This window comes from Halomonas sp. HG01 (assembly GCF_000968715.2).
Classification (GTDB): domain Bacteria; phylum Pseudomonadota; class Gammaproteobacteria; order Pseudomonadales; family Halomonadaceae; genus Halomonas; species Halomonas halophila.
In genome coordinates, this window is the sequence record NZ_CP022134.1 from 2,812,328 (window position 1) to 2,869,141 (window position 56,814).

48 protein-coding genes and 2 pseudogenes (1 of these 50 running past the window's edge) are annotated in these 56,814 nt (G+C 67.6%); 14 read left to right on the top strand and 36 right to left on the bottom strand.

Going from position 1 to position 56,814, the window contains the following annotated elements; genetic code table 11:
• Nucleotides 1-35 precede the first annotated feature (35 nt).
• A pseudogene (locus UN84_RS13340) lies at nt 36-401 on the top strand (integrase core domain-containing protein); the annotation flags it as partial.
• Nucleotides 402-523: 122 nt separating this feature from the next.
• On the opposite strand, the gene UN84_RS13345 reads toward UN84_RS13340, so the two are convergent.
• A complete protein-coding gene (locus UN84_RS13345; protein ID WP_046078165.1) occupies nt 524-1,168 on the bottom strand; it encodes a LysE family translocator in 645 nt (214 codons plus the stop codon).
• A gap of 10 nt (nt 1,169-1,178) precedes the next feature.
• Complete coding sequence (locus tag UN84_RS13350) at nt 1,179-1,604, bottom strand: NINE protein (RefSeq protein ID WP_035593112.1); 426 nt, start codon at nt 1,602-1,604, stop codon at nt 1,179-1,181.
• A 294-nt stretch (nt 1,605-1,898) separates the two neighbouring features.
• Between UN84_RS13350 and UN84_RS13355 the strand changes: the two genes are divergently transcribed.
• On the top strand, nt 1,899-2,105 hold the full coding sequence (locus UN84_RS13355) for a cold-shock protein (RefSeq protein ID WP_016853765.1): 207 nt from the start codon (nt 1,899-1,901) through the stop codon (nt 2,103-2,105).
• 96 nt (nt 2,106-2,201) lie between these two features.
• Here UN84_RS13355 and UN84_RS13360 read toward each other — a convergent pair whose 3' ends face one another.
• The 3 genes from UN84_RS13360 to yegS form a co-directional block, all read right to left on the bottom strand.
• On the bottom strand, nt 2,202-2,909 hold the full coding sequence (locus tag UN84_RS13360; RefSeq protein WP_046078166.1) for a hypothetical protein: 708 nt from the start codon (nt 2,907-2,909) through the stop codon (nt 2,202-2,204).
• 70 nt (nt 2,910-2,979) lie between these two features.
• Nucleotides 2,980-3,408: a VOC family protein gene (locus UN84_RS13365; RefSeq protein WP_202020700.1), complete on the bottom strand. Its 429-nt coding sequence runs from the start codon at nt 3,406-3,408 to the stop codon at nt 2,980-2,982.
• Nucleotides 3,409-3,472: 64 nt separating this feature from the next.
• Entirely contained in the window at nt 3,473-4,402 is a 930-nt protein-coding gene (gene yegS / locus UN84_RS13370) for a lipid kinase YegS (RefSeq protein WP_237022326.1), read from the bottom strand.
• A 116-nt stretch (nt 4,403-4,518) separates the two neighbouring features.
• Between yegS and UN84_RS13375 the strand changes: the two genes are divergently transcribed.
• Together UN84_RS13375 and UN84_RS13380 are read left to right on the top strand one after the other, a co-directional pair.
• Nucleotides 4,519-6,117, top strand: coding sequence for a cation:proton antiporter family protein (locus UN84_RS13375; protein WP_173835015.1), 1,599 nt, complete (start codon nt 4,519-4,521; stop codon nt 6,115-6,117).
• A 79-nt stretch (nt 6,118-6,196) separates the two neighbouring features.
• Nucleotides 6,197-6,484 (top strand): hypothetical protein, encoded by a 288-nt coding sequence (locus UN84_RS13380; RefSeq protein WP_046078168.1) that lies wholly within the window; start codon nt 6,197-6,199, stop codon nt 6,482-6,484.
• An 84-nt stretch (nt 6,485-6,568) separates the two neighbouring features.
• On the opposite strand, the gene pepN is transcribed toward UN84_RS13380, so the two are convergent.
• The 4 genes from pepN to UN84_RS13400 form a co-directional block, all read right to left on the bottom strand.
• Nucleotides 6,569-9,199, bottom strand: a complete 2,631-nt coding sequence (pepN, locus tag UN84_RS13385; RefSeq protein WP_046078169.1) for an aminopeptidase N — start codon at nt 9,197-9,199, stop codon at nt 6,569-6,571.
• A 112-nt stretch (nt 9,200-9,311) separates the two neighbouring features.
• Entirely contained in the window at nt 9,312-9,689 is a 378-nt protein-coding gene (locus UN84_RS13390) for a YbaN family protein (RefSeq protein ID WP_035593123.1), read from the bottom strand.
• Between the two features lie 122 nt (nt 9,690-9,811).
• Entirely contained in the window at nt 9,812-10,297 is a 486-nt protein-coding gene (locus tag UN84_RS13395; protein ID WP_035593125.1) for a YajQ family cyclic di-GMP-binding protein, read from the bottom strand.
• A gap of 84 nt (nt 10,298-10,381) precedes the next feature.
• Nucleotides 10,382-10,858 (bottom strand): GNAT family N-acetyltransferase, encoded by a 477-nt coding sequence (locus tag UN84_RS13400; RefSeq protein ID WP_046078170.1) that lies wholly within the window; start codon nt 10,856-10,858, stop codon nt 10,382-10,384.
• 196 nt (nt 10,859-11,054) lie between these two features.
• Between UN84_RS13400 and cobO the strand changes: the two genes are divergently transcribed.
• Entirely contained in the window at nt 11,055-11,654 is a 600-nt protein-coding gene (gene cobO / locus UN84_RS13405) for a cob(I)yrinic acid a,c-diamide adenosyltransferase (protein ID WP_046078171.1), read from the top strand.
• 57 nt (nt 11,655-11,711) lie between these two features.
• Here the strand turns inward: cobO and UN84_RS13410 are convergent, their stop codons facing one another.
• From UN84_RS13410 to UN84_RS13465, 12 genes are all read right to left on the bottom strand, one after another.
• On the bottom strand, nt 11,712-12,428 hold the full coding sequence (locus UN84_RS13410; protein WP_046078172.1) for a 3'-5' exonuclease: 717 nt from the start codon (nt 12,426-12,428) through the stop codon (nt 11,712-11,714).
• A 13-nt stretch (nt 12,429-12,441) separates the two neighbouring features.
• Nucleotides 12,442-14,352: a DUF294 nucleotidyltransferase-like domain-containing protein gene (locus UN84_RS13415; RefSeq protein WP_046078173.1), complete on the bottom strand. Its 1,911-nt coding sequence runs from the start codon at nt 14,350-14,352 to the stop codon at nt 12,442-12,444.
• Nucleotides 14,353-14,503: 151 nt separating this feature from the next.
• The gene (locus UN84_RS13420) at nt 14,504-14,917 is read right to left on the bottom strand and encodes a DUF4168 domain-containing protein (RefSeq protein ID WP_046078174.1); all 414 of its coding nucleotides are present in this window, start codon (nt 14,915-14,917) and stop codon (nt 14,504-14,506) included.
• A 146-nt stretch (nt 14,918-15,063) separates the two neighbouring features.
• On the bottom strand, nt 15,064-17,259 hold the full coding sequence (locus UN84_RS13425; protein ID WP_052719282.1) for a TRAP transporter large permease subunit: 2,196 nt from the start codon (nt 17,257-17,259) through the stop codon (nt 15,064-15,066).
• A gap of 144 nt (nt 17,260-17,403) precedes the next feature.
• Nucleotides 17,404-18,561 carry a TRAP transporter substrate-binding protein DctP gene (gene dctP / locus UN84_RS13430; protein WP_082090817.1) on the bottom strand — a complete coding sequence of 386 codons (1,158 nt, stop codon included), beginning with the start codon at nt 18,559-18,561 and terminating at the stop codon, nt 17,404-17,406.
• A 556-nt stretch (nt 18,562-19,117) separates the two neighbouring features.
• On the bottom strand, nt 19,118-19,984 hold the full coding sequence (gene purU / locus UN84_RS13435; protein ID WP_046078175.1) for a formyltetrahydrofolate deformylase: 867 nt from the start codon (nt 19,982-19,984) through the stop codon (nt 19,118-19,120).
• A gap of 75 nt (nt 19,985-20,059) precedes the next feature.
• Nucleotides 20,060-20,695: a sarcosine oxidase subunit gamma gene (locus tag UN84_RS13440; protein WP_046078176.1), complete on the bottom strand. Its 636-nt coding sequence runs from the start codon at nt 20,693-20,695 to the stop codon at nt 20,060-20,062.
• Nucleotides 20,688-23,729 (bottom strand): sarcosine oxidase subunit alpha family protein, encoded by a 3,042-nt coding sequence (locus tag UN84_RS13445; protein ID WP_046078177.1) that lies wholly within the window; start codon nt 23,727-23,729, stop codon nt 20,688-20,690. The genes UN84_RS13440 and UN84_RS13445 overlap by 8 nt, the downstream gene beginning before the upstream one ends.
• Entirely contained in the window at nt 23,726-24,073 is a 348-nt protein-coding gene (locus tag UN84_RS13450) for a sarcosine oxidase subunit delta (protein WP_046078178.1), read from the bottom strand. The genes UN84_RS13445 and UN84_RS13450 overlap by 4 nt, the downstream gene beginning before the upstream one ends.
• A gap of 21 nt (nt 24,074-24,094) precedes the next feature.
• Nucleotides 24,095-25,345 carry a sarcosine oxidase subunit beta family protein gene (locus tag UN84_RS13455; RefSeq protein WP_046078179.1) on the bottom strand — a complete coding sequence of 417 codons (1,251 nt, stop codon included), beginning with the start codon at nt 25,343-25,345 and terminating at the stop codon, nt 24,095-24,097.
• A gap of 49 nt (nt 25,346-25,394) precedes the next feature.
• On the bottom strand, nt 25,395-26,693 hold the full coding sequence (gene glyA / locus UN84_RS13460; protein WP_046078180.1) for a serine hydroxymethyltransferase: 1,299 nt from the start codon (nt 26,691-26,693) through the stop codon (nt 25,395-25,397).
• A gap of 380 nt (nt 26,694-27,073) precedes the next feature.
• Complete coding sequence (locus tag UN84_RS13465) at nt 27,074-28,114, bottom strand: GlxA family transcriptional regulator (protein WP_046078181.1); 1,041 nt, start codon at nt 28,112-28,114, stop codon at nt 27,074-27,076.
• A gap of 145 nt (nt 28,115-28,259) precedes the next feature.
• On the opposite strand from UN84_RS13465, the gene UN84_RS13470 reads away from it, so the two are divergent.
• From UN84_RS13470 to UN84_RS13480, 3 genes are read left to right on the top strand one after another with little or no spacing between them, the layout of a single operon-like run.
• On the top strand, nt 28,260-28,991 hold the full coding sequence (locus UN84_RS13470; protein ID WP_046078182.1) for an ABC transporter ATP-binding protein: 732 nt from the start codon (nt 28,260-28,262) through the stop codon (nt 28,989-28,991).
• Between the two features lie 14 nt (nt 28,992-29,005).
• The gene (locus UN84_RS13475; protein ID WP_046078183.1) at nt 29,006-31,369 is read left to right on the top strand and encodes an ABC transporter permease; all 2,364 of its coding nucleotides are present in this window, start codon (nt 29,006-29,008) and stop codon (nt 31,367-31,369) included.
• 4 nt (nt 31,370-31,373) lie between these two features.
• Nucleotides 31,374-32,573: an efflux RND transporter periplasmic adaptor subunit gene (locus tag UN84_RS13480; protein WP_107181556.1), complete on the top strand. Its 1,200-nt coding sequence runs from the start codon at nt 31,374-31,376 to the stop codon at nt 32,571-32,573.
• A 112-nt stretch (nt 32,574-32,685) separates the two neighbouring features.
• Here the strand turns inward: UN84_RS13480 and UN84_RS13485 are convergent.
• Nucleotides 32,686-32,844, bottom strand: a pseudogene (locus UN84_RS13485) (2Fe-2S iron-sulfur cluster-binding protein); the annotation flags it as partial.
• Between the two features lie 37 nt (nt 32,845-32,881).
• Nucleotides 32,882-33,997 (bottom strand): hybrid-cluster NAD(P)-dependent oxidoreductase, encoded by a 1,116-nt coding sequence (locus UN84_RS13490; RefSeq protein WP_035597962.1) that lies wholly within the window; start codon nt 33,995-33,997, stop codon nt 32,882-32,884.
• Between the two features lie 345 nt (nt 33,998-34,342).
• On the opposite strand from UN84_RS13490, the gene UN84_RS13495 reads away from it, so the two are divergent.
• Nucleotides 34,343-35,629, top strand: a complete 1,287-nt coding sequence (locus UN84_RS13495; protein WP_046078185.1) for an aromatic ring-hydroxylating oxygenase subunit alpha — start codon at nt 34,343-34,345, stop codon at nt 35,627-35,629.
• Between the two features lie 165 nt (nt 35,630-35,794).
• On the opposite strand, the gene UN84_RS13500 is transcribed toward UN84_RS13495, so the two are convergent.
• Both UN84_RS13500 and fdhA read right to left on the bottom strand, forming a co-directional pair.
• Nucleotides 35,795-36,052, bottom strand: coding sequence for a hypothetical protein (locus UN84_RS13500; protein ID WP_046078186.1), 258 nt, complete (start codon nt 36,050-36,052; stop codon nt 35,795-35,797).
• 189 nt (nt 36,053-36,241) lie between these two features.
• Entirely contained in the window at nt 36,242-37,435 is a 1,194-nt protein-coding gene (gene fdhA, locus UN84_RS13505) for a formaldehyde dehydrogenase, glutathione-independent (RefSeq protein WP_046078187.1), read from the bottom strand.
• A gap of 243 nt (nt 37,436-37,678) precedes the next feature.
• On the opposite strand from fdhA, the gene UN84_RS13510 reads away from it, so the two are divergent.
• Both UN84_RS13510 and UN84_RS13515 read left to right on the top strand, forming a co-directional pair.
• Nucleotides 37,679-39,250 (top strand): BCCT family transporter, encoded by a 1,572-nt coding sequence (locus tag UN84_RS13510; protein ID WP_046078188.1) that lies wholly within the window; start codon nt 37,679-37,681, stop codon nt 39,248-39,250.
• 207 nt (nt 39,251-39,457) lie between these two features.
• Entirely contained in the window at nt 39,458-39,973 is a 516-nt protein-coding gene (locus UN84_RS13515) for an invasion associated locus B family protein (RefSeq protein WP_046078189.1), read from the top strand.
• Between the two features lie 81 nt (nt 39,974-40,054).
• Here UN84_RS13515 and etfB read toward each other — a convergent pair whose 3' ends face one another.
• The 10 genes from etfB to UN84_RS13565 form a co-directional block, all read right to left on the bottom strand.
• On the bottom strand, nt 40,055-40,858 hold the full coding sequence (gene etfB, locus UN84_RS13520) for an electron transfer flavoprotein subunit beta (protein WP_046078190.1): 804 nt from the start codon (nt 40,856-40,858) through the stop codon (nt 40,055-40,057).
• Nucleotides 40,848-42,116, bottom strand: coding sequence for an electron transfer flavoprotein subunit alpha (etfA, locus tag UN84_RS13525; protein ID WP_046078191.1), 1,269 nt, complete (start codon nt 42,114-42,116; stop codon nt 40,848-40,850). Before etfA ends, etfB begins: the two co-directional genes overlap by 11 nt.
• Nucleotides 42,116-44,089 carry a (Fe-S)-binding protein gene (locus UN84_RS13530; RefSeq protein WP_046078192.1) on the bottom strand — a complete coding sequence of 658 codons (1,974 nt, stop codon included), beginning with the start codon at nt 44,087-44,089 and terminating at the stop codon, nt 42,116-42,118. The genes etfA and UN84_RS13530 overlap by 1 nt, the downstream gene beginning before the upstream one ends.
• A gap of 214 nt (nt 44,090-44,303) precedes the next feature.
• Nucleotides 44,304-46,376, bottom strand: a complete 2,073-nt coding sequence (gene dgcA, locus UN84_RS13535; protein WP_046078193.1) for a dimethylglycine demethylation protein DgcA — start codon at nt 46,374-46,376, stop codon at nt 44,304-44,306.
• A 13-nt stretch (nt 46,377-46,389) separates the two neighbouring features.
• A complete protein-coding gene (locus tag UN84_RS13540; RefSeq protein WP_016853728.1) occupies nt 46,390-46,947 on the bottom strand; it encodes a DUF5943 domain-containing protein in 558 nt (185 codons plus the stop codon).
• A 146-nt stretch (nt 46,948-47,093) separates the two neighbouring features.
• On the bottom strand, nt 47,094-48,071 hold the full coding sequence (locus UN84_RS13545; protein ID WP_035597939.1) for a dipeptidase: 978 nt from the start codon (nt 48,069-48,071) through the stop codon (nt 47,094-47,096).
• 142 nt (nt 48,072-48,213) lie between these two features.
• On the bottom strand, nt 48,214-48,915 hold the full coding sequence (gene mtgA, locus UN84_RS13550) for a monofunctional biosynthetic peptidoglycan transglycosylase (protein WP_046078194.1): 702 nt from the start codon (nt 48,913-48,915) through the stop codon (nt 48,214-48,216).
• Nucleotides 48,916-48,986: 71 nt separating this feature from the next.
• The gene (locus UN84_RS13555) at nt 48,987-50,123 is read right to left on the bottom strand and encodes a GlxA family transcriptional regulator (protein ID WP_035597931.1); all 1,137 of its coding nucleotides are present in this window, start codon (nt 50,121-50,123) and stop codon (nt 48,987-48,989) included.
• 302 nt (nt 50,124-50,425) lie between these two features.
• Nucleotides 50,426-51,283 (bottom strand): S-formylglutathione hydrolase, encoded by an 858-nt coding sequence (gene fghA, locus UN84_RS13560; protein WP_046078195.1) that lies wholly within the window; start codon nt 51,281-51,283, stop codon nt 50,426-50,428.
• A 191-nt stretch (nt 51,284-51,474) separates the two neighbouring features.
• The gene (locus tag UN84_RS13565; protein WP_035597919.1) at nt 51,475-52,584 is read right to left on the bottom strand and encodes an S-(hydroxymethyl)glutathione dehydrogenase/class III alcohol dehydrogenase; all 1,110 of its coding nucleotides are present in this window, start codon (nt 52,582-52,584) and stop codon (nt 51,475-51,477) included.
• Nucleotides 52,585-52,718: 134 nt separating this feature from the next.
• Between UN84_RS13565 and UN84_RS13570 the strand changes: the two genes are divergently transcribed.
• Entirely contained in the window at nt 52,719-53,612 is an 894-nt protein-coding gene (locus tag UN84_RS13570) for a LysR family transcriptional regulator (RefSeq protein WP_035597916.1), read from the top strand.
• A gap of 106 nt (nt 53,613-53,718) precedes the next feature.
• On the opposite strand, the gene UN84_RS13575 is transcribed toward UN84_RS13570, so the two are convergent.
• Nucleotides 53,719-55,098, bottom strand: a complete 1,380-nt coding sequence (locus UN84_RS13575; protein ID WP_035597913.1) for an L-serine ammonia-lyase — start codon at nt 55,096-55,098, stop codon at nt 53,719-53,721.
• 159 nt (nt 55,099-55,257) lie between these two features.
• Between UN84_RS13575 and UN84_RS13580 the strand changes: the two genes are divergently transcribed.
• Complete coding sequence (locus UN84_RS13580) at nt 55,258-56,223, top strand: LysR substrate-binding domain-containing protein (RefSeq protein WP_046078196.1); 966 nt, start codon at nt 55,258-55,260, stop codon at nt 56,221-56,223.
• A gap of 37 nt (nt 56,224-56,260) precedes the next feature.
• Nucleotides 56,261-56,814: the 5' portion of a hypothetical protein gene (locus tag UN84_RS13585; protein ID WP_035597910.1), read on the top strand. Its footprint extends 88 nt past the window's final position; 554 of the gene's 642 nt are visible here — the first part of the coding sequence; the start codon lies at nt 56,261-56,263; its stop codon lies beyond the right edge, outside the window.

Consider the following 56,814-nt stretch of genomic DNA (forward strand, 5'->3'; position numbering starts at 1 on the left):
GGCTGCCGCTCACCAGATTGTTCCGAAGGTACTACGGCAAGTCGTTCACCGATCGCTTCACACGGGCAGGTGAGCGCAAGCCCAGCGGCCGCCACCCCTTCGACCAGGAGTGCCAGGCCCATGATATCGAACATCGCCTGATCAAGCCGGGAAGGCCACAGACGAACGGTATGGTGGAGCGGTTCAACGGCCGCATCAGTGACGTGCTGGCGACCCGGCGCTATACCTCAGGCGAGGATCTGGAGCAGACGCTCAAACGCTACGCTTGGCTGTACAATCACCACATCCCTCAGAAGGCGCTGCATCATCAATCACCGATTGCAGCGATGAAGGAATGGCAGGCCAAGCGGCCGGAGTTATTCACCAAGCGGGTAGTCAATCACACGGGACCCGACAAGTAGAAAAGAAGAAGGCCCGCCGAATGGCGGGCCTTATCGATTCAGGGCCGGATACCGGACCGGCGAATCAGCGCCTCGCGCTAGGCCGGGCCAAGGTCAGCGCTATGTCGGCACCCGGGTCAGCGCTATGTCGGCGCCCGGGTCAGCGCCAGCTTGGCGCCGAAGGCCACCAGCACGCCGCCGGTGAGACCGTTGAGCCAGCGCGCGAGCACGGGGCTCGCCAGCCAGCGGCCGGCACGGCCGACCAGCAGCACCACGGCGATCTGCCAGACGTTGGCGATCACGAAGTGCACGCCGGCCAGCCACAGCGACTTGACCAGGGCCGGATCGCCCGGGGCGATGAACTGCGGCAGGAAGGCCATGTAGAAGACCACCGTCTTGGGATTGAGCACGTTGGACAGCAGCCCCTCGCGCAGCGGCCGCCAGGCCGGCACCCGCTGGCGCTCGCCGTCCACCGCCCCCACCGGCAGCCCCTGGCCGCGGCGCGCCTCACGGAGGCTGGCGATCCCCAGCCAGATCAGATAGGCGGCGCCGGCCAGCTTGAGCGCGGAGAAGGCCCAGGCCGACTGCAGCAGGATCAGCGAGATGCCCAGCGCCGAGACGGTGGCATGCACGAACAGCCCGGCGCAGATCGCCAGGCTGGTCAGCACGCCGTCACGCACGCCGCCGCGGGCGGTGTTGCGGATCACCAGCAGGGTGTCCACGCCGGGGGTGATGCTGAGCAGGGTGATGGCCACCAGGAAGGGCCAGAACTGGGCGTCGAACCACATCAGGCCGCCCTCACCCGCCGAACACGCCGCGCTTGGCGTGGCGCATGGATATCTGGTCGTTGAGCGTCCAGAAGTCGTAGAGCACGCCCAGGCCGAACAGCCCCAGGGTGCACAGGTAGATCACTCCGGTGACCCACTTGCCCAGATAGAAGCGGTGCACGCCGAAGGCGCCGAGGAAGGTCAGCAGCAGCCAGGCCAGGGTGTAGTTGGTGGGACCGGCTTGAAAGCGCAGGTCGGCCTGCCGGTCCATGGCCGGGATCAGGAACAGGTCGATCAGCCAGCCGATGCCGAGCAGGCCAAGGGTGAAGAACCAGATCGTGCCGGTGACCGGCTTGCCGTAGTAGAAGCGGTGTGCGCCGAGGAAGCCGAAGAGCCACAGCAGATAGCCGATGGCCTTGCTGTGGGTATCCTGAGAGGCGATGCGAGTGTGTTCCATGGAAAAGTCTCGTCGATGCCCTGGAGGTCGCTGGACGCCCGGGGGCTGAGTGGCTACATTGACCTAGCGGGCGGAGGCACCAGTTTCACTGCGGCACGTTGTTGACGCAACCCTGGCGCTGATGCACTATCCGCTGCGTAGGTTAGCAAGTAGAAAGTCGTCAGTTGTACTTCGATTCCTTCGATGCACCCGGTGCGCACTTCTTCTTTGTCTGCCCACGCAAGACGGGCTCGTGCCGTGTGAAACGGCCAATACGACCCAGCATCAATATTTAGTTTGTTAAGGAAATCGACAATGGCAACTGGCACTGTCAAGTGGTTCAACGACACCAAGGGCTACGGCTTCATCTCTCCGGAAGACGGCGGTGATGACCTGTTCGTCCACTTCTCCGAAATTCAGGCTGAAGGCTTCAAGTCCCTGCAGGACGGCCAGAAGGTCTCCTTCGAAGTGACTCAGGGCAAGAAAGGCCTCCAGGCCTCCAACGTTCGCGTCGCCGAGTAAACTCGACCGACAGGACGATCGACCGCCGGCCATGCCGGCGGTTCGAGTAGAAAAAGGCCCGCCGTCCGGCGGGCCTTTTTCGTGGGCGCTCGAGTCTCAGGGCGAGGCCGAATCGCCACCGCTCGCCTCGTCATCGAGCGAGTCGCCACTATCCGGCGGGGTCTCCGTGGCCTCGCGAATCTCGCTCGGCACGCCCTGCTCGGCCTGCTCGAACTGTTCGTCGATCTTGCGGCGAGCCTCCTCGAAGCGGCGCTCGGTCTCCTCGAGGATCGCCTCGACCTCGGGATCGGAGGTCGGCGCAATGCCATCCGTCGCCATGGGCTCGGGGTCGAGGGCATCGTCCAGCTGACTCGCGTCCGCGGCGTCCATTTCCGGCAGCGACGCCTCGTCGGGCGTCTGCCGCGAGACTTCCTCGTACTGGCTGTCGATATTCTGCTTGGCTTCCTCGAAGCGACGCTCGGTGTCCTTCAGGATCTGCTCGACCTCGGCCTCGGTTTCCTGCTCGGAAGGCGGCGCCATCTCGCCCGAGGGCACGGCGTCGGCGGTCTCGGGCACGCTGGCCGGCGCGGCTTCCTCGGCCTCGCCCTCGACGGACGCTTCGGCGTCGGACGCCGCGTCGGCGCCATCGTCCCGGTCCGGCGCCGCCGTGACAGCAGCCTCGGAGGCACTCCCCTCCTCGACGGCAGGCGCAGTGTTCGTGGCATCGCCGGCGGGCGCGGTCTCGTCGCTCGGTTCGCCCTCGTCGTTGCCGCAGCCTGCCAGGGCGATCGCGACCGCCAGAACGAGCGGTTTCCAGGGGGTCATGGCCTTCCTTCTCTTCGATGGGTGTCGAACGTCATTGCACCAAAGGGCGACGGGCACCGCAAGACAGGCCTCAGCGCGCGAACAGCTGCCCGGCGATGTCGCGGAAGGCCTTGAATTCGATGGCGTTGCCGCTGGGATCGCGGAAGAACATGGTGGCCTGCTCGCCCGGCTCACCGGCGAAGCGCACATAGGGCTCGATCTCGAAGCGGATGCCGGCATCGGTCAGCCGGTCGACCAGCGCCTCCCAGTCGGCCATTTCCAGCACCACGCCGAAGTGCGGCACCGGCACGCCGTGCCCGTCGACCGGGTTGCGATGGGTTTCCCGGGGCGACTCGCCGAGGGCGGGGTCGAGATGGCAGACGAACTGGTGACCGTAGAGATCGAAGTCGATCCAGGTATCGCTGCTGCGCCCTTCGGGGCAGCCCAGAAGCTCGCCGTAGAAGCGCCGCGCCTCGGACAGGTCGCGGACCGGCACGGCGAGATGGAACGGGGTCAACATGTGCACGTCTCCTTGAGCCAGGATGGCCTCATGATGCCGCGCCCGAGGCCGGCTGGCCAGTCGCTTACTTCGACAGCAGCGGGCAGTCGTCCGGCAGCGCCAGCGACAGCGCGTGCGGCTCGACCTCGACCCGGAAGGCCCGGCGGTGGCAGGGTTCGCCGTCCAGGGTCAGCGGCAGGTCGGTCTCCGCCTCGATGCTGAGCCAGGTGGTACGGAAGGTCTCGACGAAGGTGCCCTCCCCGGGGCGACGCTGAAGCTCGCGACGCATCCGCACCATGTCGCCAAGCGAGGCGAAGTCGCTCAGGATCAGCACGTCGAGCTGACCGTCATCGATGCGGGCCGCCGGCGTCAGGTGCTGACCGCCACCGGAGCGGGTGCCGTTGCCGAGCGCCAGCACGAACAGCGACGCCTCGCGCTCGCCCTCCGCCCAGCGCAGCTGGACCGGATAGGGACGATACTGCCAGGCCTTCAGTGCTCCGATCAGGGAATAGGCCCCGCCGCCGAGCAGTCGCTTGAGGCTCTTGGGCGTCGAGGAGGTGATCTCGGCGCCGAAGCCGCCGGTGGCCATGTTGAGGAAATAACGGCCGTCGAGCGCCGGCACGTCGACCGGCCGCAACGGCAACGACAGCGCCGCCTTCAGCGCGGCCAAGGGGTCCTGGGCAAGCCCCAGGGCACCGGCCAGGTCATTGGCGCTGCCCAGCGGCAGCAGGCCGAGCCCCGGGCGGTCCTCTGCCGGCAGACGCATCAGGCCGTTGACCGCTTCGTTGATCGTGCCGTCGCCACCGCCGACGATCACCCGCCGAAGGCCGTCACGCCCGGCCTGCTCCGCCATGCGCGCGGCGTCCCCGGCCTCCCAGGTGACCCGCACCGCGAGCTCGGCGCCGGCCTCGCGGCAGGCGCTCACCGCCTGGCGCACCGCCGGCAGTTGCGCCGACTTGCCGTTGAGGATCAGCATTGCCATGGTCTCGCGTTCCTTGTCCTTGATCGTCGTCATGGCCGCTTCACGGCCGGCCAGCATGCTCGATGGATGAATCCCATTCACTCTATGACTTCCTTACACTGTCTGTCTTCTCGCATCGTTTATCGACCACCGCGACATAGGGAGTTGTCATGATCGCACCCGCCTTCCTCCTGGCGGCCTTCCTTGGCGGCCTCGCCGCCATGTGCCTGCGCCTTCCGCCCCTGGTAGGCTTCCTGGCCGGCGGCTTCGTGCTCAACGCCCTGGGCTTCACCTCCACCCCGCTGCTCGAGGTGGTGGCCGATGTCGGGGTCACGCTGCTGCTGTTCAGCATCGGCCTGAAGCTCGACATCCGCACCCTGCTGCGCCGCGACGTCTGGGGTGGCGCCACCCTGCACATGCTGCTCTCCAGCCTGGCGCTGGTGGCGCTGCTCGGGCTGTTGAAATGGCTGAGCCTGCCGCTGCTGGCCGAGGCCGGTTGGTCGACCCTGGCCCTGCTGGGCTTCGCGCTGTCGTTCTCCAGCACGGTGTTCGTGGTCAAGGTGCTGGAGAAGCGCAGCGAGAGTCAGACCGCCTACGGCCGCCTGGCCATCGGCGTGCTGATCATGCAGGACATCTTCGCCGTGGTCTTCCTCACCGCCTCCACCGGCGCCCTGCCGAGCCCCTGGGCGCTGGGCCTGCTGCTGCTGATTCCCCTGGCCCCGGCGCTGCGCGCGCTGCTGGACCGCCTGGGCCACGGCGAGATGCAGATGCTGTTCGGCATGCTGCTGGCGCTGGTGATGGGCTATGCGCTGTTCTCGTCGGTGGGGCTCAAGGGCGACCTGGGCGCGCTGGTCATCGGCCTGCTGCTGGCGCCTCACCCGGCCGCACAGGCCCTGGCACGCTCGATGTTCAGCCTCAAGGAGCTGCTGCTGGTGGGCTTCTTCCTGAGCCTGGGCCTGACCGCCATGCCCAGCTGGGAGCTGCTCGGCACCGCACTGCTGCTGGTGCTGGCCCTGCCGCTCAAGGGCCTGCTCTACCAGCTGGTGTTCATGCGTTTCCGCATGCGCCACCGCACCTCGGTGCTGTCCGCCCTGAGCCTGACCAACTATTCGGAGTTCGGCCTGATCGTCGGGGCGCTCGCCACTGCCGAGGGCTGGCTGCCGGAACGCTTCCTGGTGGTGCTGTCGCTGGCGGTGGCGCTGAGCTTCGCCGCCTCGGCGGTGGTCAACGGCTTCGGCGAGCGTTTCTATCGCTGGCTGGAGCCGCGCCTGCCCGAGATCGACGAACGGGACCTCACCCCCAGCGACCGCCCCATCGAGGTCGGCGACGCCGAAGCCGTGGTGCTGGGCATGGGCCGCATCGGCAAGGGCGTCTACCGTCGCCTGCAGAAGGAGTACGGCCTGCAGGTGCTGGGCATCGACAGCAACCCCAAGAGCATCGAGCGGCTCACCGCCATGGGCTTCAACGCCCTGGAGGGCGACGCCGTGGACTCGGAGTTCTGGGACAAGCTGCTGATGTCCTCCGAGGTGCGCCTGGTGGTGCTGGCCATGCCCCACCATGCCGGTAATCTGGCCGCCCTGAAACAACTGCGCTCGCGCCACTTCCCCGGGCGCATCGCCGCGGTGGTGGAATATCCCGAGGAGATCGAGCCGATCCGCGAGCTCGGCGCCAGCGCGGTCTTCCACGTCTACGACGAGGCCGGCCGCGCGCTGGCCGACAGCGCCGCCGAGGAGGCCGGACTCAGCTCGCGCACCAGTCAGCTGGGCTGACGGCCACCACGCACGCCCCGGCGGGCGTGGTACCCTATGGCGCCGTCCCCGACGCCCTTCGTCTCGAGATCTCCCGCGCATGAACGATTTCTTTACCGCGATCGGCCAGTTCATCGGCCACGTCATCCGCTTCATCGTCGATGCGCTCGGCGCCGGCCTGAACGGCCTGGACGACGCCGCCAGCAGCCTGATCGGCGGCATCGCCGGAGGCCTCGGCATTCCCGCCAACCTGCTCAGCCTGCTGGTGCTGGCGCTCGGCCTGTGGCTGCTGTGGAAGGCCTTCTCGGCCCTGCGCCGGCGAGCCGTGGTCGCCACCCTGATCTGGGTGCTGCTGGGCGTCAGCGTACTGAGCTGGCTGATCAACTGATCACTCCGAAGCATTCGCCCCGCGCACAAAAAGACGCCGCCCTTCCGGGCGGCGTCTTGTCGTTCTCGCGAGCGAATGTCGCGATTACGCGAGGGCTTTCTCGATCACCTCATACACGTTCGGCGAGAGTTTTTCTTCGCGGATGCGCTCGAGCTCACCCTTCATGAGTTCCTGGCGAGTCTCGTCGAAGCGGCGCCAGCGGGTCAGCGGGGTCACCAGCCGCGAGGCGATCTCGGGGTTCAGGCGGTTGAGCTCGATGACCACGTCGGCCAGCAGCCGGTAGCCCTCGCCGTCGAGGCGGTGGAAGTTGACCCGGTTCTGGGCGAAGGCGCCGATCAGCGCGCGGACCTTGTTGGGGTTGGTCAGCGAGAAGGCCGGGTGGTCCATCAGGAACTTGACCCGCTCCAGGGCATCGGACTGCGGGCGGGACACCTGGACGCTGAACCACTGGTCCATGACCAGCGGGTCGTGGGCCCACTTCTCGCCGAAGGTGCGCAGCGCCGGGTCGGCCAGCTCGTCGCGACTGGAATGCACCAGCAGCGTCAGGGCGGCGCGCACGTCGGTCATGTTGTGGTCGGCCTCGAACTGGCGGCGGGCCAGCTCGATGCCCTCCTCGTCCTCGATGCTGACCAGGTACGACAGTGCCACGTTCTTGAGGCTGCGCGCGGCGATCTGCCCGGGCTCAGGTGCATAGGGGGCGTCGCCGACGTTCTCCTGATAGACGCGCAGGAAGTCGTCGCGCAGGGCCATCGCCAGCGACTGCTTCACGAACTGGCGGGCGGCGTGGATGGCGTCCACGTCGACCAGCGGCTGCTGCTCGGCGATATAGGCCTCGGAGGGCAGCGTGAGCATCTCGGCCAGCACCGCCTTGTCGTCGGTCTCGCGCTTGAGCAGCTCACGGAAGGCCTCCACCACCCGCGGGTCCATGACCTTCTCGACGCCGTTGCGATGCGCGGCGATCAGGTCGTCCAGCGCCAGCAGCGCCAGGCGCTGGCCGGCGTCCCAGCGATTGAAGCCGTCGCTGTCATGGGTCTGCAGGAAGGCCAGGTCCTCGCGCGAGTAAGGGAAATTGAGCTTGACCGGCGCCGAGAAGCCGCGCGCCAGCGACGGCACCGGGGCCTCCTCCACGTCGGTGAAGACGAACTCCTGCTCCTCCTCGCGCAGGTGGATCACCCCGTCGGTGCCGAGCGACTCGCCGTCCAGGGTCAGGCGCAGGTCGCGGCCGCTCTTGGTGCCGACCAGGCCCAGGCGGATCGGGATATGCTGCGGCGCCTTGTCGGGCTGCCCCGGCGTGGCCGGGGTACGCTGGCGCAGCAGCAGCCGGTAGGCGCCGTTGGCATAGTCGTATTCGCCGTGGGCGTCGATCTCCGGGGTGCCGGCCTGGGAGTACCAGCGCATGAATTGGTCGAGGTCCTGACCGGACGCCTCGGCCATGCAGGCCACGAAGTCCTCGATGGTCACCGCCTGCCCGTCGAAGCGCGAGAAGTACAGGTCGCTGCCGCGACGAAAGGCCTCCCAGCCCACCAGGTTGCGCAACATGCGCACGATCTCGGCGCCCTTCTCGTAGATGGTCAGGGTGTAGAAGTTGCCGATCTCGATGTAGTGGTCCGGCCGCACAGGGTGGGCGGTGGGGCCGGCATCCTCGGCGAACTGGGCGGTGCGGAAGAAGGACACGTCCTCGATGCGTTTCACCGGCGCGGAGTTGGTGTCGGCACTGAAGGTCTGGTCGCGGAAGACGGTGAAGCCCTCCTTCAGCGACAGCTGGAACCAGTCGCGGCAGGTGACGCGGTTGCCGGACCAGTTATGGAAGTACTCGTGGGCGACGATACCCTCGACGCGCTGGAAGGCGGCATCGGTAGCGGTGTGCGGATGGGTCAGCACCGCCGCCGAGTTGAAGATGTTGAGCCCCTTGTTCTCCATGGCGCCCATGTTGAAGTCGTTGACCGCCACGATCATGAACAGGTCGAGGTCGTACTCGCGACCATAGGTCTCCTCGTCCCAGCGCATGGCGCGCTTGAGCGAGGCCATGGCGTGATCGGTCTTGCCGAGGTTCTCCTCTTCGACCCAGATCTGCAGCGTCACCTCGCGGCCGCTCATGGTGGTGAAGCGATCCTCGACCTTCTCGAGGTCGCCCGCCACCAGCGCGAACAGGTAGCAGGGCTTGGGATGCGGATCTTCCCAGGTCACGAAGTGGCGGCCGTTCGGCAGCTCGCCACGCTCCACCGGGTTGCCGTTGGAGAGCAGCACCGGCTCACGGTCGAGGCGGCCGATCACGGTGGTGGAGAAGGTCGCCATGACGTCGGGGCGATCCGGGTAGAAGGTGATCCGCCGGAAGCCCTCGGCCTCGCACTGGGTGCAGAACATGCCGCCGGACTGGTAGAGGCCCTCCAGGGCGGTATTGGCCTCGGGGGCGATCTCGACTTCGGTGTCCAGCAGGAAACGCTCCGGCGCCCGCTCGATGCGCAGGCCCTGCTCGGTCAGCGCATACTCGTCGTCGCCCAGCGGCTGGCCGTCGATGGCGATGGCCTTCAGCGCCAGCTGCTCGCCGTCGAGCTCCAGCGGCTCGCCGGCCTCACGCTCCGGGTGGCGCTCCACGTGCAGGCGCGCCTTCACCCGGGTGGCCGAGGGATCGAGGTCGAAGGTCAGCTCGGTGTGGGTGACGCGGTAGGCGGGGGGACGATAATCGCTGAGATGGATCGGCTGAGGTTCGGACATCGAGGATGGCTCCTGTGAAGGTTGCCGGCCATTGTACGGCCCTCTCTGCCTCGACCTCAAAGTGCCGTCGTCAACTCCGCTACGGGGTACGGCGATACCGCCCGAGGGACGCTCAGGAGTCGACGACCGGCTCCGGGCGGGTCAGGATCCAGCCGGCGAGCCCGGCCAGACCGAGGATCAGCACCAGCTTCAGCCACAGCGCGCCGATCACCAGGGCCAGTACCACCATCGAGAACAGCAGCATGCCTCCGGCCAGCCACTTGGCATGGCGGGGGATCGCCCGCTCGGATTCCCAGGCCACGATGGTGGGGCCGAAGCGCGGGTGCGCACGGATCCAGCCGGCGAAGCGCGGCGAGCCCCGGGAGGCTGCCCACACCGCCACCAGCATGAAGCAGGTGGTGGGCATCAGCGGCAGGAAGGCGCCGATCACGCCCAGGGCGAAGCTGGTCCCGGCGAGGATCAGGTAGAAGATGCGGCGCGCTTGGGACATCGAGCGCTCACTCCTTTGGCGACAGGCACATCTCTATTGAAGCCCAAGCCACCCCCCGCTGCCAATCGCCATCGCCAATGAGGATGACGGCCCGGGGCTATGGCCGCGTGTCGATGACGGGCTCAGTCGCGGAAGTTGTCGAACTGCAGCGCCAGGTCGGGACCGTCCTCGCCCTTCAGCAGGGCCATGACCTGCTGCAGGTCGTCGCGCTTCTTGCCGGTGACGCGCACCTTCTCGCCCTGAATCTGGGCCTGGACCTTGAGCTTGGTGTCCTTGATGCGCTTGACGATGTCCTTGGCTTCCTTCTGCTCCAGGCCCTGCTTGAGGCGCACCGCCTGGCGGGCGCGAACGCCGGAGAGTTCGGGGTCATCGATCTCCAGGCAGCGCGGATCGATGCCACGGCCGATCAGCTTGTTGCGCAGCATGTCGAGCATCTGGCGCAGCTGGAAATCGACCTCGGCCTCGAGGGTGACGGTCTCGCCCTCGAGCGCGAAGGAGGCCGTCACGCCCTTGAAGTCGAAGCGGCTCTGCAGCTCGCGGTTGGCCTGGTCGACGGCGTTGCTCGCCTCGTGCTTGTCGAACTCGGAGACGATATCGAAGGAGGGCATGGCGGATTCCCGATGATGAACGATGGCGCCATTCTAAGCGCGACGGGCCACGGCGCCTAGCCGGCTGCACCTAGCCGGCCACACCTAGCCGGCCTGGGCCTCGGGGCCGGCGAACAGCGCCTTGCTCATCCGCCAGGCCGCACAGCCGTCCTCGTAATAGTCGGCCATCCAGTCGCTCGGTACGAAGCCCGAGCCCCGATAGAGCGTCAGCGCCGCCTGATTGTCGACGCGCACCTCGAGCACCAGCCAGTCGCAGCCCTGCTCCCAGGCCATGCCCTCGAGCCGCTCGAGCATGCGGCGCCCCAGGCCGCCGCCGCGGGCCTGGGGATGCACGCAGAACGAATAGAGCCGGGTCTGCTCGCTGCCCAGGCGAAACAGCAGGGTGCCGTAGCCGAGCAGCGCGCCGTCCTCGTCCACGGCCAAAAGCGTCAGGGCATGGGCCCGGTTGAGCAGGTGCCAGAGCTGACGACGCGTGAAGCGGTCGCCGCTGAAGGCCAGTTGCTCGAGGGCGTAGAGCGCGTCGAGATCGCGAGCGGTCGCGGTACGCAGGATCGCAGACATGACAGGGCTTCCAGGGTCACTCCCTGCGGATTCTGACGTCGTCGGATGACGCTGTCTTTGGCGACAGCGATGAAATCTTTTCAGTCTGCGACCGCACCATGCCGCACTCGACTCATCCCTCTGTGGCCGGCGGCTGACGCCGCTCGCCGCCTGGGGTAGGCTGCCTGCCCGACCCACGACACGAACAGGAGCCGAGATGAGCGAACGTGACGAGCGCCACCGCAAGGCCATGCAGACCCTCAAGTCCCGCGTCGACGAGAAGGTCGCCGCCGCCGACGAACGCCGCGGCCAGCTGCTGGTGTTCACCGGCAACGGCAAGGGCAAGACCACCGCCGCCTGGGGCACCGTCACTCGCGCGCTGGGCTACGGCTATCGCGTCGGCGTGGTGCAGTTCATCAAGGGCCAGTGGGAATGCGGCGAACGCAACCGGCTCGAGGACGATCACCACCTCGAGGTGGCGATCATGGCCACCGGGTTCACCTGGGAGACCCAGAACCGCGAGAGCGATACCCAGGCCTGCCGCGAGGTATGGGCCGAGGCGGCGCGAATGCTCGCCGATACCGAGGTCTACCTGGTGGTGCTCGACGAGATCACCTACATGCTCAAGTTCGGCTACCTGGACATTGCCACGGTCAGGCAGGCACTGGAGAACCGTCCCGTCGAGCAGACGGTGATCGTCACCGGGCGCAACGCCCACCGCGAGCTTCAGGCCATGGCCGACACCATCACCGAGATGACGGAGGTGCGCCACGCCTTCAATGCGGGCCTGGAGGCACGACGCGGCATCGATTACTGACCGCACCGGACGCCGTGCCGGCGTCGATCGACGCGTGTGCACTGGCCAGGGCCTGCCTCAGCTCCAGATCGTGCCCACCGGCGTCTCGGGACTGTAGTGGTGGGCGATCTGCGCCTGCAGCAGCTCCGCGGTGGCCAGCGCATCCGTCAGCGCATGGTGGCCCTGGTAGGGTGGCAACCCGTAGCGAGCGCGGCTGTCAAACAGGCGGATGGAGGCCGGCGGCCGCCCGATCCAGCGCTTGAAGCGTGCCACCAGCGACTGGCGGTGGATGCGCGCCTCGAGCGACATGGTGTCGATCATCGGGTAGACCACGCCCTCCCCCAGCCGCGCCTTGACGGCCACGTCAAGGAAGGGGCGCTCGATGTGCCGGTAGTGCACCACCGCCAGCCGACCGGCCAGGGCATCGAGCAGGTCCTCCAGGATGTCGCCTAGCTCCGGGGCGTTGGCGATGTCGGCATGGGTGATGTGGTGAAAGGTCACCGACTCGGCGTTCAGCGTACGCCGCGGGCGCACGATCCAGTAGCGACGCTCGGTGACGGCGATACGCCCCAGGGTGAAAGGCACCAGGCCGATGCTGACGATGGAGTTGCGCCGGGCATCGAGCCCGGTGGTCTCCATGTCCAGCGCCACCAGCGGGGCTTCGCCGATCGGCGTCTCCGGCGCCGGGGCCCCGGCGGTGAAGAAGCGCGACAGTCGCGGGTCCTGGGCGGCCGCGGCGCGATGCGCCAGGTAGCTCGTCCAGTCGGGTATCTGGGTCCTGCGTCGCATCAGCATCCGGGCACCTCGCTCATTTGGCCCGCGAGGGCATCGGGTAGCGGAACTTGAGGAACTTCTGGGCGTGGCTCAACGCCTGGAAGGCATCCTTGAGGTGATGACGCTCGCTGCTCGAGACGTTCTCCGGCTCGATGTTGTTGTCCGGCGTCTGGTCGTGCTGGATATCGATCACCTGGTGGCGGATTCGCGACATCGACAGAAACTCCAGGGCGTAGCGCAGGCGATCGCTGACCCCCGGGGCCAGCAGCTGGGTGCGATCGATGTCGTCGAGCCGGTCGAAGCTGTTCTGGGCGCTGGAGCCGCAGGCCAGGGCATGCACCCGGATCAGGTCGACCATCGGCGCGGTGCCGCGGCGCTTCAGGTTGATCGAGTTGTTGTGCTTGCCGTCCTTCTCCATCACGAAGGTGCGGAAGAAACCCAGCGGCGGGGTGCGGTTCAGGGCGTTGCGGGCCATCGCCGCCAGGAAGCGCGGATGCCGCGCGGCCTGGTAGGCCACCAGGTCCTGGAGCTGCTCCACCAGCACGTTCTCCCCGTAGACGGCGTCGAGATCGAAGAAGATCGAGCTATGCAGCAGCCGCTCGGGATTGGGCTGCTCGATCCACTCGGTGAAGTAGCGCTTCCACACCGACAGGGGCTGCCGCCAGCTCGGGTTGGTGGCCATGATGTCGCCCTTGCAGTAGGGGTAGCCGCAGGCATCCAGGCCATCGCTGACGAACTGCGCCAGCTCGAGGAAGTAGGCGTCGTGCTGCTCGGGATCGAAATCGTCGGACAGCACCAGGGCATTGTCCTGGTCGGTGGCGATCGACTGCTCGTTGCGCGCCATGGAGCCCATCGCCATGAAGCAGTAGGGCACCGGCGGGGGCCCCAGGCGCTCCTCGCCCAGCTCCAGCAGGCGGCGGGTGAAGCTGCGCCCGATGGTCGACAGGGCGCTGCCCACCATGCGCGAGTCGGCGCCCTCCTCGACCATGCGCACGAAGGCCGCACTGACGTCCGGCGCCAGCCGTGCCAGGCCCTCGGCGTTGGGCTGGTGGAAGATGTTGCTGACCAGGTACAGGCTGCTCTGGGTCTCGTAGCGAATGATGTCCGAGAGGTGCACGATGCCCACCGGGCGGCGGCGATACATCACCGGCAGGTGGTGAATGTTGTAGCGCAGCATGACCAGCATCGCCTCCTGCACCGACTCGTCGGACTGCACGGCGATGACGTTGCCGGCCACCACCTCGCCGACCGGCGTCTCCGGCGACAGGCCTTCCGCCACCACCCGGGTGCGGAAGTCGCTGTCGGTGAGGATGCCGCGCAGCTGCCAGGCGCGCTCCTCGCTGTCGCGGAAGGTGTAGCGCGGATTGTCCTCTTCGCCGGGGTCGTCGAGCACCAGCACCGCCGAGGCCTGGAAGTCGGTGATCTGACGGGCGGCCTCCTGGACGGTGGTCGAGGCCTCGACCATCAGCGGGTAGCGCGTGACCAGCTTGCGCACCCGGGTGATCATCATGTCGTTGTTCTTCTTCTGCTCCTCGACCACGCTCTCGAGCCGCGGGCGCTGCAGCTCGACGAAGTCGGCGAAGTCGTCGTCAGCCTGACAGAGATGCTGGAAGACCGTCTCGGGAATGAAGTAGATCAGCGAGTCTTCCATGGCCCGCACGGGATAGCGGACCCGGTTGTTCCGCAGCAGACTGAACTGGCCGAAGATCTCGCCCTCGCCCCGGCGGTTGTAGAGCTCCCCGCCGCGACGATAGACCTCCACCGCGCCGCTGCGGATGTAGCACAGCTCGTGGAGCTCCTGGTCGAGCGTCAGGATATCGGTGTCGGCCTTGAAGTAGGCCACCTGGACGTTGCTCGCCACCTCGTCGAGCAGTTCGTCGGACAGCGTCTCGAAGGGCGGAAAACGCCCGAGATGCTGGCGAATTTCCAGCAGTTCCACATCCATGGCCCAGTGCCTACCCGGTCGTTGAGGATAGGCCAAGTCTGAAAGGCGCCGAGGACGGTGTAAAGAGCTTGTATCACGGGGGCCGGAACGCGGAAAGGCCGCCCCCGAGGGGCGGCCTTTCATCGCACAGGGATCTCGCGGGATGACGGGATCAGGAAGCGGACTCGCCGCTGCCCTGGGCCATGCCCTGGACGCGCTGCATCAGCTCGGGATCCTGCTGGATCGCCTGGCCGATGGCGTTGAAGGTCTCCACTTCGAGGCCGCTGTTCTGGACCGCCTCGACCATCTGGTCGTTGGCTTCCTGACGGACCTGCTGCTGGGCCTCTTCACCCTCGGCGTTCTGCAGCTGCTGGGTGTAATCCTGAGAGATCACCGCGATTTCCTCGGAGGCATCGGCGAACTTCTGCAGCTGGGCGTCGGAGAAGTTCTGGGTCGCGGCCTGCGCCTCGGCCGGGGCCTGGCCCTGGCTGGCGGTGGCATCGGCACTGTCCTGTGCATACGCCATGGAGCTCATCATGCCGGCACTGAGCAGGGCGGCGGAAAACAGGGCGGTGATACGTTGCATAGATACCTCCGAAAACATTGTCTTGCATGCGTGGGGTGCCCTCCTGTGACGAGCCACGTCGACAAGGGTTCACCACCATCGTGTAACAGTTTGAAAAGACGACGCTCCCGGTCGGGAGCGTCGTCGGTGGTGGCACGCGTCGTCGCCTAGCCGTAGGCGAGATTCGGCAGCCAGGTGACCAGCGCCGGGAACAGGATCACCAGGATCAGCCCCAGGGCCTGGATGCCCAGGAACGGGAAGGACGAACGGAAGATCTGCCCCATGGTGATGTGCGGCGGGCACACCCCCTTGATGTAGAACAGTGCGTAGCCGAACGGCGGACTGAGGAAGGACATCTGCATGTTCACGAGGTAGATGACCCCGAACCACAGCGACACGTCGGCGGGCGACACGCCGGGCAGCCCGAATACCCCGTCGAAGCTCATCGACTGGATCAGCGGCACGAAGATCGGCACCGCCAGCAGCAGGATGCCCACCCAGTCGAGGAACATGCCCAGCGCCACCAGCAGCACCATCATCAGCGCCAGCACCGCGTAGGGGCCGAGCCCCGCGCCGGAGATCAGCTCCTGCACGAAGGTCTGGCCGCCCTGGAGGATGTAGAAGCCGACGAAGATGCTGGCGCCGAAGATGATCCACATCACCATCGCCGAGGCGACCAGGGTGGTCATGCAGGCGGCGTGCAGGTTGGGCCAGGTCAGGCGCTTGTGCAGCGCCGCCACGACCAGGGCGCCGAAGGTCCCGATACCGGCCGCCTCCACCGGCGTGGCGATGCCGGTGAAGATGATGCCCAGCACCAGCACCACCAGCACGATGGGGGCCAGCATGTTGCGCAGCAGGCGCAGCTTCTCCTTCATGTCGACCCGGTCCTCCACCGGCATCGGCGGCGCCATCTTGATGTTCAGGGTGCCGCGCATCCAGCAGTAGAAGCCGTACATGAAGGCCAGCAGCAGGCCAGGAATCAGCGAACCGAGGTAGAGTTCACCCACCGACTGCTGGGCGATGACGCCGTAGATGATCGCCAGGATCGACGGCGGAATCAGGATGCCCAGGGTGCCGCCGGCCATGATCGAACCGATGGCGATCTCCGGGTCGTAGTGACGCTTGAGCATCGCCGGCAGGGCGATCAGGCCCATGGTCACCACCGCGGCGCCGATCACGCCGACCATGGCGGCGAGCAGCGTGGAAGCGATGACGGTGGCGATGGCCAGGCCCGCCTTCAGGCCGCCCATCCACTTGTAGACGACGTCGAACAGCTCCTCGATGATCCCCGCCTTCTCCAGCACCGAGGCCATGAAGATGAACAGCGGAATGGCCGACAGCTGGTAGTTGGTCATCATCGGGAAGATGCGCGACGGCATCAGGTTGAGCATGTGCTGATCGCCCACCAGGTAGAGGAAGGCCACCCCCAGGCCGCCGGTGACGAAGGCCAGCGGCAGGCCCGCCACCAGCACCACCATCAGGGTGCCGAACATCACCAGGGTCAGACCGCCGATGCCCAGGCCGCTGAGGCTGTTCTCGAGGCTGCCGGCCAGGCTCTGGTAGTCGGTGGTGGCGATGTTGACCATCTCGAACAGCACCCACGCCCCGAGGACGATGCCCAGCGCGATCAGCAGGGTCGAGAAGGTATGGCTGCCGCCATGCGCCCGTCGATGGTGGCGGAAGGCCTGGACGTCACGGATCAGCTGGGCGATGCCCTGGAGCAGCAGCAGCAGCGCCCCGAAGAACAACATGAACTTCACCGGGTAGAACTGGATCGCCCACTCGGTGAAGGACGTCTCGTTGGCATAGCTGGCGCCGAAGAAGAAGCGATCACTCACCGACTGGGAGAAGAACTTCCAGCCGGTCACCAGCAGCGCGATGGTGAAGATGAAGAAGGACACCGAGGTCAGCAGGTCCAGCGCCGCCTTGTTCACCGGCCGGGCACGCTGGTAGAGGATATCGACGCGCACGTGCCCGCCCTCGCGCAGGGCGAAGGCCCCGGCGATCAGGTACTGCATGCCGAACATCAGGGTCATCGACTCGTGGGCCCAGTTGGTCGGCGAATTGAAGGCATAGCGCATCAGCACTTCGTAGGCGAACACGAAGGGGGCGATCAGCGCCCAGTAGGCCACGTAGCGGCCGAAGAAACCGGAGATGCGGTCGACCAGGGCGGTGAAGAGGTTGCCCGGGGGATGGTAGCGCGCCACCGGCGCCTCGCCGGGGACCTCGCCGGTGTCGCCGCCGCTGATGGTGCCGCCGCGCCGGAAACTGCGGTCGACGAGCCACATCACCAGCAGCGGCAGGAAGAACAGTGCCGACCAGTAGAGCCAGTGCGGCAGAACGAAATTGATCTCGAGATTCATGAAAACTCCTCCGCGATACCATCGCTTCCCGGCGATGGCGACGGATCATCTAGCCGACGGGATGCAGGGTTGAGGGCATGGCGCCCATGCAAACCGGGGCTGCGGCGCTCGGCCCACAGCCCCCGGATGAAGCAAGCAGAGGGATCAGACGTTGAGTTCGAAGTCCTTGATGTCGTCCTCGGTGATCAGCGCCACCGCCGGATCCATCATGGTCCTCAGGTGGGCCCGGAACATGCGCGCGGCGTCAGGGTCCTTGTTGGCCCACTTGAACCACAGCGGGATGGCGACCTCGCGGAAGCGGACGGCGTCCTCCTCGGAGAGGTGGATGATCTCGACGCCCTTCTCGCGGTACTTGGGCCAGGCCTCGGCGTTGGCCTTCTGGATCGCCGCGTAGTGCTCGCGGGAATAGCCCGCCACCAGGTCGTGCATCAGGTCCTGCACCTGGGGCGACATGCGTTCAAAGACACGGCGATTGACCGAGATGTCCATCAGGTCGACCGCCTGGTGCAGGCAGGGCGTGGAGGGCGGGCCCATGATGATGTAGTCGGCCACCTGCCAGAAACCGAGCTCGTAGTTGACCGCCGCCCCGGTGAAGTCGGCGGCATCGATGGTGCCTTTCTCCAGCGCCGGATAGACCTCGGAACCGGGCAGCAGCGTGGTACGTGCGCCCATCTCGGCGAAGGTCTCGGCGACGATGCCGCCGGGCATGCGGATCTTGACCCCGTCGAAGTCGTCGAAGCTTCTCAGCGGCACCTTGGAGTGGATCAGGTTGAGGTCGTGGTGAACGTAGCCCAGCAGCTCCTGGCCCTGCTTGCGATAGAGTTCCTTGGCGATGCCGAAGCCGCCGTAGGCGCCGAACATCATGTCCCACTGGTGGGGCAGCGACAGCCCCATGGGGAATGCAGTGAGGAAGACGCCGGCCGGCATCTTGCCGGGCCAGTAGACGGTGAACCAGTTCTGACCGTCGAGCACGCCGTTGCGCACCGCATCGGCGACCTCGAAGGCCCCGGCCACGGCACCGGCGGGGAAAGGCTCGATGCTGACCTCGCCACTGGTGGCCTCGACCACACCATTGGCCCAGGCCTCGAAGGTGCGGTAGCCCACGGTCCCCGGCTGCCAGGAGGACTGCATGCGGATGCGAATGCCCTGCTGAGCCTGGACATTGCCGATCCAGGGGGCCGCCACGGCCGCGGCGGAGCCGATCGCGGCGGCCTTCAGGAAGTTACGACGATTGCCGGCACCGCTGCCCGATGTCGCGACGCTAGCGGACGAAGTGCGCTTGGGCTGCTGGTCGTCTTGCATGGCGAAGACTCCTCGTTGGTGTTGCGTCCGTCTCGCACGGCGCGAGAACGGAGGGCTTGTTGTTGTTTCTTCTGGCTTCACCCCATGCCGCCGGCGCCCGAGGGACGCCGACGGCATGGGCAACACGATCCATGTCTCTGGAAATACCTTCCGCATCAAAACGTAGTGTCCCCGGAGACCCCGGCCAACAGCGACTTTCAACGTACATCGCTCAACGATACGCACCGATAACGAAGTAACATGCTGTTATATATAAAAATTCAGACTCTGGGGCGGCGCAGGCGAAAAAACGTCCCTACGACTATTGAACGAGTGATGGGAGGCCACGAGGGGAGAGAGGACGGGGAAGTCGGAACGATAAAGACGACGGCCATCGCCGGGGAGGCGATGGCCGTGCAAGGCCGCTCGGGCGGCCTCAAGCGCGAACCGGAAGGCTAGCGCGAGAACACCACCGTGCGGCGGCCGTGCGGGAACACCCGACGCGCCACGTGGGCATCGACGGCGCGGGCGACAGGCATCAGGGGCACTCGATCTGGCGCCCCCGCCCTTGGCTTTCCTAGCGCGAGAACACCACCGTGCGGCGGCCGTGCAGGAACACCCGACGTGCCACGTGGGCATCGACGGCGCGCGCCAGGGTCATGCACTCGATGTCACGGCCCTTGGCCACCAGATCCTCGGGATCGTCGGCGTGGCCAACCGGCTCCACGCCCTGAGTGATGATCGGCCCCTCGTCCAGATCGTCGTTGATGTAGTGCGCGGTGGCACCGACCAGCTTGACGCCCTTCTCGAAGGCCTGGTGATAGGGCTTGGCACCCTTGAAGCCCGGCAGCAGCGAGTGATGGATGTTGATCGCGCGGCCGGAGAGCTTCTCGCACATGTCGCTGGAGAGCACCTGCATGTAGCGGGCCAGGATCACCAGCTCGGCGCCGGTCTCCTCGACCACCTCCCACACCCGGGCCTCCTGCTCGGCCTTGGTCTCGGCGGTGATCGGGAAGTGATAGTACGGCAGCCCGTGCCAGTCGGCCAGCGGCTGGAGATCCGGGTGGTTGGAGACCACCGCGCGAATCTCGATCGGCAGCTGGCCGGTACGATAGCGATACAGCAGGTCGTTCAGGCAGTGATCCGCCTTGGAGACCATGATCACCACCGGCATCCGCGCATCCGGGGCGGTCAGCTCGAAGGCCATCTCGAACTCGGCGGCCCGGGCGGCGAAGGCGGCCTGGAAGGCCTCGGCATCGAAGTCGGGCTCCAGCGGGCGGAACTCGGTGCGGATGAAGAAGCGCTCGCCGTGATGGTCGTCGAAGGACTGCTGCTCGGTGATGTAGCAGCGGCTCTCCTTCAGGAAGCGGGTCACCACGTCGACGGTGCCCAGGCGGCTGGGGCACTGGGCGGTGAGAATCCAGGTATCGGCGCTACGGCTCATGGAAGGTCTCCTGACGTAAGCAGGCCGGGGCGAGCCCCGGCCTGATCTGGTACCACGGCTGAATGACGGGCGCGCTCAGCGCTCGACGCCGATAGCGTACTCGTCACCGGCATCCAGCAGCCAGCGATAGGTATAGTCGGCGAAGCTGCGGCGCACCACCAGCTCCCAGCGCTCCTCGCTCGGACGGCGAAGGACCACGGTGGTCTTGGCGAAGATGGTGGTCACGCCCTTGCCGACCGGGAAGTGGCTCGGATGGACGTCGTAGACCACCGACTTCATCAGCACCTCTCGGGCGGCCTCACCCTCGAGCTCGACCAGGGTCTGGCCGCCGCTGACGTTGCTGATCGCGAAGTGGGCGTCGCCCAGCGCCGCACGCAGGCGGTTTTCCAGCTCGAACTCCTCGCCGCCGGGCACGATGACCAGCCACTCGTCCGGGGAGATCCACTGGATCGAACGCTTGCCCTCGTCGTCATGGACCAGGCCCTGGGGCTCGCCAGGCAGGGAGACGCCGAGCACCCCACGCACCGCGCCGTCGAGCACCACGGCGCCGCCGCGCAGCACCAGGTGCCCCAGGAAGGGCTTCTCGCGCAGCACCACCTGGCTCTTGGCGGTGGGGGCCGGAGCCCCCGAACGACGATAGCTGTAGGCGAGCGGCGATTCGACCGGGATCTTGGCCTCGGTATTGGTATCGAAGGTGGCAACGTTAGACATTCTGACGCTCTCCCTTGGGATCGAGGAAGATGGGGCTGACGATCTCGGCCTCATGGACCTGGCCGTCGGCCATGGGCAGATAGACGGTCTCGCCCATCTTCTTGTGACCGCCCTTGACCACGCCCAGGGCGAAGCCTGATTCCAGGGTCGGGCTGTAGTAGCTGGAGGTCACATGACCTTCCATCGGCATCGGGATCGAATGGTTCGGGTCGAGCACGATCTGCGCGCCCTCCTCCAGCACCACCTTCGGATCCTTCGGCTTGAGGCCGACCATCTGCTTGCGGTTCTCGCGCGAGGTGTCCGGACGCGTCAGGGCACGCTTGCCGATCCAGGAGAACGGCTTGTCGTAGCCGATCGCCCAGTGCATGCCGAGGTCTTCCGGGGTCACCGAGCCGTCGGTGTCCTGACCGGCGATGATGAAGCCCTTCTCGGCGCGCAACACGTGCATGGTCTCGGTGCCGTACGGCGTCAGGCCGTACTTGTCGCCATGGGCGAACAGCGTCTCCCAGACGTGCAGGGCGTAGTTGGCCTGGACGTTGATCTCGTAGGCCAGTTCACCGGTGAAGGAGATACGGAAGATGCGCGCCGGCACGCCCGCGACCTTGCCTTCCTTCCAGTCCATGAACTTGAAGCTGTCCTTGTCGAGATCGACCTCGGTGGTGACCTCTTCCATCAGCTTGCGCGCTTCCGGACCGGTGATGGTCATGGTCGCCCAGTGATCGGTCACGGAGTTGAAGTAGACGTCCAGTTCCGGCCACTCGGTCTGGTGCCAGACTTCCAGCCACTCGAGCACGGTGGCGGCGCCGCCGGTGCTGGTGGTCATCAGGAAGTGGTTGTCGCCGAGGCAGCTGGTGGTGCCGTCGTCGAACACCATGCCGTCGTCCTTGCACATCAGGCCGTAGCGGACGCGGCCGGGGGCCAGCTTGGCCCACTTGTTGGTGTAGACGCGACCCAGGAACTCGCGCGCGTCCGGGCCCTGGATGTCGATCTTGCCCAGGGTGGAGGCATCGAGGATGCCGACCTTCTCGCGCACCGCCCGGCACTCGCGAACCACCGCCTCGTGCATGGTCTCGGTCTTGCCGTTGACCTTGCGCGGGAAGTACCAGGGACGCATCCACTGGCCGACTTCCTCGAACGCGGCGCCCTGCTCCACGTGCCACTGGTGCATGGCGGTGTAGCGCTCGGGATCGAACAGCTCGCCGCAGTGACGGCCGACGATGCTGCCGAAGGTCACCGGGGTGTAGTTGGGACGGAACACCGTGGTGCCCACCTCGGGGATCGAGCGACCCAGGACGCGGGCGGCGATGGCCATGCCGTTGATGTTGCCGAGCTTGCCCTGATCGGTGCCGAAGCCCATGGCGGTGTAGCGCTTGACGTGCTCGATGGACTCGAAGCCCTCGCGGGTGGCCACTTCGATGCCGGCCGCGGTGACGTCGTTCTGCAGGTCGACGAACTGCTTCGGCGCGCGCAGGGTCGCCTTCTCGTGGGGTACCTGGTAGAGCGCCACGGCGGCGCCGTCACGGCGCTCGGCGACCTGGGGCAGGCTCACGGAGGCGGCGGAGAAGCCGGACTCGGTGGCCGCTTCCAGGCCGGCCTCGACGCCTTCGGCCAGCACCGCGCCGGTGGCATAGACACCACGCGCGCCACCGGCGGCGGCGACGCCCTTCACGGTGTTCGGGACGAAGCCGAGCAGCTCATCGTTCCAGGTCGGACGGCTGCCGGTGTGGGACGCCAGGTGGATGACCGGGCTGTAGCCGCCGGAGCTGGCGATGGTGTCGCAGCTCAGGGTCTCGGAGCCACCGACCACGCGGAAGCCCTGGAGGTCGACCTTGGCGATGCGGGCGGCGCTGACGCGGGAGTCCCCCTTGGCCTCGACGACCGCGGAGCCGGCGATGATGCGGATGCCCTTGGCGCGGGCCTGCTCGACCAGCTCGCCGTCCGGGTTGGCCCGGGCGTCGGCGATGGCGACCACGTCACGGCCGGCCTCGGCCCAGTCCAGCGCCGCGCGGTAGCCGTGATCGTTGCTGGTGGAAAGCACCAGCTTGCTGCCCGGCACCACGCCGTAGCGGCGGATGTAGGTGGAGACGGCGCCGGCCAGCATGTTGCCCGGCACATCGTTGTTGCCGTAGACCAGCGGGCGCTCGTGGGCGCCGGTGGCCAGCACGACGCGGCCGGCACGCACGCGGTGCAGCCGCGAACGGGCCTGACGACGACCGTCCTTGAGCGGCGCGGTATCGGCCAGGTGCTCGGTACGGCGCTCGTGCAGGGTCACGAAGTTGTGATCGTGATAGCCGTTGGCGGTGGTGCGCGACAGCAGGGTCACGTTGTCCATGCCGGACAGCGCCTCGACGGTCTCGGCAACCCACTGGTCGGCCGGCTTGTCGTCGAGCAGCTCGCGGGAGTCGAGCAGCGAGCCGCCCATCTCTTCCTGCTCGTCGGCGACGATCACCCGCGCGCCGCTCCTGGCGGCGGCCAGCGCCGCGGCCAGGCCGGCCGGGCCGGCGCCCACGACCAGCACGTCGCAGTGCTGGTGCATGTGATCGTAGATGTCCGGGTCGCTTTCCATCGGGCTGCGACCGAGACCGGCGCCCTTGCGGATGTACTTCTCGTAGGTCATCCACATGGAGGCCGGGGCCATGAAGGTCTTGTAGTAGAAGCCCGGCGGCATGAAGCCGCCGCCCAGCTTGCCGACCAGGCCCATCAGGTCGCGCTGGACGTTCGGCCAGCCGTTGGTGCTGCGCGCGGTCAGGCCGTCGTACAGCGCCTGCTGGGTGGAGCGCACGTTCGGCACCTGGCCGGCCTCGGTGGCACCGAGCTGGACCAGCGCGTTCGGCTCCTCGGCGCCGGCGGCGAAGATGCCGCGAGGACGCGAGTACTTGAAGCTGCGGTTGACGATGTCGACGCCGTTGGCCAGCAGGGCGGAGGCCAGGGTGTCACCGGCATGGCCCTGATACGTCTTCCCGTTGAAGGTGAAGCTCAGCTGACGAGAGCGGTCGATGCGGCCGCCCTGGGCGAGACGATTGAGCTGGCTCATGCGCGGACTCCTTCACGAAGCGATGCCTGGTCGGCTTCAGCAGACGGCCGGCCCTCGGGGTGCTCGGCGGTGAACGTCGGCTGCTCGCCCATCTTGTAGGTCTCGAGAATCTCGTAGGTCACGGTATTGCGCGTGATGTTGAAGAACTTGCGGCAGCCCACGGCGTGTACCCACATCTCGTGGTGGATGCCACGGGGGTTGTCGCGGAAGAACAGGTAGTCGCCCCACTCCTCGTCGCTGCAGTTCTCCGGATCCGCCGGCCGGATGAGGTGCGCCTCACCCTTGGGGTGGAATTCCTCTTCCTCGCGGTGTTCGCCGCAGTAGGGGCAATGGATATAGAACATGTCGGCTCTCCTCTGCGGAAATCAGTGGGCCACGCCGGCGGCGCCGTGCTCGTCGATCAGCGCTCCGGTGTTGAAGCGGTCGATGGAGAACGGGGCAGCGATCGGGTGCATCTCGCCCTTGGCCAGGCTGGCCGCGAACACGTTGGCCGACCCCGGGGTGGCCTTGAAGCCACCGGTGCCCCAACCGCAGTTGAAGTACAGGCCCTTGACCTTGGTCTTGGAGATAATCGGGCAGGCGTCCGGGCAGGTGTCGACGATGCCGCCCCACTGACGGTTCATGCGCACCCGCGAGAACATCGGGAACATCTCGACGATCGCCTGCAGGGTGTGCTCGACGGTCGGGTAGCTGCCGCGCTGGCCGTAGCCGTTGTAGCCGTCGATGCCGGCGCCGATGACCAGGTCACCCTTGTCCGACTGGCTGACGTAGCCGTGCACGTGGTTGGACATGGTCACGGTGTTGAGCACCGGCTTGAGCGGCTCGGAGACCAGCGCCTGCAGCGGATGCGATTCCAGCGGCAGCTTGATGCCGGCCATCTTGGCCATCACGCCGGAGTTGCCGGCGGTCACGCAGCCCACGGTCTTGGCCTCGATGTCACCGCGGTTGGTGTGCACGCCGTAGATCTGGCCGTCGCGGATCTTGAAGCCGGTGACTTCGGTCTGCTGCAGGATGTCCACGCCCAGGGCGTCGGCACCGCGGGCGAAGCCCCAGGCCACGGCATCGTGACGGGCCACGCCGCCGCGCGGCTGCCAGGAGGCGCCGAGGATCGGGTAACGAGCGCGCTTGGAGGTGTCCAGCAGCGGCTCGATCTCCTTGATCTGTTCCGGGGTCACCACCTCGCCGTCGACGCCGTTCAGGCGGTTGGCGTTGACGCGGCGCTGGATGTCGCGCATGTCCTGCAGGGTGTGGCCCAGGTTGAGCACGCCGCGCTGGGAGAACATGACGTTGTAGTTGAGGTCCTGGGACAGGCCTTCCCACAGCTTCATGGAATGCTCGTAGAGCGCCGCCGCCTCGTCCCACAGGTAGTTGGAACGCACGATGGTGGTGTTACGCGCGGTGTTGCCGCCACCCAGCCAGCCTTTCTCGATCACGGCGACGTTGGTGATGCCGTGCTCCTTGGCCAGGTAGTAGGCGGTGGCCAGGCCGTGGCCGCCGCCGCCGATGATGATGACGTCGTAGGACGCCTTGGGCGTGGGATTACGCCACTGGCGCTGCCAGTTCTCGTGGTGGCTCAGCGCGTGCTTGACCAGCCCGAAACCTGAATAACGTTGCATATGGGTCTACTCCTCAAGGGCCCCGCCGGCTGCCCGGCGGGGAACGGGCTCACGCGGTGGCGGTGTCGGTCGACTCGACCGCGGCCTTGGCATAAACGGGATGGCGGGCGCACAGCTCGGCCACCTTGCCCCGGACCTCGGCCTCGATGGCGGAGGTGTCTTCCTCCTTCTCCAGCACGTCGAGGATGTCGCAGATCCAGCCGGCCAGGGTCTCGCAGTCGGCCTGGTTGAAGCCGCGGGTGGTGACGGCCGGGGTACCGAGGCGCAAACCGGAGGTGACGAACGGGCTCTGCGGATCGTTGGGCACGGCGTTCTTGTTGACGGTGATGTGCGAACGGCCCAGGGCGGCGTCCGCGTCCTTGCCGGTCACGCCCTGCTTGATCAGCGAGACCAGGAACAGGTGGTCGTCGGTACCGCCGGAGACGACCTCGAAGCCACGCTCGACGAACACGCTGGCCATGGCCTGGGCGTTGTCGATGACCTGGGCCTGGTAGCGCACGAAGTCCTGGCTCATGGCCTCGCGGAAGGCCACGGCCTTGGCGGCGATGACGTGCATCAGCGGGCCGCCCTGCTGACCCGGGAAGACCGCGCCGTTGAGCTTCTTGTACAGCGCCTCGTCGCCGCTGGCGGAGAGGATCAGGCCGCCACGCGGACCGCGCAGGGTCTTGTGGGTGGTGGTGGTCACCACGTGAGCGTGGGGCAGCGGGCTCGGATAGTGGCCGGCGGCGACCAGGCCGGCGACGTGGGCCATGTCGACCAGCAGGTAAGCGCCCACGGCATCGGCGATGTCGCGGAACCGGCGCCAGTTGACCACGCGCGAGTAGGCCGAGAAGCCGGCGATGATCAGCTTCGGCTTGTGCTCGTGGGCCAGGCGCTCGACTTCCTCGTAGTCGATCTCGCCGGTCTCCGGATTCAGGCCGTACTGCACGGCGTTGTAGTGCTTGCCGGAGAAGTTCGGCGCGGCGCCGTGGGTCAGGTGGCCGCCGTGGGCCAGGCTCATGCCCAGCACGGTGTCGCCCGGGGCGACCATGGCCATGAAGGCCGCGGCGTTGGCCTGGGCACCGGAGTGAGGTTGGACGTTGGCGTAGTCGGCGCCGAACAGGGCGCAGGCCCGGTCGATGGCCAGCTGCTCGACCACGTCCACGTGCTCGCAGCCGCCGTAGTAGCGCTTGCCGGGATAGCCCTCGGCGTACTTGTTGGTCAACTGACTGCCCTGAGCCGCCATCACCTGCGGGCTGGCATAGTTCTCGGAGGCGATCAGCTCGATGTGGGCTTCCTGCCGTGCCACCTCGTCACCGATGGCGGCAGCGATCTGGGGATCGGTCATTGTCAGGTTGTTGTCATTCATTCGTCATCACCCTCGGGTTAGCGTCACAACGTTAAGGATTGGTGGCGATCGAGGCATCCTGAAAACGACACCGCCGTCGTTGAACGAGACACCGGCCTCTCACGCGTTTCACCTTGGCCATATTGATAGCCAAGGCCGCCGCCCAAAGATTGAATGAATGCGACAAATTTACCGACAGATTCCCGCCATAATATTCAAGCACCTGATTTTAAATAGTTTAATTTAAAGACGGTTTTTGTATTTATCCCTGCCTGACGCGGAGTATCGATACCCTCACAGCGCCAGCGTTGAAGCCCCTTCGAGCGACTCCCACGCGATCGTCGCGCCGACGACATCGTCCCCGAAGATGAGCGCGCCCGGTCGAGACGCCATACGCCACCCTAGCCGCCCGCCCCCTCGCGGGAGGCGATATGCAGGAAGAACGGATCCACCGGCGTCTCGCCGCGCTGCGCGGCCTTGCGCATGGCGGTAGGCGTGTCGCCGAAGGCCTCGCGGAAGTGGCGCGAGAAATGGGCGGTGTCGGCGAAGCCGCAGCGCTCGCCGATCTCGGTGACGCTCTTGGCGGTGTAGTGCAGCATCCACAGGCCATAGCGCAGGCGCAGGTCACGAGCGAACTTCTGCGGCCCGATGCCCAGCTCCTCGCGGAACTTGCGCTCGATGTTGCGCCGCGACGACCCCACCCGCCGCGCCAGTTCGTCCACCGTGATCGCCTCGCCCAGGTGCTGCTCGATGATGGTGATGGCGCGGCGCACCAGCCGGTCGGCGACCTTGTCGAAGACCACCGGCTGGGGCTGGGGATGCTCCCCGCGGCGCGCCTCGTCGATCAGCATGATGTGCAGGCTCTTCATCGCCCAGGCCTTGCCCAGGTGGCGCTCGACCAGGTAGGCGGCCAGATCCGCCGAGGCGATGCCGCCGGCGCAGGTCAGCCGATCGCCATCGTCGATGAACAGCCGATCCGCCACCGGCTCGATATCGGGGAAGCGGCTCGTCAGGTCGCCGTGGTGGTACCAGCTCACGCAGCAGCGCCGGCCGTTCATCAGCTCGGCCTGAATCAGCGCGAAGACGCCGGTGCACACCCCGACCAGCGGCACGCCGGCCTCGGCCACGCGCTGCAGGTAGTGGAGCGCCGCCTCGTCCACCGCGTCGTGCTCGTCCTGAACCCCGCCGATGACCACGATGTAGTCGAAGTCGCGCGGATCGCGAAACGGCGAGCAGGGCGTGACGGCGGCGCCGCAGCTGGACATGGCGTCGTGCCCGCCGCTGGTCATGAACACCCAGTGGCAGCGCAGCTGGCGCGAGCGGTCGCCCTCGTCGGCGGCCAGACGCAGGCAGTCGACGAAGGCCGCGAAGGGCATCATGGTGAAACGCCGCAGCAGCACGAAGCCGACGGACAGGGGCTCGTTGTCGTGGGAATGACGCATGGGACGGGGGACTCTTCGCTCTCGCCGGATCGCCCCTAGTGTCCGGCACGGCGCGGCGCGGCGCAACGCGGGCCCGGCGCATCGGAGCCGGCTCGCTATACTCCCGGTAGAGGTCACGACGACCGGCCATGCAGGGAGCCCCGCAGTGCCGACGCCCTCACCCGCCTCTTCCCCGTCGACGGTGCTCGAGGCCCGCCATCTGACCCGCATCTTCCGCATGGGCACCGTCGAAGTGGCTGCGCTGCGCGGCGTCGACCTCGACCTCGCGGCCGGCGAGCTGGTGGTGCTGCTCGGCCCCTCGGGCAGCGGCAAGTCGACGCTGCTCAACCTGCTGGGCGGGCTGGATACCCCCACCGAGGGCGAGATCCGCTTCCACGGCGACCCGCTGACCGGCGCCAGCGAGCGCGCCTTCGACCGCTATCGCCGCGAGCACGTCGGCTTCGTGTTCCAGTTCTACAACCTGATCCCGAGCCTCACCGCCCGCGAGAACGTGGCGCTGGTCACCGAGATCGCCCGCGATCCGATGACGCCCGAGGAGGCGCTGGAGATGGTCCACCTCGGCCCGCGCCTCGACCATTTTCCCGCCCAGCTTTCCGGCGGCGAGCAGCAGCGGGTAGCGATCGCCCGGGCCATCGCCAAGCGCCCCGAGCTGCTGCTGTGCGACGAGCCCACCGGCGCCCTGGACCGCGATACCGGCATCGTGGTGCTCGAGGCGATCCTGCGCGTCAACCGCGAGCTCGGCACCACCACCGCGCTGATCACCCACAATGCGGTGATCGCCGACGTCGCCGACCGGGTACTGCACTTCGCCGACGGACAGATCGTCGACAGCCGCACCAATACCGCTCGGCGCTCGCCCGCCGAGCTGGTGTGGTGAGCCGGAGATGCACCGTGAGTAGCCTCGACCGCAAGCTGCTGCGCGAACTGTGGCGCCTGCGTGCCCAGGTGCTGGCCATCGCCCTGGTGATCGCCTCGGGCAACGCCCTGCTGATCATGGCGCTGACCACCATCGAGGCCCTCGAGGAGACCACGGTCGCCTACTACGAGCGCACGCGCTTCGGCGAGGTGTTCGCCGACGTCACCCGGGCGCCGGAATCGCTGAGCCGCGAGCTGGCCGAGATCCCCGGCGTGCAGCGCGTGTCGACGCGCATCATCGAGGGCGCGCTGCTTGACCTGCCGGACTTCGACGAGCCGGTGGTAGCGCAGCTGGTGTCACTGCCCGAGCGCGGCGTCGAGCCGATGAACGCCCTGACCCTGCGCAGCGGCCGCCGGGTCGCCCCCGACCGGCCGGACGAGGCGGTGATCGGCGAGGCCTTCGCCGAGGCGCACGGTCTGGTGCCGGGCGACCACTTCGACGCCGTGCTGCGCGGCCAGCGTCGCACCCTCGAGGTGGTCGGCATCGCGCTCAGCCCCGAGTACGTCTACGCCATCGCCCCCGGCGGGCTGATGCCCGACGACGCGCGCTTCGGCGTGCTGTGGATGGGCCGCGAGGCGCTGGCCGCCGCCTTCGACTTCGACGGCGCCTTCAACGCCGTCAGCCTGACGCTCATGCCCGGCGCCAGCACCCGCGAGGTGGTCGCGCGGCTCGATGCCCGGCTCGCCCGCTACGGCGGCACCGGCGCCTATCCTCGCGACGAACAGGTCTCGAACTGGTTCCTGCAGAACGAGATCGCCCAGCAGAAGAACATGGCACAGCTGCTGCCGAGCGTCTTCCTGGCGGTCTCGGCCTTCCTCACCCACCTGGTGATGGGCCGCATGATCGATACCGAGCGCCGCGAGATCGGCCTGCTCAAGGCCTTCGGCTACTCGCGGCTGGCCATCGCCTGGCACTACGTCAAGCTGGTGCTGGTGATCGGCGGGCTCGGTGTGGTCATCGGCGCCCTGCTCGGCGCCTGGCTGGGACACTGGAACACCCGGCTGTACGCCGAGTTCTATCGCTTCCCCTTCCTGCTCTACCGCCCCGGGCCGGAGAGCTTCCTGCTGGCCACGCTGGTCAGCCTGGGCGCGGCGCTGGCCGGCGCCCTGTGGGCGGTGCGCCGCGCCGCCGCCCTGCCCCCGGCCGAGGCCATGCTGCCGCCTTCGCCGCCGGTCTATCGGCGCAGCCGGCTGTCGCGCTCGGCGCTGGCCCGCCACCTGGACGAGCCCACGCGCATGATCGCCCGCCGCCTGCTGCGCTGGCCGCTGCGCGCGCTGCTGGCAAGCGCCGGCCTGGCCATGTCGGTGGCGGTGCTGGTGATGGCCCTGCAGTGGCTGGACGCCATCGACGCGCTGGTCAACAGCGTCCTCGTCGAGAGCCAGCACCAGGATGCCACCCTGGGCTTCCACGACCTGACCCCGCTCGGCGAGCTGGCCGGCGTCGAGCGGCTGCCCGGGGTACTGGCCGCCGAGCCGCTGCGCGGCGTGGCGGCACGCCTTCACCACGGCTCGCTCAGAGAGCGCGAGGCCATCGTCGGCCTGCCGCGCGACGGCGTGCTGAGCCCGGTCCACGACGCCCAGGGACGCCCTGTGGCGGTGCCGCCGGACGGCCTGCTGCTATCGCAACAGCTGGCCGGCATGCTGGAGGTGGAGATCGGCGACGTGCTCATCGTCGAGGTGCTCGAGGGCCGGCGCCCGCGGCTCGCGCTGCCGGTGGTACGGCTGTTCGACACCGACGTCGGCAAGCCCGCCTATATGGCGCTCGACGCGCTCAACCGCCGCATGGGCGACGGCCGGGTGATGCGCGGCGCCCGGATCGTCGTCGATCCGGCCCGCCGCGCCGAGCTGCTCGCCAGGCTCAAGACCCTGCCCGCCGTCAGCGGCGTGCAGTTCCGTCAGGCCGCCATCGACACCTTCCATGACACGCTCGGCCAGACCCTCTTCATCTTCGCCGGCTTCTTCATCGCCTTCGCCAGCGTGCTGTCGGTAGGGGTGACCTACAATACGATTCGCATCGCCCTGGCCGAGCGGGCCCGGGAACTCGCCACCCTGCGGGTGCTCGGCTTCAGCCGCTGGGAGATCTCCTACATCCTGCTCGGCGAGGCGGGGCTTCTCACCTGGCTGGCCATGCCGCTGGGCTGCCTGCTGGGCTTCGCCCTGGCCTGGTACCTGTCCAGCGCCTTCGCCACCGAACTGTTTCGGGTGCCGCTGGTGATCCACCCGGCCACCTACGCCTGGGCGGTACTGATCGCGCTGGCCTCCGCCGGCGTCTGCGCCGCGGTGGTGCGCCGTCGACTCGACCGCCTGGACCTGATCGCGGTGCTCAAGACCCGGGAGTGACGCCATGGACGTGAAGGGACGCCGAGGACTGCTGTGGGGAACGCTGCTGGCGCTGCTGGCCGTCGGCATCGGCGTCGCCCTGCGCCCGCAGCCGGTGCCGGTGGATCTCGCCATCGCCGAGGTCGCGCCGCTGCGCGTCACCGTCGACGAGGAAGGCATGACCCGGGTACGCGAGGTGTTCACCCTGGATGCGCCGGTGGCCGGGCGGCTGCGGCGCATCGACGTCGACGCCGGCGACCCGGTCGAGGCCGACCGCACGGTGCTGGCCACCATCGACACCGCCCCGCCCGCGCTGCTCGACGCGCGACGCCTGGCCGAGCAGCGCGCCGCCCTCGAGGCCGCGCGCTCGACCCGGGACCTGGCGGCCGCCGAGCGCGAGCGGGCGGCGGCGGACCTGGCCTTCGCCCGTCGCGAACTCGACCGGGCCCGACGCCTGGCCGAGGAACAGAGCCTGGCCCGCCGGGCCCTCGAGGACGCCGAACGGGCCTTCCGCGTGGCCAGCGCCGAGCTGACCCGCAGCGAGGCCGCGCTGGCGGTCCGCGAACACGAGCTGGAGCGGGCCGCCGTCCAGCTGCTATCGCCGCTGGAGCTCGAGGCCCGTCAGGCCAGCTGCGAGTGTGTGACCGTCACCTCGCCGACCCACGGCGTGGTGCTGCGCGTGCTGCGACGCAGCGCCGGCATCGTCGGCGCCGGCACCCCGCTGATGGAGATCGGCGATCCGGCCGACCTGGAAGTGGTGGTCGACCTGCTCTCCGAGGACGCGGTGCGCGTCTCGCCGGGTCAGGCGGCCATCCTCGGCGGCTGGGGCGGCCCCGAGCTGGCAGCCAGGGTGCGCCGCATCGAGCCGCTGGGCGTGACTCGCGTGTCGGCGCTGGGCATCGAGGAACAGCGAGTCGACGTGGTGCTCGACCTGAGCGACCCGCCGGCACGCTGGGAGCGCCTCGGCCACGACTATCGAGTCGACGTCGGCATCGTGCTGTTCGAGGGCGAGGTGCTGCAGGTGCCGCTCGGCGCGCTGTTCCGCGACGGCGACGACTGGGCGGTGTTCGTCGCCGATGACGGCGAGGCGCGGCGCCAGACGGTCACGATCGGCGCACGCAACGATCTGGCGGTGCAGATCCGCGACGGCCTGGAGGCGGGCCAGCGGGTGATCCGCTATCCCGGCGAGCGGGTCAGCGACGGCAGCGCCATCGTCGAGCGCTGAGGTCAAGCACGAGAGACCTCAAACGCAAGCGCCCCAGGCCATGGCCCGGGGCGCTTCGCGTCGAGAGACATTCGCGTAAGCGACATACGCCTCCACGACGTGCGCGTCTGCCTCAGTAATCCACGACCAGGTTGGTCTTGGGCGTGCTGCAGCAGGACAGGATGTAGCCCTCGGCGACGTCCTCGTCGGTGATGCCGCCGTTGTGCTCCATCTCGACCTCGCCCTCGGTCACGGCCACGCGGCAGGTGCCGTCAGGAAAGAGCCCCATGCCGCCATGCCGTTTCAGGCTTGAGCTCGAAATACCCGCCTCAGTAGTCCACAACCAGGTTGGTCTTGGGGGTGCTGCAGCAGGACAGGATGTAGCCCTCGGCGACGTCCTCGTCGGTGATGCCGCCGTTGTGCTCCATCTCGACCTCGCCCTCGGTCACGGCCACGCGGCAGGTGCCGCAGATGCCCATGCCGCAGGCCTTCGGGATATGCAGGCCCAGCTTGGCAGCGGCGGTGTGCACGGTCTCGGTGGGCTGGATGCGCACGCTCTTGCCGGTGCTGCTGAACTCGACGCTCAGCATGTCGGAGACGTCGAGCTCCTCGGCCTCGGCCTCGGCCTGCTCCACGTTCTCGATGACCTCCTCCTGGACGTCCACCGGCGTGGCGCCGAAGGCTTCCTCGTGGTAGCGGCTCATGTCGAAGCCGTTTTCCTGGAGCAGGCGCTTGACCGCGTTCATGTACGGGGTCGGACCACAGCAGAATATCTCGCGATCCATGAAGTCCGGCGCCATCAGCTCCAGCATCGCCTGGCTGAGGTAGCCGCGGAAACCGGCCCAGGCCTCGCCCAGCTCGTCGCTGCGCTCGCAGACGATGTGCAGCTTGAACTCGGGGATCCGCGAGAAGATATGCTCCAGCTCACGGTGGAAGATGATGTCCCGGGGCGTACGCGAACTGTGCACGAACTGCAGATCCACGGCGGCGTTGGTGTCGAACAGCCAGCGCACCATCGACATCAGCGGGGTGATGCCCACACCGCCGGAGAGCATCAGGTACTTCTCCGCCGGGTAGTCGATGATGTTGAACTTGCCGACCGGACCGTGCACGGCCAGCTCGTCGTTGACCTTGAGGTTGTCGTGCAGCCAGTTGGAGACCACGCCGCCCGGCATGCGCTTGACGGTGATCGAGAAGCTGTAGGGCACGGACGGTGAGCTGGAGATGGTGTAGGAGCGCATCACCTGCTCGCCGTCGATCTCCAGCTCCAGGGTCACGAACTGTCCCGGCTTGAAGAAGAACATCACCGGCTGCTCGGCCATGAAGCAGAAGGTGCGAGTATCCCAGGTCTCCTGGATCACCTTGACGCAACGCACCTGGTGGCGGCCGTTGGTCCAGGTCTGGGTGGTGACGGGATTGACGGGATTGAGAAAATTCATTGTCATGATTGTATCGCCTGGGGGTCGCCTGGGGCTGCAGCGTGAAGCTCGCGGTCCGACGGCGGAGACACCGCCTGCCGTTGGCAGAATTTTGCGCACCCCCGCGCGCCCCCACTTGTCTGTCAACGACATGGTCATGCCCATCACGTCCATCGGCAGGACATTTATCACACCCCCTGGTCGCTGTTGCATCGCCACGCGTCGTCAGTGGACAACTCCCCCTCCAGACGCTGTTTCAAACTCACCTCACCCGCCGCGGCCCCACCGGGGCGTGAATTCGCTAGACCTTGGCCCGCATTTCAACAATCCCGAGGCTGTCACAGCAGCCCAGCAATGAGGAAGCGTCCCACCATGGATTCACTGTCACCTGCCCGTCTGGATGACCCCCTGGCCCCGGCACGCGAGGCCACCGCCGAGATGCTGAAGGAGCGTCAGCACAACTACTCGCTGCCGCAGCCGTTCTACAACGACGAGCGGCTGTTCGCCCTCGACATGCAGGAAATCTTCGAGAAGGAGTGGCTGTTCGCGGGCATGACCTCCGAGATTCCGGCCAAGGGCAATTTCATGACCCTGGAGGTCGGTGACAACCCGGTGGTGATCGTGCGCGGCAACGACGGTGACGTGCACGCCTTCCACAACGTCTGCCGCCACCGCGGATCGCGCCTGTGCGTGACCGACAAGGGCAAGGTCGCCAAGCTGGTCTGCCCCTACCACCAGTGGACCTACGAGCTGGACGGCCGCCTGCTGTTCGCCGGCACCGAGATGGGCCAGGAGTTCAACCTCGCCGATCACGGCCTCAAGCCGGTTCACGTGCGCACCGGCGGCGGCTTCATCTTCGTCAGCCTGGCCGACGAGGCCCCGGAGATCGACGGTTTCCTCGAGACGCTGGACCACTACCTGGCGCCTTACGACATGGAAAACCTCAAGGTCGCCGTGGAATCCAGCATCGTCGAGCAGTGCAACTGGAAGCTGGTGCTCGAGAATAACCGCGAGTGCTACCACTGCAACGGCGCGCACCCGGAGCTGCTCAACTCCCTGCAGGAGTTCGACGACACCGACGACCCCCGCGCCACCCCTGCCTACAAGGAGCTGGTCGCGCGCAAGCAGGCCGACTGGGAAGCCCAGTGCGTGCCCTACAAGCTGACCCGTCTGGATCGTCGCAACCGCCTGACCCGCACCCCGCTGCTGGACGGCGCCGAGTCGATGACCATGGACGGCAAGCGCGCCTGCCAGAAGCTGATGGGCCAACTGCAGAGCGCCGACCTGGGCTCGCTGCGCATCCTGCACCTGCCGAACTCCTGGAACCACTTCATGGGCGACCATGCCCTCGTCTTCCGGGTCCTGCCGCTCGGCCCGCAGCGTACCGTGGTGACCACCAAGTGGCTGGTGCACAAGGACGCCGTGGAAGGCGTCGACTACGATCCGGAGCAGATGCGCAAGGTCTGGGACGCCACCAACGACCAGGACCGCCGCCTGGCCGAGGAAAACCAGCGCGGCATCAACTCCAAGAGCTACCAGCCGGGTCCGTACTCCGAGACCTACGAGTATGGCGTCATCGACTTCATCAACTGGTACAGCGAGCGCATGCTGGAGAACCTGGGCCACAGCCAGCCCGACCTGCAGCTCGCCAACGGCTGATCTCGCCTCCGGTCGAGCGCGCCATCGCAAGGACCCGCCTCGGCGGGTCCTTTTTTTATCGTCGCATCGAATGCCGTCGCGTCGGCCAGACACCAACGCGCCCCGCCCGGACATCCGGGCGGGGCGCGTGCGTTCGGCGACTCGAGAGTCCGGCGTCGAAGGCCCTCAGGCCGACTCACCCTCTCCGTTCGGCAGCTCCATCAGATGCTGCTCGATGGCCTCGCGCACCGCGGGCAGCATCACGTCGCTCTGGGCCATCAGCTCGCGGACCAGGGCCTCGAGCCCCGGCACGCCCACCTCGTTATGCTTGAGCCGCGCCAGATGGGCGCAGGTCTCGGGACTGGCATCCGCGGGGACATGAATGTCCAACGCCACCAGACGGTCGCGGAAATCATCCCCGTCGATCAGGTCGACGATCATCATGGTGGATTCCTCCTGTTCTTGATCTTCGGCTAGCCTCAAGATTGGCACCGCGCGACGTCGCCCGCAATGCCGGCGCTCCCCCAGGCGAAACCGCTCGCCACCGTTCACCCCCCCCCCTTCCAACGCATGACGGCGCCCCGAAGGGCGCCGTCATGAAGAGAGCCTGATGGCCTCTCATACCGCAACGTCTCAGGCCGCCACGCTGCCGTGCGGGTCCATGACGAATTTCTTGGCCGCCCCGCCATCGAAGTCGGCGTAGCCCTGCGGCGCCTCGTCCAGGCTGATCATCTGCACGTTGACCGCGTCGGCGATGTTGACCTTGCCGAACAGGATCGCCTGCATCAGCGGACGGTGATACTTCATCACCGGGCACTGGCCGGTGTGGAAGCTGTGCGACTTGGCCCAACCGAGGCCGAAGCGCATGCTCAGGCTGCCCTGCTGGGCGGCGGCGTCGGCAGAGCCCGGGTCCTCGGTCACGTACAGACCGGGGATGCCGATCTGGCCGCCGGCGCGGGTCACCGACATGGCGGAGTTCAGCACCGCGGCCGGCGCTTCCTGGCCGTGGTTGCAGCCGCAGGCGTGGGCCTCGAAGCCGACGCAGTCGACGAAGGCATCGACCTCGCGCTCGCCGAGAATGACCTCGATCTTGTCGGCCATGTCGCCGTCTTCGGTCAGGTCGATGGTCTCGCACCCGAAGCTGCGGGCCTGGGCCAGACGCTCCTCGATCATGTCGCCGACGATGACGCAGGCGGCACCCAGCAGCTGGGCGGAGACCGCGGCGGCCAGACCGACCGGACCGGCACCGGCGATGTAGACGGTGGAGCCCGGGCCGACGCCGGCGGTGACGCAGCCGTGGAAGCCGGTCGGGAAGATGTCGGAAAGCAGCGTCAGGTCCTTGATCTTCTCCATGGCCTGATCGGCGTCCGGGAACTTCAGCAGGTTGAAGTCGGCGTAGGGGACCATGACGTATTCGGTCTGGCCGCCGACCCAGCCGCCCATGTCGACATAGCCGTAGGCCGCGCCCGGGCGTGACGGGTTGACGTTCAGGCAGATCCCGGTCTGGCCGGACTTGCAGTTGCGGCAGCGGCCACAGGCGATGTTGAACGGCACCGAGACCATGTCGCCCGGGCTCAGGAATTCGACGTCGCGACCGCACTCGACCACGATGCCGGTGATCTCGTGACCCAGCACCAGGCCTTCCGGGGCGGTGGTACGACCGCGCACCATGTGCTGGTCGCTGCCACAGATGTTGGTGGTGACGACCTTGAGGATCACGCCGTGTTCGCACTTGCGATTGCCGAGGGCGAGTTCCGGGTAGGCGATGGACTCGACGGCGACCTCGCCCGGGCCCTTGTAGACGACTCCGCGGTTGTTTGAACTCATGTGGCTGGCTTCCTTCATGGTTTTTGTGGACTCACGGTACAAGACCGTCACCACGACCCTACCCCTCCTGCATGGCCGGAACGCTCCGCGAGCGGCCTCGCCATATCCATCCGCGACCCCCTTCGACCACATGCTGTCGACGCATAGCTGCAGGTCGCTTTCACGACACTCCTCGACCCGCCTCGGCGACAAGAATGATCGGCGCCGCCCGTGGCGGCACACAATAACAACCGAGGAATACGCATGACTCATGATGACGATCCTGTCCTGTCACCCGGACAGGACAACAAGCAGTTACTGGGGCTGGATTTCCACAATCCCGTCTTCCCCCTCTCCGCCCTGGCCATTCTCGGCTTCATTCTCTACGCCCTGGTCTACCCCGACGCCGCCAACACCCAGCTGGGCGCGGCGCGCGGCTTCGCCATCGAGCACTTCGACTGGCTGTTCATGATCGCCGGCAACGTGTTCGTGGTGCTGTGCCTGGCGCTGATCGTGCTGCCGCTGGGGCGGATTCGCCTGGGCGGGGCCGACGCCCGCCCCGATCACTCGCTGGTGTCCTGGTTCAGCATGCTGTTCGCCGCCGGCATGGGCATCGGCCTGATGTTCTGGAGCGTGGCCGAGCCGGTCGCCTACTACACCGACTGGTACGGCACGCCCCTCGACGTCGCCGCCCGGACCCCGGAGGGCGCGACCGCCGCCATGGGCGCCACCATGTTCCACTGGGGCCTGCACCCCTGGGCGATCTACGGCGTGGTCGGCCTGTCGCTGGCTTTCTTCGCCTACAACCGCGGCCTGCCACTGACCCTGCGCTCGGCCTTCACGCCGCTGCTGGGCGAACACACCCGCGGCTGGATCGGCCATCTGGTGGACATCCTGGCGGTACTGGCCACCATCTTCGGCCTGGCCACCTCGCTGGGCTTCGGCGCCTCCCAGGCCGCCGGCGGTCTCAACTACCTGTTCGACGTGCCCAATACCCTGGGCACCCAAATCGCCATCATCGTGGCGGTCACCGCCGTGGCACTGTTCTCCGTGTGGCGCGGCATCGACGGCGGGGTCAAGCTGTTTTCCAACATCAACATGGTGATCGCCCTGCTGCTGCTGCTGTTCGTGGTGATCACCGGCTCCACCATGCTGTTCGTCAACGGCCTGTGGGACACCAGCATGGCCTACCTGACTCACCTGGTACCGCTGTCCAACTGGGTCGGCCGCGAGGATGACACCTGGTTCCACGGCTGGACGGTGTTCTACTGGGCCTGGTGGATCTCCTGGTCGCCGTTCGTCGGCATGTTCATCGCCCGCGTCTCCCGCGGCCGCACCGTGCGCGAGTTCCTGATGGCGGTGCTGCTGGTCCCGACGCTGGTGACGATCGTGTGGATGAGCGCCTTCGGCGGCAACGCCCTGGCCCAGGCCGCCGGCGGCGTCGGTGCGCTGTCCGATGGCATCGGCGAGGTCTCGCTGGCAATGTTCCAGATGCTCGAGCACCTGCCGCTGACCACGCTGACCTCGACCATGGCCATCGTGCTGGTGCTGGTGTTCTTCATCACCTCCTCCGATTCGGGCTCGCTGGTGATCGACAACATCACCGCCGGCGGCAAGGTCGACGCCCCGCGCACCCAGCGGGTGTTCTGGGCCACCCTGGAAGGCGTGATCGCCGGCGTGCTGCTCTACGGCGGCGGTGACAAGGCCCTGGGCGCCCTCCAGGCCGGCGCCGTGGCCACCGGCCTGCCCTTCACCCTGGTGCTGCTGGTGATGGCCGTGGGGCTGGTCAAGAGCCTGCGCGAGGAACACGCCCTGGGCCTCGCCCGGACCGCCTGACCCCTCGCTGAACGACACCGACGCCCCCGGCCGGGACTTCCCGCCGGGGGCGTCGGCGTTCCTGCTTACCGTTTCCCCGTTGCGGCCCCGCGGGGGCTCGACCTTGCCGCCGGTTACGGGCATGGTGGTAGCACCATGCCCGGGCACCGCTCGGCGTCCGGGGCCACGAGCGTCAAACCGTCTCAACCGTCAGGAGAAAGAACCCCAATGTCCAAACGACTCGTGTCGGGCCTGATCGGCCTGCTGTGCCTGCTGCCGCTGGCGTCTTCGGCCCTCGCCCAGACCAGCATGTCCGGCCAGGGCGGCAACTTCGAGAGCGAGCAGTACCAGAGCTGGGAAGTGCGCTGCCCCACCGACGCCCAGAGCGGCCCGTGCAGCATGACCCAATTGGTCACCAACCCGGACGACGACCAGCCGGTGATGCGCGTGATCATCGCCCAGCCGCCCCAGGCCGAAGTGCCGATCATGACCTTCCTGCTGCCGCTGGGCGTGCGCCTGGCGCCGGGCCTGCAGCTGAGCGTGGACGGCGGCGAAGGCGTGCCCTTCCCCTATCAGGTCTGCGACCAGCCGGGCTGCCGCGCCGACCTGCCGCTGGAACCGTCGCTGATGCAGCAGCTGCGCGGCGGCAGCAACGCCACCCTGAGCCTGATCGACCCGCGCGGCAGTCGCCGCGATCTGAACATCTCGCTGATGGGCTTCACCAGCGCCAGCCAGCAGATCTGAGTCGCGCGCTCCGCGCCACGTAAAAAGCCCCGGTCGGTGACCGGGGCTTTTTGCTTTGGTACCTGGCGAGAGACGCTGCGGCTAGCGCAGCACGCCCTCTTCCTTCAACAGCTTGAGGATCGCTTCCGCGCCTTCCTCCGCGGTCACGTCGGTGAGCACCTGGCCACCGCCGCCCTCGGCCTTGGCGGCCGCGGCCTTGAAGCGGTCGCGGGCCGAGGCGGCCTTGACGATCTTCAGGCGCTTGGGCCGCTTGCGGGCCGGCTGGGTCTCCCAGCTCGCCCAGGCCTCGTCCACGGTCACGCTGCCGGGCACCGCGGCCAGGTGGCCACGACGGGCCGGGCCGTAGGCGCTCTGACGCGGCGCCGGGGCCGCGCCATCGACCGTGACGATGGCCGGCAGGCGCACCTTGAGCCGGCGACGCTGGCCGCGCGGCAGCGCCTGCAGCAGGGTCGCGACGCCGTTCTCGACGCTCTCCACCGCCGCCAGGCCGCTGACCACCGGCCAGCCCAGGCGCTCGGCGAGCAGGTAGGGCAGCAGGCCGGAGCCTTCGCCCTGCTCGGCGCGCTCGCCGGTGATGACCAGCTGCGGCGGCGCCGCATCGAGCGCCTCGGCGAGCGCGGGCAGCACGTCGGTGCCCTCGGGCTGCTCGACCAGGGCCAGGGCATCGAAGCCCATGCCCAGGTAGCCGCGCAGGGCCGGCTCGCTGTCCGCCTCCTTGCCGCCGGCATGCAGCAGCTGGACACTGGCGTCGGCCACGCCGCGGGCCAGCTCCACCGCCCGGGCGTCCTGGTCGGCGCGGCGCGCGCGACCGGTGACGGGGTGACGCCCCACGGAGACCAGCACGGTGATCTCCAGCGAGGCATCGGCTTGGGCTTCAGGCCGCATCGCGCTTCTCCTCTCGTTGCTGCTTGACCATGGCCACCAGCGAGCCGAGTACCTCGGCCGAATCGCCGATGACCGCCAGATCGGCGCGCTTGATCATGTCGCAGCCGGGGTCCATGTTGATCGCCACCACCTTGTCGCAGGTCTGGATCCCCTGCAGGTGCTGGATGGCGCCGCTGATGCCGACCGCCACGTAGACCCGGGCGGTGACCCAGGTACCGGTGGCCCCGACCTGGCGATCGCGCGCCATGAAGCCGTCATCCACGGCGACACGAGATGCCCCTTCCGTGGCGCCGAGCACCTCGGCGGCGGTGTGGAAGCCATCCCAGTCGCGGATGCCGTTGCCGGCGGAAAGGATGAACTCGGCCTCGGCCAGCGCCACGCCCGACGGGTCCACCGGCACCTGGCCCAGATCCTCGATGCGCGAGATCGGCGACGGCAGCTCCTGGGGCAGGCTCAGCGCATCGGCGGCGTGACGGTTGTCGTCGACCGGCTCGGCGCATTCCTCGAGCGCCAGGGTGATGCGCGGCAGCGGCCGCTGGATGTCGATGGTGGCCGCCGCGCCGCGGGCGGTGCACTGCCAGCCCAGTTCGGCATCGGCGTCGGGCTCGAGCTGCCACACGCCGGTGGCGGGGCGCTCGCCGAGACGCGCCGCCAGGCGGCGGCCCAGATCGGCGCCGCCGAGCTTGGAGTCCGGCACCAGCCAGTGGCGCGGCGTCCAGGCCTCCTCCACCGCCAGCAGCGCGCCGAGGCGGGCCTCCGGGGCGAAGCCGTCGAAGCGGGGATCGTCGAGGGTCAGCAGGCGGTCGACGCCGGCTTCGCCGAAGCCGTCTTCCTTGTGCTCGCCGTAGACCACCGCCAGCACCGCACCCCGGGCATCCGGGTCGGCGTCGGCCAGCTGCCGTGCCAGGCCCAGCAGGTCACGGTCATGGCCGGAGAGGCGGCCGCCGGCCATGTCCGGCACCACCGCCACCAGGAAGGCCGGCGATTCGATCTCGACCAGCGGCTTGCTCTGGGCGGTCGTCTTGGCGGCTCCGCCGCCGCCGGCACCCTGCTGGACGCCGCTGCGGTCGATGCGCTTGAGGCCATTGGGGCCCATGAAGCCCACCGCGTGCGGATTGCGGCGGACGATGCCCGCGGGTCCCACCCACTCGCTGGCCGCGCCCTGGCCGAGCTCGGCCAGGACTTCCAGATGCTGCGGGTGCAGCCGGTTACGGGCGATCCAATCCTTGCGCGGATCGCGACGGACGATATCGCTCATCACGCCACCTCCACGGCCTGGGGCCGATTCGATGATTGCTGGGCCGCGCCGGAGGACGCCTCGGGCGCCTCGGTCAGCGCGTTGGCGACCAGTTCGGCAATGTCACGCACCTCGGCGGTGGCATCGACCACGCCCTCAAGCATCGCGGTGCACTGCGGGCAGCCCACGGCCACCAGCTCGGCGCCGGTCTCGCCCACGTCGTTCATGCGCATGTCGGGAATCCGGCGCTCACCGGGGATGTCGGTGATCGGCGCACCGCCGCCACCACCGCAGCAGCGGGAGCGGAAGCCGGAGCGCTCCATCTCGGCGACTTCGATGCCGAGCGCCTTGAGCACGTTGCGCGGGGCCTCGTACTCGCCGTTGTAGCGGCCCAGGTAGCAGGGATCGTGATAGGTCACGCCGCCGCCCTTCCAGGGCTTGAAGTGCAGGCGACCGGCCTCGTACAGCTCGGCGATGTAGGTGCTGTGGTGCCGCACCTCGTAGTGACCACCCAGCTCGCCGTACTCGTTGCCGAGCACGTGGAAGCTGTGCGGGTCACAGGTGACGATGCGCTGGAAGCGGTACTTCGACAGGGTGGCGATGTTGCGCTTCGCCAGGCTCTGGAAGGTCGCTTCGTCGCCCAGGCGCCGGGCCACGTCGCCGCTGTCGCGCTCCTCGTTGCCGAGCACCGCGAAGTCGACGTCGGCGGCGCGCAGCACCTTGACCAGCGAGCGCAGGGTGCGCTGGTTGCGCATGTCGTAGGCGCCGTCACCCAGCCACAGCAGCACCTCGGCCTCGCCGCGATCCGCCATCAGCGGCAGCTCGAGGTCGGCGGCCCAGTGCATGCGGGCATCGGGGGCGAAGCCACCCGGGTTGTCGGTGGCGATCAGGTTGTCGAGCACCTCGGGCCCCTTGTTGGGGGTATTGCCGTGCTCGAGGGTCAGGAAGCGCCGCATGTCGACGATGGCATCGACGTGCTCGATCATCATCGGGCACTCCTCGACGCAGGCGCGGCAGGTGGTGCAGGACCACAGGGTCTCGGCATCCACCAGGGCCTTGCCCTCGCGGGCCACGATCGGGCCGTGAGGCGTGCCTTGATGCTCGCCCACCGGCTGGCCCGGATAGGGGCTGCCGGCATAGTGGGCATCGCTGCCGCCGGCCATGCCGACGACCATGTCCTGGATCAGCTTCTTGGGATTGAGCGGCTGGCCGGCGGCGAAGGCCGGACACATGGCCTCGCAGCGGCCGCACTGCACGCAGGCGTCGAAGCCGAGCAGCTGGTTCCAGGTGAAGTCGCTGGGCTTCTCGACGCCCAGGGTGGCGTTCTCGTCGTCCAGGTTCAGGGCCTTGAGGCCGGTGGAACGGTTGCCCTCGCCGAAGCGCTCGGCGCGACGGTGGAAGGCCAGATGCAGGGCGCCGGCGAAGGCGTGCTTCATCGGCCCGCCCCAGGCCATGCCGAAGACCATCTCGCCCAGGCCCCAGACCAGCACGGCGGACAGCGCCAGCGCCAGCACCCAGCTGCCGAAGTCCTCGGGCAGCAGGCCCACGGCGGGCAGGGTGATGGCGAAGACGCTCAGCGAGAAGGCCATCAGGCTCTTGGGCAGGCGCATCCACGGGCCCTTGGAGAGCCGGGACGGTGGATTGCGGCGGCGGCGAGCCACGAAGCAGCTGCCGACGAACATGGTGGCACTGGCGGCCAGCAGCACCCAGCCGAGCACGCCCTGGGCCAGGCCCAGGCCGTGCACCAGGACCATCAGCACCGCCGCGGCGACGAAGCCGCCGGCGGTGGCCACGTGGGTGTTGGACATGACCTTGTCGCGGGCGACCACGTGGTGCAGGTCGACCAGGTAGCGCCGCGGCACGGAGGCCAGCCCCTTGACCAGCGGCACGGGTGAGGGACGCCCCTGGCGCCACAGGCGCACGCGCCGGACGACGCCGATCGCCGCCAGGCCCAGCGCGGCGAAGATCAGGATCGGCAATAGGATATCGAGCATGACGCTCACCTCATATCGAGAGCCGTAGCTTTAAGCTGTCAGCGGAAGTGATCCACACGGGCGGGGAACCCGGGCCGGCAACCGGCGGAGGGCTCGACAACGGCGCGGGGGCCCGAGGGCCGTTCCGCGCCGTGACCGAGGGTGTTCGACCGAGGCCCGGTGCGGCCGCGAGGCATGCACCGAGCCCTCCCCTTCCGTGGTTCCCCGGGCGCCGTCAGAAGTCCTTGCAGAGGCGCAGGGCGTCGTAGATCGCGGCATGGGTGTTGCGCGGCGCGGTGCAGTCGCCCAGACGGAACAGCAGGAAGCCGTCGCCGTCCTCGCTCAGGCAGGGCTGCGGCTTGATGTCGTACAGCGCCTCGAGATCCACCTGGCCCTTGTTGCGCGACTCCTGCTTGAGCGCGTAGTAGAGGTCCTCGTCCGGACGCACGCCGTTCTCGACCACGATCTGATCGACCACGCGCTCCTCCTGCTGGCCGGTGTACTCGTTCTCGAGCACCGCCACCAGGGAATCGCCCTCGCGATAGACCTTATGCAGCATCAGGTCGGAGGTCATGATCACCTCCTTCTCGTAGAGGCTGCGGTAGTAGGTCGGGAAGGTGGTGCCGCCGACCGCCGCACCGGGCTTGATGTCGTCGGTGACGATCTCGACCTTGGCGCCCTTGTCGGCCAGGTAGTCGGCCGCGGACATGCCGGCGAACTCGCACAGGGCGTCGTAGATCAGCACGTTCTTGCCCGGCTCGACCTTGCCGTTGAGCACGTCCCAGGTGCTGACGATCAGGCTCTCCTCGGGATTCTCGGAGTAGCCCCACTCGGGATACTGGTCCAGGTACGGCTGACCGCCGGTGGCCAGCACCACGATGTCGGCCTTGAGGTCCTTGATGGTGGCCTCGTCGGCGTAGGTGCCGAGGCGCTGGTCGACGTTGAGGCGGGCCAGCTCGAGCTGGTACCAGCGAGTGATGCCGGCGATCTGGTCGCGCTGCGGCGCCTTGGCGGCGGTGGTGATCTGCCCGCCGATGGCCTCGGAGGCCTCGAACAGGGTCACGTCATGGCCACGCTCGGCGGCCACGCGGGCCGCTTCCATGCCGCCTGGGCCACCGCCGACCACCACGACCTTGCGCTTCTTGCCTTCGGTCTGCTCGATGATGTGCGGCAGGCCCATGTACTCGCGGGAGGTCGCGGCGTTCTGGATGCACAGCACGTCCAGACCTTGGTACTGGCGGTCGATGCAGTAGTTGGCGCCGACGCACTGCTTGATCTGGTCGACCTGATCCATCTTGATCTTGGTGATCAGGTGCGGATCGGCGATGTGCGCGCGGGTCATGCCCACCAGGTCCACGTAGCCACCCTCGAGGATGCGGCTGGCCTGGTTCGGGTCCTTGATGTTCTGGGCGTGGATCACCGGCTTGGAGACCACTTCCTTGATGCCCGCCGCCAGGTGCAGGAACGGCTCCGGCGGGAAGGACATGTTGGGGATGACGTTGGCCAGGGTATCGTGGGTGTCGCAGCCCGAGCCGACCACGCCGAAGAAGTCCACCTGGCCGGTGGCATCGTAGTAGGCGGCGATCTGCTTCATGTCGTCGTGCGACAGGCCGTCCGGGTGGAACTCGTCGCCGCAGATGCGCAGACCGACCGTGAAGTCGTCGCCGACCTCGGCGCGCACGGCCTTAAGCACTTCCATGCCGAAGCGCATGCGGTTCTCGAAGCTGCCGCCCCACTGGTCGGTCCGCTTGTTGACGCGCGGGCTCCAGAACTGGTCGATCAGGTGCTGGTGCACGGCGGACAGCTCGACGCCGTCCAGGCCGCCTTCCTTCGCCCGGCGTGCGGCCTGGGCGAAGTCACCGATGATGCGCCAGATCTCCTCCTCCTCGATGGTCTTGCAGGTGGAGCGGTGCACCGGCTCGCGGATGCCGGACGGCGACAGCAGGGTCGACCAGTTGAAGCCATCCCAGCGCGAGCGACGACCCATGTGGGTGATCTGGATCATGATCTTGCCGCCGTGCTTGTGCACGGCGTCGGCCAGATTCTGGAAGTGCGGAATGATGCGGTCGGTGGCCAGGTTCACCGAGCTCCACCAGGCCTGCGGGCTGTCGATGGAGACCACCGAGGAGCCGCCGCAGATGCACAGGCCGCAGCCGCCCTTGGCCTTCTCTTCGTAGTACTTGACGTAGCGGTCGGTGGTCATGCCGCCGTCGGTCGCGTAGACCTCGGCGTGGGCGGTGCTGACCACGCGGTTGCGAATGGTGAGGTTGCCGATCTCGATCGGCTGGAAGATCGCGTCGAATGCCATGGGTGATGCCTCCTCAGCCCTGTGCGTTGTTCGAGATGTCGGCGATCGGACGGGTCACGAAGACGCCGACGTCGCAGCCTTCTTCGGCGCCGCTCTGGGTCTGCTCGGCGACGGTGCGCAGATCGCTGCCGCGGGCGGCGAGGATCTGGTCCATGGCGCCGGCGAACCAGCCGGTGAACATGTATTCGATCTTCCGGCCGACCTTGCCCATCTGATAGACGAAGGCGCTGTGCTCGAGGCGCACGCGGCAGGTGCCGGCGTCGAGGTCGATGTCCTCGGTGATGAACAGCCCCCAGCCGCGCTGGGAGAGGCGCTTCATGTAGTGTTCGAAGACGTCGACGCCCTCGAGGCCGTGGCATTCGGCCTCCTTCTCGCACCAGTGCCAGGCGCTCTTGTAGCCGGCATCGTAGAGGATCTCGGCGTACTTCTCGGCGCCCAGGGCCTCTTCCACGGCGACGTGGTTGTTGATGAAGAAGTGACGCGGCACGTACAGCATCGGCAGGGCGTCGGTGGTCCAGATGCCGGTATCGGCATCCACTTCGATCGGCAGTTCAGGGGCCATCTTGGTCACGATCTTATTCCTCGAATCTTGCTGATTATTATCGGGCTTCAATGGGCTCGCAGGCGCGGCTTCGGGCGTTGTTGGCTGTTGGCAAGCGGCGTCGAGCGGCAGTGACATTCACGGATGGCGCCGGGCCGCGGCCCGGCGCGGAGGGCTCACTCGCCCCAGACGTCCTTCAGGACATTGACCCAGTTCTCACCCATGATCTTGCGCACCTGGCGCTCGCTCAGGCCGCGCTTCAGCAGCGCCTCGGTGAGGTTGGGGAATTCGCCGATGGTGCGAATGCCCTCGGGGTTGATGATCTTGCCGAAGTTGGTCAGGCGACGGGCGTAGCCCTTGTCGTGGGTCAGCCACTCGAAGAACTGCTTGTCGTGACCCTGAGTGAAGTCGGTGCCGATGCCGATGGCATCCTCGCCGACGATGTTCATCACGTACTCGATGGCCTCGACGTAGTCGTCGACGGTGGCGTCGACGCCGGCACGGAGGAAGGGCGTGAACATGGTCACGCCGACGAAGCCGCCGTTGTCGGCGATGAACTTGAGCTCTTCGTCGGACTTGTTGCGCGGGTGTTCCTTGAGGCCGGACGGCAGGCAGTGGGAGTAGCAGACCGGCTTCTCGGACGCCTCGATCACCTCGCGGGAGGTGTTCTCGCCGACGTGGGAGAGGTCGCACATGATGCCGACGCGGTTCATCTCGGCGACGATCTCGCGGCCGAAGCCGGACAGGCCGCCGTCACGCTCGTAGCAGCCGGTGCCGACCAGGTTCTGGGTGTTGTAGCACATCTGCACGATGCCCACGCCGAGCTTCTTGAAGATCTCGACGTAGCCGATCTGGTCCTCGAACGCATGGGCGTTCTGGAAGCCGTAGATGATGCCGGTCTTGCCCTCTTCCTTGGCCCGGGTGATATCCGCGGTGGTGCGCACCGGACGCACCAGGTCGCTGGACTCGGCCATCAGGGCGTCGGTCTTGACGATGTTGTCGACGGTGGCCTGGAAGCCTTCCCAGACGGACACGGTGCAGTTGGCGGCAGTCAGGCCGCCCTTGCGCATGTCCTCGAACAGCTCGCGGTTCCACTTGGCGATAACGAGACCATCGATAACGATGGCGTCCTGGTGCAGCTCGGAAGGGGTCATGGCGGGGGGCTCCGTGGTAGCGCATGGTCACGCCGGCAGCATATCCCCCGCCCTGCGGGCCCCGGCGCCTGGAAACGACCGGGAAAATTCCAAAAGCGTCACGCCCGTCGCGATCGCGACACGCCGGGAAATCGGTGTCGCGTCAGAGACGCTCGAGGTAGGCGGCACCGCCGAGATTGCGCATCTGCCCGCGGATCCAGGCGCTGCGCTGCAACACGTAGCCGCTGGGGCGCGAGGCATTCCAGCCACGGGGATTGGGCAGGATGGCGGCCAGCCGGCTGGCCTGGGCATTGCTCAGACGCGACGCCGGTACGCCGAAGTAATGGCGGGAGGCGGCCTCGAGACCGAAGACTCCGTCGTCCCACTCGGCGATATTGAGATAGACCTCGAGAATGCGCTCCTTGGGCCAGAGCGTCTCGATCAGCAGGGTGAACCAGGCCTCCAGGCCCTTGCGCACCCAGCTGCGGCCGGTCCACAGGAAGAGGTTCTTGGCGGTCTGCTGGCTGAGGGTGCTGGCGCCGCGCAGGTCGCCGCCGTTGAGGCTGGCCTCGACGGCGCGGCGCAGCTCGACCAGGTCGAAGCCGTGATGCTCGGGGAAGCGCTGGTCTTCGGCGGCGATCACCGCCAGCTTGGCGCTGTCGGGCAGCTGGCTCCACGGGCGCCAGTCCTGGCGGATCTCCAGCGAATCGCCGTCGCGCCAGGCCTGTACCTTGCGCTCGAGCATCACCATGGAGCCGCCCACCGGCACCACCCGGAACATCAGCACCGCCAGCACGCTCAGCCCGATCCCGCCGAGCAGCGCGAGCCCCAGGGCCCGCGCCAGCCATCGCCATCCGTTTCGCATCGACCTCCGCCCGGCACTTCGTCAGGGGCGCACTCCCCGAGGATGGGGATGCGCCCTCCCGGCGCCAGGCGCTAACTCAGCCTGACGCTGGCATAGGTCGGCTCCCCCCGGGCCTGGTCCAGGGCGCTCATGGCCGCGGACACCGGCGTGTCGGGCACCGACTCGAAAGAGGCGGACTGTAGCATGACGGCGGCATCCTGGCCCAGCTGCACCGGCACCAGGTCCACAGCGCTGGAGCCCAGACGTTCGTCGCGGGGCGGAATGCCGAAGTACTCGCGGTAGCACTTGGAGAAGTGCGGCGTGGAGACGAAGCCGCAGGCCGAGGCCACCTCGATGATCGACATCGGCGTCTGCTTGAGCAGCTGCCGGGCCCGGGTCAGACGCAGCTTGAGGTAGTAGCGCGACGGCGAGCAGTGCAGGTTCTTCTGGAACAGCCGCTCCAGCTGGCGCCGCGACACGTTCACGTAGCCGGCCAGCTCGTCGAGGCTGATCGGCTCCTCGAGGTTGGCCTCCATCAGCGCGACGATCTCCAGCAGCCGCGGCTGGGTGGTCCCCAGCACGTGCTTGAGCGGCACCCGCTGCTGGTCCTGCTCGTTGCGCACGCGGTCGTAGATGAACATCTCGGAGATGCCGGCGGCCAGCTCGCGGCCGTGGTCGCGGCCGATCAGGGTCAGCATCATGTCCATCGGCGCCGTGCCGCCCGAGGCGGTGGCCCGGTCGCGGTCGATGGAGAACAGCCGCGTGGTCAGCGAGACCTTGGGGAAAGCCTCCTGCATGGCGGCCAGGCATTCCCAGTGCACGCTGGCCTCGAAGCCGTCGAGCAGCCCGGCGCGGGCCAGGGCCCAGGAACCGGTGCAGACGGCGCCCAGGCGGCGCGAATGGCGTGCCTCGGACTGCAGCCAGGCGACGTGCTCGCGCTGCACGCTGCGCTGCGGGCCCACGCCGCCGCAGACGATCACCATGTCCAGCGCCAGCGGCACGGTGGTGGAGGCGTCGGGGGTGATCTGCAGGCCGTCGCTGGCACGCACCGGGCCGCCATCGAGGGTCAGGGTGTACCAGCGATAGAGCTCGCGCCCGGCCAGCTGATTGGCCATGCGCAGGGGTTCGATGGCCGAGGCCAGCGAGATGAGAGTGAAGTTATCCAGCAACAGGAAGCCGAGCGTCTGGGGCCCGGCGGCATGACGCGAGGTCTGAGGAGCGCTTGTCATCGTCCATACTCCAGCACGGTGGTGTTGTCATCGTTATTGTCGAGTCAGGCAGGGGCATTTGCCCTGGAGGCCCGCCTGTCGCGGACAGGCATGCACGCTTCGAAATTTACCGGCTGTGTCGTTTTCTGGCATGTCAAATTTGCCTATCGGGAGGCGTTCTCCCGGTACATCACGACAATGAGTCGCACACAGGCATGAAAACGTCGCCAAGGAACACGGAAGGCAGGAACGACAGGCGCCGCCTCGAGGAGGCGGCGCGCTGCGGGCCGCTGAGCGACCCGGCCGACAGGTCCCGGCGCGACTCAGTGCTGAGCGTGAAGATGCTCGGCGTGGTAGCGCAGGTGGTCGTCGATGAAGCTGGCGATGAAGAAGTAGCTGTGGTCATAGCCCGGCTGACGACGCAGGGTCAGCGGATGGTCGTGCTCGGCGCACACCGCCTCCAGGCGCTCGGGGCACAGCTGTTCCTCGAGGAAATTGTCGGCCTCACCCTGGTCGATGAACAACGGCTGGCGGGAGGCGCCGCGCGCCACCAGCTCGCAGGCGTCGTACTGGGTCCACTGGCTGACGTCCTCGCCCAGGTAGTTGCCGAAGGCCTTGCGGCCCCAGGGGCACTGGGCCGGGTTGACCACCGGCGCGAAGGCCGACACCGAGCGGTAGTGCCCTGGACGACGCAGGGCCAGGATCAGTGCCCCGTGGCCGCCCATGGAGTGGCCGCTGATGGCCTCGCGACCATTGACCGGGAAGTGCTGACGCACCACCGAGGGCAGCTCCTCGGCCACGTAGTCGTACATCCGGTAGTGGTCCTTCCACGGCGCCTGGGTGGCGTTGACGTAGAAGCCCGCGCCGGAGCCGAAGTCGTAGCTGTCGTCCTCGCCGGGCAGATTCAGCCCGCGGGGGCTGGTATCCGGGCAGACGATGGCGATGCCGAGCTCCGCGGCCAGGCGCTGGGCGCCGGCCTTCTGCATGAAGTTCTCGTCGGTGCAGGTCAGTCCCGACAGCCACCACAGCAGCGGGACCCGCTCGGTCTCCGCCTGGGGCGGCAGGTAGATGGCGAAGGTCATCTCGCAGTCCAACGCCCTGGAGCGATGGCGATAGCGCTTGTGCCAGCCGCCGAAGCTGCGGTTGGCCGAGACCAGCTCGAGCTGTTCGGTCATGGTCATGAGCGACTCCTCATGGGGTTCGAGAGATGCCGGGCGTCGCATTCGCGACACCCGGCACCGAAGACAGGGCGTGCACTGCCGCTGCCGCGGTGATCGGACTCACGTCATCCGCCTGTGGGCGGGCACGCGTCGAGCCCTCGATGCGGCAGCCGGCGCGTGTCGAGCCCTGCGCCCGGCAGCGGGCGCGTTGATCAGTAGTGCAGCACGGTGCGGATGCTCTCGCCCTTGTGCAGCAGCTCGAAGGCCTCGTTGATCTTCTCGAACGGCATGTCGTGAGTGATGAAGTCGTCGATGTTCAGCTCGCCCTTCATGTAGCGATCGACGTAGCCCGGCAGCTCGGTGCGGCCCTTGACGCCGCCGAAGGCGGAGCCTTTCCAGACCCGACCGGTGACCAGCTGGAACGGACGCGTGGAGATCTCCTCGCCGGCGCCGGCGACGCCGATGATCACGGACTCGCCCCAGCCCTTGTGGCAGCACTCCAGGGCCGAACGCATGACGTTGACGTTGCCGATGCACTCGAAGGAGTAGTCGACGCCACCATCGGTCATGTCGACGATGACCTGCTGGATGGAGTCACTGTAGTCCTTCGGATTGACGAATTCGGTGGCGCCGAACTGCTTGGCCAGCTCGAACTTCTCCGGGTTCACGTCGATGGCGATGATGCGGCTGGCCTTGGCCATGACCGCGCCCTGGATCACGGCCAGACCGATGGCGCCGAGACCGAATACGGCCACGGTGGAGCCCGGCTCGACCTTGGCGGTGTTCATGACCGCGCCAATGCCGGTGGTCACGCCGCAGCCCAGCAGGCAGATCTTGTCCAGCGGCGCTTCCTTGGAGACCACGGCCAGGGACACCTCGGGCACCACGGTGTATTCGCTGAAGGTGGAGCAGCCCATGTAGTGATGCAGCTTCTGGCCGTCGAGGGAGAAGCGGCTGGTGCCGTCGGGCATCACGCCCTTGCCCTGGGTGGCGCGGACCGCCTGGCACAGGTTGGTCTTGCCGGACAGGCAGAACTTGCACTTGCCGCACTCGGCGGTATAGAGCGGGATGACGTGGTCACCGGGCTTGAGGCCGGTGACGCCCTCGCCCACTTCCTCGACGACGCCGGCGCCCTCGTGGCCCAGCACGGACGGGAACAGGCCTTCCGGATCGGCGCCGGACAGGGTGAAGGCGTCGGTGTGGCAGACGCTGGTGGCGGCCATGCGCACCAGCACTTCGCCGGCCTTCGGGCCTTCGACGTCGATCTCGGTCAGCTCGAGCGGCTTGCCCGCTTCCAGGGCAACGGCGGCGCGTGACTTCATGATTCATTCCTCTCAATGGGGTTGGCCTTCCCACAGTCTAGGCAAGACCGCATACTCGGATAAACTGCACTAAACGCATGACATTGTTGCCACTTGACAACAATCCAGCGCACCACCACCGGAGGACACACCGCATGCAACGCTGGGACCGCGTCGAGGCCTTCATCGAGGTCGTACGCCTGGGCGCCTTCAAGGCCGCCGCCGAACGCCTAAAGGTCTCGAGCTCCCACGTCAGCCGGCTGGTCAGTCAGCTGGAGAATCAGCTGGGCACCACCCTGCTCTATCGCACCACGCGACGGATTCGCCTCACCGAGGCCGGGCGGCTCTACTACCAGCACTGCCAGCACCTGTTCGAGGGCTTCCGCGAGGCCGAGACCGCGGTCAAGGAACTGCAGGACACCCCCACCGGCCTGCTGAGCCTGACCTGCGCCACCACCTTCGGTGAACGCTTCATCGCGCCGCTGGTGCATGACTTCATGTGCGCCAATCCCCGGCTCGAGGTGCGCATGCACTTCACCAACCGTCAGGTGGACATCATCGACGAGGGTTTCGACATCGCCATCCGCATGGGCCGGTTGCAGGACTCCTCGCTGATCGCCCGGCGCCTGTGCGAACGGCGCGAGTACGTGGTCGGCGCGCCCGCCTACTTCACCCGCGTCGCCCAGCCCCACAGCCTCTCGGAGCTGTCGCGCCACCGCTGTCTGGTCGGCTCGCGGGACTACTGGCGCTTCGACGTCGACGGCGTGCGCCGCGACATCCGCGTCGACGGCCCGCTGAGCGGCAACTCCGGGCCGGCACTGCTCGACGCGGCGCTCAAGGGCCTGGGGCTGGCCCAGCTACCGGACTACTACGTCGAGGAACACCTGGCCCGCGGCGAGCTGATCAGCGTGCTCGACGCCTATCGCCACGGCGACACCGCCGTGTGGGCCGTCTACCCCCAGCATCGCCACCGCTCGGCCAAGGTGCACCGCTTCCTGGACTACCTGGTCGCCCATATCGGCGACACCCTGCCGGCACGACGAGGCTGACGCAGGGCAAAGCGAGCCGGATCACCCGGGACGAGACAAAAAAAGGCGCGCCACCCGAGTGGCGCGCCGGCAAGGACGGCACCCGCCGCCCGACAAAGAGACTGATTCAGCATTCGATGGCGTTGACCGCCAGACCGCCCTTGGAGGTTTCCTTGTACTTCTCCTGCATGTCGGCGCCGGTATCGCGCATGGTGCGGATCGCCTTGTCCAGCGAGATGAAGTGCTCGCCGTCGCCGCGCAGGGCCATCTGGGTGGCGTTGATGGCCTTCACCGAGGCGATGGCGTTGCGCTCGATGCAGGGCACCTGGACCAGGCCGCCCACGGGGTCGCAGGTCAGGCCAAGGTTGTGCTCCAGGCCGATCTCGGCGGCGTTCTCCACCTGGCCGGGGGTCCCGCCCAGCACCTCGGTGAGACCGGCGGCGGCCATGGCGCAGGCCGAGCCCACCTCGCCCTGGCAGCCGACCTCGGCGCCGGAGATGGAGGCGTTCTTCTTGCACAGGATCCCCACGGCGCCGGCGGTGAGCAGGAAGTCCACCACGCAGCGCTCGTCGGCGCCCTGCTGGAACTTCATGTAGTAGTGCAGCACCGCCGGGATGATGCCGGCCGCGCCGTTGGTCGGTGCGGTGACCATGCGCCCGCCGGCCGCGTTCTCCTCGTTCACCGCCAGGGCGAAGACGTTGACCCAGTCCATGGCGGAGAAGGTCGAGGCGATCAGGCTGCCGTCATCCTCGACGGCCTCGAGGCGGCGATGCAGGGCGCCGGCGCGGCGCTTGACGTTGAGCCCGCCGGGCAGCACGCCCTCGCCCTCGAAGCCCTTCTGCACGCAGTCCTGCATGGCTTCCCAGATGCGCCACAGCCCGGCGCGGATCTCGGCCTCGCTGCGCCAGGCCTTCTCGTTCTCCATCATCAGCTCGCTGATGCGCATGTCGTGCAGGCGACACAGCGCCAGCAGCTCGCCGGCGGAGTTGAAGTCATAGGGCAGCGCGGTGGTGTCGCTGTCGAGCTCGCCGCTGGCCGCCTGAGCCTCGTCGACCACGAAGCCACCGCCCACGGAATAGAAGATGTTGCGGTACAGTTCCTGGGAGTGGCCATGGGCCACCAGGGTCATGGCGTTGGGATGGTAGGGCAGACTCTCGTCGTGCCACTGCAGGTCACGCGCCCACAGGAAGGGGATCGCCAGATGACCGTCGAGCAGCAGGGTCTGGGACTCCAGCAGCTCCTCGATGCAGGGCGTGACGATGTCCGGGTTGATCGACTCGGGGCGCTCGCCCATCAGGCCCATGATGGTCGCCTGATCGGTGCCGTGCCCCTGGCCGGTGGATGACAGCGAGCCGTGCAGATGCACCTCGACCCGTGCCACCCGCTCCAGCAGGTCCTGCCGACGCAGTTCCTGCACGAAGTCGTAAGCCGCGCGCATCGGGCCGACGGTATGCGAGCTGGAAGGGCCGATGCCGATCTTGAACAGGTCGAAGACGCTGATGGACATGGGGAGGACCTCGGGCGGGGCCGGAACGTACCGACGCCGTCTTGTTGTCAGTTACACTAAAGCCAACTGGCTTTCGTTTGCCTTGGACCTTAATGTTGTCGCGACTCTCCCATCACGGCAATCCAGAATATCTCGCCCACGCTATAGAATGACTAAACCATGAGCCGACTCCTCAATGCCCAGACCCACGCCTGGCTGAAGGTCTTCGCGGTCAGCGCCCGCCACCTCTCCTTCACCCGGGCGGCGGAGGAGCTGCACGTCACCACCGGCGCCGTCAGCCAGCAGATCAAGCAGCTCGAGGATCGCCTCGGCTTCAAGCTGTTCCGCCGCCTGCCGCGCTGCCTGGCGCTCACCGAGGAAGGCCGGCGACTGGCCTCGGTGGTCGACGAGGCCTACCAGGCCGTGGGGCTCGAGGTGAAGCGGCTGCGCAGCGGCGTGATGAGCGGCATCATCCGCATGCGCGTGGTGCCCTCCTTCCTCAACAAGTGGCTGATGCCCAGGCTGCCGCGCCTGCAGGCGCGCTTCCCCGACATCGAACTGCATATCCTCTCGGAGGACAGCAGCATCTCGCTGCGCGAGGGCGAGTTCGATCTGGCGCTGGACCTCAACGACGGCCACTATCCGGGCATGTCGATCACGCCGCTGATGGAGGAGACCATCTTCCCGGTCTGCGCCCCCTCGCTGATGCGCGGCCGTCCGCCGCTGCGCCGCCCCGAGGATCTGGCCTGGTACCCGCTGCTGCATGACGTCACCGCCTGGCGCGGCAGCCACGACTATGGCGAATGGGAGCACTACCTGCAGGCCATCAGCGCCCCGGACGTCAACGTGCGGCGCGGCTACACCTTCAACCGCAACCACCTGACCATGGAGGCGGCCCTGGCCGGCATGGGCGTGGCCATCGCGCGCCAGACGCTGATCACCAGCGAGCTGGACACCGGCGCCCTGGTGGCACCGTTCGACCAGCGCGTGGCGACCGGCATGCACTACGGTATCGTGCATGCCGCGGGCTCGCTGGACGATCGCCGGATCTGTGCGGTCCACGACTGGCTGCTGGAGGAGGCGCGACGCCAGCACCCGTCGCGTCACCCGGTGGTGGCAGACAGCGACCTCTCTCAAGACGTATAATTAGCTGACTCAATATTCTTCCGACAGAAGCCTGACCATGCCCGAACATTCCGCCGACCGAATCGCCTTCCGCTACCTGTGCCTGCGCGGCTTCGGCTACATGCTGCTGATTGCCGCGCTGCTCGAGATCGTGCTCTTCGAAGCCACGCACATGCCGGACCTGCGCTTCACCGAACGAGGCCTCACCGAGCCCCTGCAGTCGCTGCTGCTGCTGACCGGCACGATCATGGCACTCATCGCCCGCCGCCTGGACGACCGCCTGCCGCACCTCACCCTGCTGCTGATCGGCCTGCTCGGCGCATCGCTGATCCGCGAACAGGACGCCTGGCTGGACGAGTACGTCTTCGACGGCGCCTGGCAGATCCTGGTCAGCCTGCTGGTGCTGCCGATCCTGTTCGTGGTGATCCGCCACGGCCGCGCCTTCGCCGCCGAGCTCGAGCGCTATGCCATGACCTTCTCCGGCGGCCTGTTCGCCGCCGGCTTCCTCGGCACCTACGTGTTCTCGCGCCTCTACGGCCGCGGCGACATGTGGAAGGCCGTCCTCGGCGAGCACTACGTCCGCGTGTTCAAGGACGCCGCCGAGGAGGTCAC

Coding starts and splice junctions, on each gene's coding strand:
- UN84_RS13510 (WP_046078188.1), top strand. CDS start 37,679: ATGACTCATGATGACGATCCTGTCCTGTCACCCGGACAGGACAACAAG.
- UN84_RS13395 (WP_035593125.1), bottom strand. CDS start 10,297: ATGCCCTCCTTCGATATCGTCTCCGAGTTCGACAAGCACGAGGCGAGC.
- pepN (WP_046078169.1), bottom strand. CDS start 9,199: ATGTCCGAACCTCAGCCGATCCATCTCAGCGATTATCGTCCCCCCGCC.
- UN84_RS13480 (WP_107181556.1), top strand. CDS start 31,374: ATGGACGTGAAGGGACGCCGAGGACTGCTGTGGGGAACGCTGCTGGCG.
- glyA (WP_046078180.1), bottom strand. CDS start 26,693: ATGAATGACAACAACCTGACAATGACCGATCCCCAGATCGCTGCCGCC.
- UN84_RS13360 (WP_046078166.1), bottom strand. CDS start 2,909: ATGACCCCCTGGAAACCGCTCGTTCTGGCGGTCGCGATCGCCCTGGCA.
- UN84_RS13415 (WP_046078173.1), bottom strand. CDS start 14,352: ATGGATGTGGAACTGCTGGAAATTCGCCAGCATCTCGGGCGTTTTCCG.
- UN84_RS13515 (WP_046078189.1), top strand. CDS start 39,458: ATGTCCAAACGACTCGTGTCGGGCCTGATCGGCCTGCTGTGCCTGCTG.
- UN84_RS13495 (WP_046078185.1), top strand. CDS start 34,343: ATGGATTCACTGTCACCTGCCCGTCTGGATGACCCCCTGGCCCCGGCA.
- cobO (WP_046078171.1), top strand. CDS start 11,055: ATGAGCGAACGTGACGAGCGCCACCGCAAGGCCATGCAGACCCTCAAG.
- UN84_RS13575 (WP_035597913.1), bottom strand. CDS start 55,098: ATGTCCATCAGCGTCTTCGACCTGTTCAAGATCGGCATCGGCCCTTCC.
- fdhA (WP_046078187.1), bottom strand. CDS start 37,435: ATGAGTTCAAACAACCGCGGAGTCGTCTACAAGGGCCCGGGCGAGGTC.
- UN84_RS13530 (WP_046078192.1), bottom strand. CDS start 44,089: ATGCTCGATATCCTATTGCCGATCCTGATCTTCGCCGCGCTGGGCCTG.
- UN84_RS13380 (WP_046078168.1), top strand. CDS start 6,197: ATGAACGATTTCTTTACCGCGATCGGCCAGTTCATCGGCCACGTCATC.
- yegS (WP_237022326.1), bottom strand. CDS start 4,402: ATGACGACGATCAAGGACAAGGAACGCGAGACCATGGCAATGCTGATC.
- UN84_RS13410 (WP_046078172.1), bottom strand. CDS start 12,428: ATGCTGATGCGACGCAGGACCCAGATACCCGACTGGACGAGCTACCTG.
- dctP (WP_082090817.1), bottom strand. CDS start 18,561: ATGCAAGACGACCAGCAGCCCAAGCGCACTTCGTCCGCTAGCGTCGCG.
- UN84_RS13455 (WP_046078179.1), bottom strand. CDS start 25,345: ATGCAACGTTATTCAGGTTTCGGGCTGGTCAAGCACGCGCTGAGCCAC.
- UN84_RS13490 (WP_035597962.1), bottom strand. CDS start 33,997: ATGACAATGAATTTTCTCAATCCCGTCAATCCCGTCACCACCCAGACC.
- UN84_RS13390 (WP_035593123.1), bottom strand. CDS start 9,689: ATGTCCCAAGCGCGCCGCATCTTCTACCTGATCCTCGCCGGGACCAGC.
- UN84_RS13445 (WP_046078177.1), bottom strand. CDS start 23,729: ATGAGCCAGCTCAATCGTCTCGCCCAGGGCGGCCGCATCGACCGCTCT.
- UN84_RS13500 (WP_046078186.1), bottom strand. CDS start 36,052: ATGATGATCGTCGACCTGATCGACGGGGATGATTTCCGCGACCGTCTG.
- UN84_RS13375 (WP_173835015.1), top strand. CDS start 4,519: ATGATCGCACCCGCCTTCCTCCTGGCGGCCTTCCTTGGCGGCCTCGCC.
- UN84_RS13580 (WP_046078196.1), top strand. CDS start 55,258: ATGAGCCGACTCCTCAATGCCCAGACCCACGCCTGGCTGAAGGTCTTC.
- UN84_RS13420 (WP_046078174.1), bottom strand. CDS start 14,917: ATGCAACGTATCACCGCCCTGTTTTCCGCCGCCCTGCTCAGTGCCGGC.
- UN84_RS13545 (WP_035597939.1), bottom strand. CDS start 48,071: ATGACCCCTTCCGAGCTGCACCAGGACGCCATCGTTATCGATGGTCTC.
- UN84_RS13425 (WP_052719282.1), bottom strand. CDS start 17,259: ATGAATCTCGAGATCAATTTCGTTCTGCCGCACTGGCTCTACTGGTCG.
- UN84_RS13450 (WP_046078178.1), bottom strand. CDS start 24,073: ATGTTCTATATCCATTGCCCCTACTGCGGCGAACACCGCGAGGAAGAG.
- UN84_RS13465 (WP_046078181.1), bottom strand. CDS start 28,114: ATGCGTCATTCCCACGACAACGAGCCCCTGTCCGTCGGCTTCGTGCTG.
- UN84_RS13440 (WP_046078176.1), bottom strand. CDS start 20,695: ATGTCTAACGTTGCCACCTTCGATACCAATACCGAGGCCAAGATCCCG.
- UN84_RS13570 (WP_035597916.1), top strand. CDS start 52,719: ATGCAACGCTGGGACCGCGTCGAGGCCTTCATCGAGGTCGTACGCCTG.
- purU (WP_046078175.1), bottom strand. CDS start 19,984: ATGAGCCGTAGCGCCGATACCTGGATTCTCACCGCCCAGTGCCCCAGC.
- UN84_RS13350 (WP_035593112.1), bottom strand. CDS start 1,604: ATGGAACACACTCGCATCGCCTCTCAGGATACCCACAGCAAGGCCATC.
- UN84_RS13345 (WP_046078165.1), bottom strand. CDS start 1,168: ATGTGGTTCGACGCCCAGTTCTGGCCCTTCCTGGTGGCCATCACCCTG.
- UN84_RS13555 (WP_035597931.1), bottom strand. CDS start 50,123: ATGACAAGCGCTCCTCAGACCTCGCGTCATGCCGCCGGGCCCCAGACG.
- fghA (WP_046078195.1), bottom strand. CDS start 51,283: ATGACCATGACCGAACAGCTCGAGCTGGTCTCGGCCAACCGCAGCTTC.
- UN84_RS13355 (WP_016853765.1), top strand. CDS start 1,899: ATGGCAACTGGCACTGTCAAGTGGTTCAACGACACCAAGGGCTACGGC.
- UN84_RS13365 (WP_202020700.1), bottom strand. CDS start 3,408: ATGTTGACCCCGTTCCATCTCGCCGTGCCGGTCCGCGACCTGTCCGAG.
- mtgA (WP_046078194.1), bottom strand. CDS start 48,915: ATGCGAAACGGATGGCGATGGCTGGCGCGGGCCCTGGGGCTCGCGCTG.
- UN84_RS13400 (WP_046078170.1), bottom strand. CDS start 10,858: ATGTCTGCGATCCTGCGTACCGCGACCGCTCGCGATCTCGACGCGCTC.
- UN84_RS13565 (WP_035597919.1), bottom strand. CDS start 52,584: ATGAAGTCACGCGCCGCCGTTGCCCTGGAAGCGGGCAAGCCGCTCGAG.
- dgcA (WP_046078193.1), bottom strand. CDS start 46,376: ATGGCATTCGACGCGATCTTCCAGCCGATCGAGATCGGCAACCTCACC.
- etfB (WP_046078190.1), bottom strand. CDS start 40,858: ATGCGGCCTGAAGCCCAAGCCGATGCCTCGCTGGAGATCACCGTGCTG.
- etfA (WP_046078191.1), bottom strand. CDS start 42,116: ATGAGCGATATCGTCCGTCGCGATCCGCGCAAGGATTGGATCGCCCGT.